The sequence below is a fragment of the Streptomyces hamibioticus genome, assembly GCF_047946815.1.
GTDB lineage: Bacteria > Actinomycetota > Actinomycetes > Streptomycetales > Streptomycetaceae > Streptomyces.
Window position 1 is genome coordinate 5,955,560 of sequence record NZ_JBKKQY010000001.1, and the last position, 57,671, is coordinate 6,013,230.

At 72.5% G+C, this 57,671-nt stretch carries 49 protein-coding genes, 3 rRNA genes and 1 pseudogene (2 of these 53 running past the window's edge); 40 read left to right on the top strand and 13 right to left on the bottom strand.

Translation table 11 applies throughout. From position 1 onward, the window contains the following. The 5 genes and pseudogenes from ACLGIH_RS27015 to ACLGIH_RS27035 form a co-directional block, all read left to right on the top strand. Positions 1-302 (top strand): 16S ribosomal RNA (locus ACLGIH_RS27015); it begins 1,227 nt to the left of the window's first position. 304 nt (positions 303-606) lie between these two features. Beyond that, a 23S ribosomal RNA gene (locus ACLGIH_RS27020) occupies positions 607-3,726 on the top strand. 104 nt (positions 3,727-3,830) lie between these two features. Then, positions 3,831-3,947 (top strand): 5S ribosomal RNA (gene rrf, locus ACLGIH_RS27025). The 16S, 23S and 5S rRNA genes sit together here, the layout of an rRNA operon. 381 nt (positions 3,948-4,328) lie before the next feature. After that, a pseudogene (locus ACLGIH_RS27030) lies at positions 4,329-5,003 on the top strand (hypothetical protein); the annotation flags it as partial. A gap of 27 nt (positions 5,004-5,030) precedes the next feature. Beyond that, complete coding sequence (locus ACLGIH_RS27035; protein ID WP_416529485.1) at positions 5,031-5,762, top strand: tetratricopeptide repeat protein; 732 nt, start codon at positions 5,031-5,033, stop codon at positions 5,760-5,762. 93 nt (positions 5,763-5,855) lie between these two features. Here the strand turns inward: ACLGIH_RS27035 and ACLGIH_RS27040 are convergent, their stop codons facing one another. After that, positions 5,856-7,148 (bottom strand): DUF1015 domain-containing protein, encoded by a 1,293-nt coding sequence (locus ACLGIH_RS27040; protein ID WP_416527887.1) that lies wholly within the window; start codon positions 7,146-7,148, stop codon positions 5,856-5,858. 91 nt (positions 7,149-7,239) lie between these two features. On the opposite strand from ACLGIH_RS27040, the gene ACLGIH_RS27045 reads away from it, so the two are divergent. From ACLGIH_RS27045 to ACLGIH_RS27060, 4 genes are all read left to right on the top strand, one after another. Then, positions 7,240-8,265, top strand: a complete 1,026-nt coding sequence (locus ACLGIH_RS27045; protein ID WP_416527888.1) for an HAD hydrolase-like protein — start codon at positions 7,240-7,242, stop codon at positions 8,263-8,265. A gap of 83 nt (positions 8,266-8,348) precedes the next feature. Then, complete coding sequence (locus ACLGIH_RS27050; protein ID WP_416527889.1) at positions 8,349-9,392, top strand: FecCD family ABC transporter permease; 1,044 nt, start codon at positions 8,349-8,351, stop codon at positions 9,390-9,392. Continuing rightward, entirely contained in the window at positions 9,389-10,480 is a 1,092-nt protein-coding gene (locus ACLGIH_RS27055; RefSeq protein WP_416527890.1) for a FecCD family ABC transporter permease, read from the top strand. Before ACLGIH_RS27050 ends, ACLGIH_RS27055 begins: the two co-directional genes overlap by 4 nt. Beyond that, entirely contained in the window at positions 10,477-11,340 is an 864-nt protein-coding gene (locus ACLGIH_RS27060) for an ABC transporter ATP-binding protein (RefSeq protein WP_416527891.1), read from the top strand. Before ACLGIH_RS27055 ends, ACLGIH_RS27060 begins: the two co-directional genes overlap by 4 nt. Here ACLGIH_RS27060 and ACLGIH_RS27065 read toward each other — a convergent pair. Continuing rightward, positions 11,337-11,684 carry a sterol-binding protein gene (locus ACLGIH_RS27065; protein WP_416527892.1) on the bottom strand — a complete coding sequence of 116 codons (348 nt, stop codon included), beginning with the start codon at positions 11,682-11,684 and terminating at the stop codon, positions 11,337-11,339. The genes ACLGIH_RS27060 and ACLGIH_RS27065 overlap by 4 nt on opposite strands. Positions 11,685-11,726: 42 nt before the next feature. On the opposite strand from ACLGIH_RS27065, the gene ACLGIH_RS27070 reads away from it, so the two are divergent. From ACLGIH_RS27070 to ACLGIH_RS27090, 5 genes are all read left to right on the top strand, one after another. Next, positions 11,727-12,032, top strand: coding sequence for a hypothetical protein (locus ACLGIH_RS27070; RefSeq protein ID WP_416527893.1), 306 nt, complete (start codon positions 11,727-11,729; stop codon positions 12,030-12,032). A gap of 7 nt (positions 12,033-12,039) precedes the next feature. Continuing rightward, positions 12,040-12,855: a hemolysin gene (locus tag ACLGIH_RS27075; protein WP_416527894.1), complete on the top strand. Its 816-nt coding sequence runs from the start codon at positions 12,040-12,042 to the stop codon at positions 12,853-12,855. Then, entirely contained in the window at positions 12,852-13,757 is a 906-nt protein-coding gene (locus ACLGIH_RS27080; protein ID WP_416527895.1) for an NAD kinase, read from the top strand. The genes ACLGIH_RS27075 and ACLGIH_RS27080 overlap by 4 nt, the downstream gene beginning before the upstream one ends. Positions 13,758-13,901: 144 nt before the next feature. After that, the gene (gene recN, locus ACLGIH_RS27085) at positions 13,902-15,644 is read left to right on the top strand and encodes a DNA repair protein RecN (RefSeq protein WP_416527896.1); all 1,743 of its coding nucleotides are present in this window, start codon (positions 13,902-13,904) and stop codon (positions 15,642-15,644) included. A 443-nt stretch (positions 15,645-16,087) separates the two neighbouring features. After that, the gene (locus ACLGIH_RS27090) at positions 16,088-17,233 is read left to right on the top strand and encodes a glycosyltransferase family 4 protein (protein WP_416527897.1); all 1,146 of its coding nucleotides are present in this window, start codon (positions 16,088-16,090) and stop codon (positions 17,231-17,233) included. 36 nt (positions 17,234-17,269) lie between these two features. Here the strand turns inward: ACLGIH_RS27090 and ACLGIH_RS27095 are convergent, their stop codons facing one another. Continuing rightward, positions 17,270-18,916 carry a PucR family transcriptional regulator gene (locus ACLGIH_RS27095; protein WP_416527898.1) on the bottom strand — a complete coding sequence of 549 codons (1,647 nt, stop codon included), beginning with the start codon at positions 18,914-18,916 and terminating at the stop codon, positions 17,270-17,272. A gap of 103 nt (positions 18,917-19,019) precedes the next feature. Here ACLGIH_RS27095 and ACLGIH_RS27100 point away from each other — a divergent pair, with 103 nt between their 5' ends. Beyond that, positions 19,020-19,979 (top strand): LLM class F420-dependent oxidoreductase, encoded by a 960-nt coding sequence (locus ACLGIH_RS27100; RefSeq protein WP_416527899.1) that lies wholly within the window; start codon positions 19,020-19,022, stop codon positions 19,977-19,979. A 290-nt stretch (positions 19,980-20,269) separates the two neighbouring features. Here ACLGIH_RS27100 and ACLGIH_RS27105 read toward each other — a convergent pair whose 3' ends face one another. Continuing rightward, a complete protein-coding gene (locus ACLGIH_RS27105; protein WP_416527900.1) occupies positions 20,270-22,072 on the bottom strand; it encodes a glycoside hydrolase family 15 protein in 1,803 nt (600 codons plus the stop codon). 576 nt (positions 22,073-22,648) lie between these two features. On the opposite strand from ACLGIH_RS27105, the gene ACLGIH_RS27110 reads away from it, so the two are divergent. From ACLGIH_RS27110 to ACLGIH_RS27175, 14 genes are all read left to right on the top strand, one after another. Beyond that, on the top strand, positions 22,649-24,316 hold the full coding sequence (locus tag ACLGIH_RS27110) for a CTP synthase (protein WP_416529486.1): 1,668 nt from the start codon (positions 22,649-22,651) through the stop codon (positions 24,314-24,316). A 98-nt stretch (positions 24,317-24,414) separates the two neighbouring features. Further along, complete coding sequence (locus ACLGIH_RS27115) at positions 24,415-25,041, top strand: NUDIX domain-containing protein (protein ID WP_416527901.1); 627 nt, start codon at positions 24,415-24,417, stop codon at positions 25,039-25,041. A 166-nt stretch (positions 25,042-25,207) separates the two neighbouring features. Further along, on the top strand, positions 25,208-27,238 hold the full coding sequence (locus ACLGIH_RS27120; RefSeq protein WP_416527902.1) for a tetratricopeptide repeat protein: 2,031 nt from the start codon (positions 25,208-25,210) through the stop codon (positions 27,236-27,238). A gap of 134 nt (positions 27,239-27,372) precedes the next feature. Beyond that, entirely contained in the window at positions 27,373-28,497 is a 1,125-nt protein-coding gene (gene ald / locus ACLGIH_RS27125) for an alanine dehydrogenase (protein WP_416527903.1), read from the top strand. Between the two features lie 558 nt (positions 28,498-29,055). Then, positions 29,056-30,048, top strand: coding sequence for a ParA family protein (locus ACLGIH_RS27130; RefSeq protein WP_416529487.1), 993 nt, complete (start codon positions 29,056-29,058; stop codon positions 30,046-30,048). Beyond that, positions 30,045-30,620, top strand: a complete 576-nt coding sequence (locus tag ACLGIH_RS27135; protein WP_416529488.1) for a hypothetical protein — start codon at positions 30,045-30,047, stop codon at positions 30,618-30,620. The genes ACLGIH_RS27130 and ACLGIH_RS27135 overlap by 4 nt, the downstream gene beginning before the upstream one ends. A gap of 384 nt (positions 30,621-31,004) precedes the next feature. Then, on the top strand, positions 31,005-32,429 hold the full coding sequence (locus tag ACLGIH_RS27140; protein WP_416527904.1) for a segregation/condensation protein A: 1,425 nt from the start codon (positions 31,005-31,007) through the stop codon (positions 32,427-32,429). Then, the gene (gene scpB, locus ACLGIH_RS27145) at positions 32,426-33,094 is read left to right on the top strand and encodes an SMC-Scp complex subunit ScpB (protein WP_416527905.1); all 669 of its coding nucleotides are present in this window, start codon (positions 32,426-32,428) and stop codon (positions 33,092-33,094) included. Before ACLGIH_RS27140 ends, scpB begins: the two co-directional genes overlap by 4 nt. Further along, on the top strand, positions 33,094-34,161 hold the full coding sequence (locus ACLGIH_RS27150) for a pseudouridine synthase (protein ID WP_416527906.1): 1,068 nt from the start codon (positions 33,094-33,096) through the stop codon (positions 34,159-34,161). The genes scpB and ACLGIH_RS27150 overlap by 1 nt, the downstream gene beginning before the upstream one ends. A 246-nt stretch (positions 34,162-34,407) precedes the next feature. Beyond that, the gene (locus tag ACLGIH_RS27155) at positions 34,408-34,887 is read left to right on the top strand and encodes a hypothetical protein (protein WP_416527907.1); all 480 of its coding nucleotides are present in this window, start codon (positions 34,408-34,410) and stop codon (positions 34,885-34,887) included. After that, on the top strand, positions 34,884-35,630 hold the full coding sequence (locus tag ACLGIH_RS27160) for a hypothetical protein (RefSeq protein ID WP_416527908.1): 747 nt from the start codon (positions 34,884-34,886) through the stop codon (positions 35,628-35,630). Before ACLGIH_RS27155 ends, ACLGIH_RS27160 begins: the two co-directional genes overlap by 4 nt. A gap of 110 nt (positions 35,631-35,740) precedes the next feature. Beyond that, on the top strand, positions 35,741-36,655 hold the full coding sequence (locus ACLGIH_RS27165; protein ID WP_416527909.1) for a transporter substrate-binding domain-containing protein: 915 nt from the start codon (positions 35,741-35,743) through the stop codon (positions 36,653-36,655). A 98-nt stretch (positions 36,656-36,753) separates the two neighbouring features. Continuing rightward, positions 36,754-37,473, top strand: coding sequence for an NUDIX hydrolase (locus ACLGIH_RS27170; protein WP_416527910.1), 720 nt, complete (start codon positions 36,754-36,756; stop codon positions 37,471-37,473). Beyond that, a complete protein-coding gene (locus ACLGIH_RS27175; RefSeq protein WP_416527911.1) occupies positions 37,470-38,498 on the top strand; it encodes an ADP-ribosylglycohydrolase family protein in 1,029 nt (342 codons plus the stop codon). The genes ACLGIH_RS27170 and ACLGIH_RS27175 overlap by 4 nt, the downstream gene beginning before the upstream one ends. A 23-nt stretch (positions 38,499-38,521) precedes the next feature. Here the strand turns inward: ACLGIH_RS27175 and ACLGIH_RS27180 are convergent, their stop codons facing one another. After that, positions 38,522-39,214, bottom strand: coding sequence for a nucleotidyltransferase domain-containing protein (locus tag ACLGIH_RS27180; RefSeq protein ID WP_416527912.1), 693 nt, complete (start codon positions 39,212-39,214; stop codon positions 38,522-38,524). A 22-nt stretch (positions 39,215-39,236) separates the two neighbouring features. Then, on the bottom strand, positions 39,237-39,656 hold the full coding sequence (locus ACLGIH_RS27185) for a Rieske (2Fe-2S) protein (RefSeq protein ID WP_416527913.1): 420 nt from the start codon (positions 39,654-39,656) through the stop codon (positions 39,237-39,239). 212 nt (positions 39,657-39,868) lie between these two features. On the opposite strand from ACLGIH_RS27185, the gene aroH reads away from it, so the two are divergent. The 5 genes from aroH (at position 39,869) to der (ending at position 44,362) form a co-directional block, all read left to right on the top strand. Continuing rightward, the gene (gene aroH / locus ACLGIH_RS27190; RefSeq protein WP_416527914.1) at positions 39,869-40,231 is read left to right on the top strand and encodes a chorismate mutase; all 363 of its coding nucleotides are present in this window, start codon (positions 39,869-39,871) and stop codon (positions 40,229-40,231) included. Continuing rightward, entirely contained in the window at positions 40,228-41,313 is a 1,086-nt protein-coding gene (locus ACLGIH_RS27195) for a prephenate dehydrogenase (protein ID WP_416527915.1), read from the top strand. The genes aroH and ACLGIH_RS27195 overlap by 4 nt, the downstream gene beginning before the upstream one ends. Before the next feature lie 112 nt (positions 41,314-41,425). Continuing rightward, a complete protein-coding gene (cmk, locus tag ACLGIH_RS27200; protein ID WP_416527916.1) occupies positions 41,426-42,121 on the top strand; it encodes a (d)CMP kinase in 696 nt (231 codons plus the stop codon). After that, the gene (locus tag ACLGIH_RS27205) at positions 42,079-42,774 is read left to right on the top strand and encodes a lysophospholipid acyltransferase family protein (protein WP_416527917.1); all 696 of its coding nucleotides are present in this window, start codon (positions 42,079-42,081) and stop codon (positions 42,772-42,774) included. Before cmk ends, ACLGIH_RS27205 begins: the two co-directional genes overlap by 43 nt. 106 nt (positions 42,775-42,880) lie before the next feature. Then, positions 42,881-44,362 (top strand): ribosome biogenesis GTPase Der, encoded by a 1,482-nt coding sequence (gene der, locus ACLGIH_RS27210; RefSeq protein ID WP_416527918.1) that lies wholly within the window; start codon positions 42,881-42,883, stop codon positions 44,360-44,362. Between the two features lie 74 nt (positions 44,363-44,436). On the opposite strand, the gene ACLGIH_RS27215 is transcribed toward der, so the two are convergent. Together ACLGIH_RS27215 and ACLGIH_RS27220 are read right to left on the bottom strand one after the other, a co-directional pair. After that, positions 44,437-44,700 (bottom strand): hypothetical protein, encoded by a 264-nt coding sequence (locus ACLGIH_RS27215; protein ID WP_416527919.1) that lies wholly within the window; start codon positions 44,698-44,700, stop codon positions 44,437-44,439. Between the two features lie 158 nt (positions 44,701-44,858). Then, entirely contained in the window at positions 44,859-45,644 is a 786-nt protein-coding gene (locus tag ACLGIH_RS27220) for a hypothetical protein (RefSeq protein ID WP_416527920.1), read from the bottom strand. Between the two features lie 540 nt (positions 45,645-46,184). Here ACLGIH_RS27220 and ACLGIH_RS27225 point away from each other — a divergent pair. Next, positions 46,185-46,913, top strand: coding sequence for a transglycosylase family protein (locus ACLGIH_RS27225; RefSeq protein WP_416527921.1), 729 nt, complete (start codon positions 46,185-46,187; stop codon positions 46,911-46,913). A gap of 68 nt (positions 46,914-46,981) precedes the next feature. Here the strand turns inward: ACLGIH_RS27225 and ACLGIH_RS27230 are convergent, their stop codons facing one another. From ACLGIH_RS27230 to ACLGIH_RS27240, 3 genes are read right to left on the bottom strand one after another with little or no spacing between them, the layout of a single operon-like run. Then, the gene (locus ACLGIH_RS27230; RefSeq protein ID WP_416527922.1) at positions 46,982-47,626 is read right to left on the bottom strand and encodes an ABC transporter ATP-binding protein; all 645 of its coding nucleotides are present in this window, start codon (positions 47,624-47,626) and stop codon (positions 46,982-46,984) included. After that, the gene (locus ACLGIH_RS27235; RefSeq protein WP_416527923.1) at positions 47,623-50,667 is read right to left on the bottom strand and encodes an ABC transporter permease subunit; all 3,045 of its coding nucleotides are present in this window, start codon (positions 50,665-50,667) and stop codon (positions 47,623-47,625) included. The genes ACLGIH_RS27230 and ACLGIH_RS27235 overlap by 4 nt, the downstream gene beginning before the upstream one ends. Then, on the bottom strand, positions 50,667-51,164 hold the full coding sequence (locus tag ACLGIH_RS27240) for a hypothetical protein (RefSeq protein WP_416527924.1): 498 nt from the start codon (positions 51,162-51,164) through the stop codon (positions 50,667-50,669). Before ACLGIH_RS27240 ends, ACLGIH_RS27235 begins: the two co-directional genes overlap by 1 nt. A gap of 161 nt (positions 51,165-51,325) precedes the next feature. On the opposite strand from ACLGIH_RS27240, the gene ACLGIH_RS27245 reads away from it, so the two are divergent. From ACLGIH_RS27245 to ACLGIH_RS27265, 5 genes are all read left to right on the top strand, one after another. After that, positions 51,326-51,877: an MTB12 C-terminal domain-containing protein gene (locus ACLGIH_RS27245; protein ID WP_416529489.1), complete on the top strand. Its 552-nt coding sequence runs from the start codon at positions 51,326-51,328 to the stop codon at positions 51,875-51,877. Continuing rightward, complete coding sequence (locus ACLGIH_RS27250) at positions 51,846-53,144, top strand: ABC transporter substrate-binding protein (protein ID WP_416527925.1); 1,299 nt, start codon at positions 51,846-51,848, stop codon at positions 53,142-53,144. The genes ACLGIH_RS27245 and ACLGIH_RS27250 overlap by 32 nt, the downstream gene beginning before the upstream one ends. Positions 53,145-53,295: 151 nt before the next feature. Continuing rightward, positions 53,296-54,105 (top strand): hypothetical protein, encoded by an 810-nt coding sequence (locus ACLGIH_RS27255; RefSeq protein ID WP_416527926.1) that lies wholly within the window; start codon positions 53,296-53,298, stop codon positions 54,103-54,105. Between the two features lie 204 nt (positions 54,106-54,309). Then, positions 54,310-55,290, top strand: coding sequence for a helix-turn-helix transcriptional regulator (locus tag ACLGIH_RS27260; RefSeq protein WP_416527927.1), 981 nt, complete (start codon positions 54,310-54,312; stop codon positions 55,288-55,290). Between the two features lie 332 nt (positions 55,291-55,622). Beyond that, positions 55,623-55,838, top strand: coding sequence for an I78 family peptidase inhibitor (locus tag ACLGIH_RS27265; RefSeq protein ID WP_416527928.1), 216 nt, complete (start codon positions 55,623-55,625; stop codon positions 55,836-55,838). A 135-nt stretch (positions 55,839-55,973) separates the two neighbouring features. Here ACLGIH_RS27265 and ACLGIH_RS27270 read toward each other — a convergent pair whose 3' ends face one another. Next, positions 55,974-56,990 (bottom strand): phosphatase PAP2 family protein, encoded by a 1,017-nt coding sequence (locus ACLGIH_RS27270; protein WP_416527929.1) that lies wholly within the window; start codon positions 56,988-56,990, stop codon positions 55,974-55,976. A 237-nt stretch (positions 56,991-57,227) separates the two neighbouring features. Then, positions 57,228-57,671 carry the 3' end of a hypothetical protein gene (locus ACLGIH_RS27275; RefSeq protein WP_416527930.1) on the bottom strand. Its footprint extends 720 nt past the window's final position, so 444 of the gene's 1,164 nt are visible here — the last part of the coding sequence; its start codon lies off the right edge, out of view — the gene reads right to left on this strand; it ends in the stop codon at positions 57,228-57,230.

Consider the following 57,671-nt stretch of genomic DNA (forward strand, 5'->3'; position numbering starts at 1 on the left):
TACAATGAGCTGCGATACCGCGAGGTGGAGCGAATCTCAAAAAGCCGGTCTCAGTTCGGATTGGGGTCTGCAACTCGACCCCATGAAGTCGGAGTCGCTAGTAATCGCAGATCAGCATTGCTGCGGTGAATACGTTCCCGGGCCTTGTACACACCGCCCGTCACGTCACGAAAGTCGGTAACACCCGAAGCCGGTGGCCCAACCCCCTTGTGGGGAGGGAGCTGTCGAAGGTGGGACTGGCGATTGGGACGAAGTCGTAACAAGGTAGCCGTACCGGAAGGTGCGGCTGGATCACCTCCTTTCTAAGGAGCACTTCTAGGCTGCCTCGGCAGTCCAGAGGCCAGTACATCAGCGAGTGTCTGATGCTGGTTGCTCATGGGTGGAACGTTGACTACTCGGCACACTTGACCGGCTCTTTTTCCTAGTACTGCTTCGGCGTGGAACGGAACGGAGAGTGGTGAGGGTGTCGGGCACGCTGTTGGGTATCTGAGGGTACGGCCGTGTGGCTGCCTTCAGTTGCCGGCCCCAGTGCACTCGGGAGTTTTTTCCGGGGTGATGGGTGGTTGGTCGTTGTTTGAGAACTGCACAGTGGACGCGAGCATCTGTGGCCAAGTTTTTAAGGGCGCACGGTGGATGCCTTGGCACCAGGAACCGATGAAGGACGTGGGAGGCCACGATAGGCCCCGGGGAGTCGTCAACCAGGCTTTGATCCGGGGGTGTCCGAATGGGGAAACCCGGCAGTCGTCATGGGCTGTCACCCGCTGCTGAACACATAGGCAGTGTGGAGGGAACGCGGGGAAGTGAAACATCTCAGTACCCGCAGGAAGAGAAAACAACCGTGATTCCGGGAGTAGTGGCGAGCGAAACTGGATGAGGCTAAACCGTATACGTGTGAGACCCGGCAGGGGTTGCGTGTACGGGGTTGTGGGATCTCTCTTCCACGGTCTGCTTACCGTGGGACGAGTCAGAAACCGTTGATGTAGGCGAAGGACATGCGAAAGGTCCGGCGTAGAGGGTAAGACCCCCGTAGTCGAAACGTCAGCGGCTCGTTTGAGAGACACCCAAGTAGCACGGGGCCCGAGAAATCCCGTGTGAATCTGGCGGGACCACCCGCTAAGCCTAAATATTCCCTGGTGACCGATAGCGGATAGTACCGTGAGGGAATGGTGAAAAGTACCCCGGGAGGAGTGAAATAGTACCTGAAACCGTGTGCCTACAAGCCGTGGGAGCGTCGCTGATGGGCTTGCTCATCAGTCGTGACTGCGTGCCTTTTGAAGAATGAGCCTGCGAGTTTGCGGTGTGTTGCGAGGTTAACCCGGGTGGGGTAGCCGTAGCGAAAGCGAGTCCGAATAGGGCGTTTTTAGTAGCACGCTCAAGACCCGAAGCGGAGTGATCTAGCCATGGGCAGGTTGAAGCGGAGGTAAGACTTCGTGGAGGACCGAACCCACCAGGGTTGAAAACCTGGGGGATGACCTGTGGTTAGGGGTGAAAGGCCAATCAAACTCCGTGATAGCTGGTTCTCCCCGAAATGCATTTAGGTGCAGCGTCGTGTGTTTCTTGCCGGAGGTAGAGCACTGGATAGGCGATGGGCCCTACCGGGTTACTGACCTTAGCCAAACTCCGAATGCCGGTAAGTGAGAGCGCGGCAGTGAGACTGTGGGGGATAAGCTCCATGGTCGAGAGGGAAACAGCCCAGAGCATCGACTAAGGCCCCTAAGCGTACGCTAAGTGGGAAAGGATGTGGAGTCGCAGAGACAACCAGGAGGTTGGCTTAGAAGCAGCCACCCTTGAAAGAGTGCGTAATAGCTCACTGGTCAAGTGATTCCGCGCCGACAATGTAGCGGGGCTCAAGCGTACCGCCGAAGTCGTGTCATTCACATATTAGCCCCAACGGGTGTGTGGATGGGTAGGGGAGCGTCGTCTGCCGGGTGAAGCAGCCGCGTAAGCGAGTTGTGGACGGTTGACGAGTGAGAATGCAGGCATGAGTAGCGATACAAACGTGGGAAACGTTTGCGCCGATTGACTAAGGGTTCCTGGGTCAAGCTGATCTGCCCAGGGTAAGTCGGGACCTAAGGCGAGGCCGACAGGCGTAGTCGATGGATAACCGGTTGATATTCCGGTACCCGCTGTGAAGCGTCAAACATCGAATCCAGTGATGCTAAGCCCGTGAAGCCGTCGGCTGAGTCTTCGGACGAGGTCGGAGTGGTGGAGCCGGTGACCCGAGCTGGTAGTAGGTGAGTGATGGGGTGACGCAGGAAGGTAGTCCATCCCGGGCGGTGGTTGTCCCGGGGTAAGGGTGTAGGACGTCAGGTAGGTAAATCCGCCTGGCAATAGTCTGAGACCTGATGCCGAGCCGATTGTGGTGAAGTGGATGATCCTATGCTGTCGAGAAAAGCCTCTAGCGAGTTTCATGGCGGCCCGTACCCTAAACCGACTCAGGTGGTCAGGTAGAGAATACCGAGGCGTTCGGGTGAACTATGGTTAAGGAACTCGGCAAAATGCCCCCGTAACTTCGGGAGAAGGGGGCCATTTCTGGTGATGAGTCTTGCACTCTGAGCTGGGGGTGGCCGCAGAGACCAGCGAGAAGCGACTGTTTACTAAAAACACAGGTCCGTGCGAAGCCGTAAGGCGATGTATACGGACTGACGCCTGCCCGGTGCTGGAACGTTAAGGGGACCGGTTAGTCACTCTTCGGGGTGGCGAAGCTGAGAACTTAAGCGCCAGTAAACGGCGGTGGTAACTATAACCATCCTAAGGTAGCGAAATTCCTTGTCGGGTAAGTTCCGACCTGCACGAATGGCGTAACGACTTCTCGACTGTCTCAACCATAGGCCCGGTGAAATTGCACTACGAGTAAAGATGCTCGTTTCGCGCAGCAGGACGGAAAGACCCCGGGACCTTTACTACAGTTTGATATTGGTGTTCGGTTCGGCTTGTGTAGGATAGCTGGGAGACTGTGAAGCTCGCACGCCAGTGTGGGTGGAGTCGTCGTTGAAATACCAGTCTGGTCGTGCTGGATGTCTAACCTGGGTCCGTGATCCGGATCAGGGACAGTGTCTGATGGGTAGTTTAACTGGGGCGGTTGCCTCCTAAAGGGTAACGGAGGCGCCCAAAGGTTCCCTCAGCCTGGTTGGTAATCAGGTGTTGAGTGTAAGTGCACAAGGGAGCTTGACTGTGAGACCGACGGGTCGAGCAGGGACGAAAGTCGGGACTAGTGATCCGGCGGTGGCTTGTGGAAGCGCCGTCGCTCAACGGATAAAAGGTACCCCGGGGATAACAGGCTGATCTTCCCCAAGAGTCCATATCGACGGGATGGTTTGGCACCTCGATGTCGGCTCGTCGCATCCTGGGGCTGGAGTCGGTCCCAAGGGTTGGGCTGTTCGCCCATTAAAGCGGTACGCGAGCTGGGTTTAGAACGTCGTGAGACAGTTCGGTCCCTATCCGCTGTGCGCGTAGGAGTCTTGAGAAGGGCTGTCCCTAGTACGAGAGGACCGGGACGGACGAACCTCTGGTGTGCCAGTTGTCCTGCCAAGGGCATGGCTGGTTGGCTACGTTCGGGAGGGATAACCGCTGAAAGCATCTAAGCGGGAAGCCTGCTTCGAGATGAGGACTCCCACCCACTTGATGGGGTAAGGCTCCCAGTAGACGACTGGGTTGATAGGCCAGATATGGAAGCCGGGTAACCGGTGGAGTTGACTGGTACTAATAGGCCGAGGGCTTGTCCTCAGTTGCTCGCGTCCACTGTGTTAGTTCTGAGACAACGACCGTTGTCGGCTTTGAGCAGAACGTACAAATGAAGAGTGTGCTTGTTCGCTCGAAACCATTAGGGTTTCGGTGGTCATAGCGTAGGGGAAACGCCCGGTTACATTCCGAACCCGGAAGCTAAGCCTTACAGCGCCGATGGTACTGCAGGGGGGACCCTGTGGGAGAGTAGGACGCCGCCGAACAATCTTTGGAAGGACCCCTGGTCACCAGCGTTCAGCTGGGACCAGGGGTCCTTTTCTATATGCTTGCAGTACCGAAGACAGGAGTCACCGATGTCCACCAACTCTCCCGACGACCGACCGGAGCGCGACCAGCGGCGACGGGACAGTGGTGCTCGCGGTGACCGTAGCGACCGCGGTGACCGTGGCGGTCAGGGCGGAGCCCGGGGTGGTTTCCGCCGTGACGACAACCGCGGCGGCGGCTACGGCCGGCGCGACGACCGTGGAAGCCGGCCTCCCTTCCGCCGTGACGACCGCGACGACCGCGGGGATCGCGGTGAGCGTGGGGGGTTCCGTCGGGATGACAGCCGCAGCGGCGGTTACGCGGGTCGGCGTGACGACCGCCGGGGGGACGACCGCGGGCAGCGCGGCGGCTTCCGGCGTGACGACCGCCGGGACGACCGCGACCGCCGGGACGATCGCCGGGACGACCGGCGCGATGACCGCGACCGTGGCTTCCGGCGTGACGAGCGCCGCGACGACCGGGGTAGCTTCCGGCGTGACGAGCGGGACCGGCGTGATGACCGCGGAGGTTTCCGCCGGGATGACCGTCGGGACGATCGGCGTGATGATCGCGGCGGCTTCCGCCGGGACGACCGGCGTGACGAGCGTCGGGACGATCGCGACCGTGGCTTCCGGCGTGACGACCGCCGGGACGACCGCGACCGCCGGGACGATCGCCGGGACGACCGGCGCGATGACCGCGACCGTGGCTTCCGGCGTGACGAGCGGCGCGACGACCGGGGCGGCTTCCGCCGGGACGAGCGGCGGGACGACCGCGACCGCCGGGATGATCGCCGGGACGACCGCCGGGGTGACGACCGCGGTGGACGCGGTGGCTTCCGGCGTGACGACAACCGGGGCGGGGGCGAGCGCGGCGGCTTCCGCGGCCGGGACGACCGTGGCGACCGTGGACCCCGGCGGGACGACCGTGGTGGGCGTCCCGGTGGCTTCCGCGGGCGTGACGACCGGCGTGACGATCGGCGCGGTGGAGGCCGGTTCCGTGAGGACCGGGAGCGGGACCGGAACCGCGAGCCGATCAAGCGGCTGCCGATCCCGGAGGATGTCACCGGCGACGAGATCGACAAGGACGTACGCCAGGAACTGCAGAGTCTGCCGAAGACGCTCGCGGAGGACGTCGCCAAGAACCTCGTGATGGTCGCCCGGCTCATCGACGAGGACCCCGAGGGCGCCTACGCCTACTCCAGGGTGGCACTGCGGCTGGCGTCCCGTGTCGCCGCCGTACGCGAGGCGGCCGGGTTCGCCGCGTACGCGAGCCAGAAGTACGCCGAGGCCCTGGCCGAGTTCCGGGCCGCGCGGCGGATGACGGGCACCGTCGACCTGTGGCCGGTGATGGCCGACTGCGAGCGCGGGCTCGGCCGGCCGGAGAAGGCGCTGGACATGGCCGGCGCTCCGGAGGTGCAGAAGCTCGACAAGGCCGGGCAGGTCGAGATGCGGCTCGTGGCGGCCGGCGCCCGGCGGGACATGGACCAGTTGGACGCGGCCATCGTGACGTTGCAGAGCCCGGAGCTGGCGTCCAACGCCGTACAGCCGTGGACGGCGAGGCTGCGGTACGCGTACGCCGACGCGCTGCTGGCCGCCGGCCGGGACCGTGAGGCGCGGGAGTGGTTCGCGAAGGCCGTGGAGTCCGACCGGGACGGCAGCACGGACGCCTCCGACCGGCTTGCCGAGCTGGACGGTGTGGAGTTCGTGGACGCCCTGGAGGAGAACGAGGGCGAAGGCGAGGGCGAGTCGGCGGCGGAGCCGGAGAAGGACTGACGTCTGGCGTGTGACGTGTGACCTGTGACGGCGAAGGGGCGGAACCATGCGGTTCCGCCCCTTCGTGCGTCTGGGTCCCGAGCCCTTGGCGGGTCAGAGGTCCAGCGCGCGCAGCACCAGTCCGGACGCCGGCTTCGGGCCGAACGACGTGGACTTCCGGGGCATCGTGACGCCCTGCCGGGCCAGGTCGCGGACGACCTCCTCGCGGACCGGGTGCATCAGGACCGCCGTACCGCCGTCGCGTTCGGCCTTCTCGACCGTGGCCGCCGTGTCGTGGATGTAGGAGACGTGGGCAGCGGAGTCCTCGGGGATCCGCCAGACCTCGGCGAGGAGCGTGGCGTGCAGGACGGTCGCGTCCAGGGTGCGCCAGGCCTCGGGGCGGCCGGCGGGCACCGTGCGGGCCAGCAGCCCGGGGTCGGGCCGGTCGGCGAGGTGGAACGCGCCGTCGCCGGCGAGCAGGAAGGCGTTGCCCTCGTCGGCCGCCTCCGCCAGCGCCTCCAGGGCCTTGGGCAGCGGTGTGTCGAGGCGGCGGACTCGGAAGCGGCCCTCCAGGGCGGCGACGGCGTCGGCCACCGGCAGGCCGTGCAGCAGGCGGTGGATGGCGCGGACCCGGAGGGGGTAGCGCGCCGTGTCGACCAGGAGGACGAGGCCGTAGTCCCAAGGGCTGGGGGAGGGGTGTTCCGCGCGCAGCGTGCGGTAGGTCGCCCAGCGGTGGTGGCCGTCGGCGATGAGGGCCTGGTGCAGGGCCAGCTCCGACTGGACGCGGGCCACGTCGGCGGGGTCGGTGACGGACCACAGACGGTGGCTGATGCCGTCCTCCGTGGTCGTCGCGAGCAGCGGCGGCCGTCCGGCGGCACCTTCCACGACGGTCGTGGTGGCGGCCGTCGCGCCGTTGCCGCGGTAGGTCAGCAGGAGGGGTTCCAGGTTCGCCGAGGTGGCGCGCATCAGGGCCGCGCGGTCGGCGACCACGTGGGGCATGACGTCCTCGTGGGGCAGGACGACCTGCTCCGCGGGATCCGAGACGCGCAGGGCGCCGATGAGGCCGCGTTGCAGCATGCCCGCGTCGTCGCGCTGTTCGTAGACGTACAGCCCCGGTCGGGGGTCGGCGGTCAGGACGCCCTCGGAGAGCCAGCTGCGCAGGGTGCGGGCGGCCTGTTCGTTGCGGGCGTCGGGCGTGGTGGCCTGCGGCAGGATCAGCCGGACGATGTTGTACGGGTCGTTCGACTGGAGTTGGTGCAGGCCGTCGGGGCGGACCACGACGTCGTACGGCGGTGATGTCACGGCCGCCAGGCTGCCGACCCGGTCGGGGTCGTAGCGAAGGCCTCGGAACGGAGTGAGTTCCAGGCCCCGGCGCGCCGTTGCTTCCGAGTGACCCGCTGCGTTCATCCCGGCATCGTACGTGTGTCAGTGGCATGGGGGATGATCGGGGGAAAGGCGCCGCAACAGGGGCGACGAGCGACGACGAGGAGCGTGTGCGATGAGCCGGAGCGCCAGGACGAGGCCCGGGGCCAGTGGGCAGGCCCTGAGCGAGGCGTATGACACCGCGCTGCTCGACCTGGACGGTGTGGTGTACGCCGGGGGGCACGCGATCGCGCACGCCGTGGAGTCGCTGGGGACGGCCCGCGCGGGCGGCATGCAACTGGCGTACGTCACGAACAACGCGCTGCGGACACCGGACGTGGTCGCCGCCCATCTGACCGAGTTGGGAATACCGGCCGACGCGGGTGACGTCATCACGTCGGCGCAGGCCGTGGCCCGGCTGATCGCCGAGCAGGTGCCGGCGGGAGCGCGGGTGCTGGTGATCGGTGGCGAGGGCCTGCGGGCGGCCCTGCGCGAGCACGGGCTCGTACCCGTCGAGTCGGCCGACGACGACCCGGCGGCGGTCGTCCAGGGGTACGGCGGCCCGGAGCTGCCCTGGGGGCGGTTCGCCGAGGCCTGCTACGCGATCGCGCGCGGCGTGCCGTGGTTCGCGTCCAACACCGATCTGACGATTCCCGGTGCGCGGGGCATCGCGCCGGGCAACGGCGCGGCGGTGGAGGTGGTGCGGATCGCGACCGGAGCCGAGCCACGGGTCGCGGGCAAGCCGCTGCCGCCGATGCACCGGGAGACCATCCTGCGCACCGGCGCCCGGCGGCCCCTGGTGGTGGGGGACCGGCTGGACACGGACATCGAGGGCGCGTTCAACGGCGAGGTCGACTCGCTGCTCGTACTGACCGGTGTGACCGACCCAGCGCAGCTGCTGGCCGCGCCGCCGCAGCACCGGCCGACGTACGTCGACGCCGATCTGCGAGGCCTGCTCACCGGGCAGCCGGAGGTGATCGGAGCGGACGGAGGCTTCCGGTGCGGCGGCTGGACGGCGGCGGCCGACGGGGAGCGACTGGAGCTGGCGGGCGACGGCGCGCGGCTGGACGGCCTGCGGGCGCTGTGCGCGGCTGCCTGGACGGCGGCCGGGGAAGGGGTGTGCACACTCGATCCCGGCAAGGCGCTTGCCCGGCTGGGGTGATGGCCGGTCCGGCCGCCGCGGTGGCCGTGCCCGTGCCTGTCCGGGGATCGAGATTGAATGGGAGGGTAGGCTAACCTAACTGCGTGTTGGTCGACAGTCCCCCCGAAGCGCGCGTGGAGACCGCTCCCGCGCCCCCCAAGCGCCATGCGATACGCGCCATTGGGTTGCTCGTCTCCGTCGCGATCCTGGCCGCCATCGTGTTCGCGAGCCTCGCCATCGGTGCCAAGGACCTGACCCTGCAACAGGTCTGGCACGGCCTGTTCGACGACTCGGGGACGTTCGGCGACGTCGTGGTGGGCGAGCGGCTGTCCAGGACCGTCATCGGTCTGCTCGCCGGTGCCGCGCTCGGCCTGGCCGGTGCCGTGCTGCAGGCGCTCACCCGGAACCCGCTGGCGGACCCCGGGCTGCTCGGCATCAACGCCGGCGCGTCCGCCGCCGTCGTCACCGCGATCACCTTCTTCGGCGTCACGTCGCTGAGCGGCTACGTGTGGTTCGCCTTCCTGGGCGCGGCCGCGGTCGGCGCCCTGGTGTGGTTCCTGGGCGGCGGCCGGGGCGCCACGCCGGTGCGGCTGGCACTGGCCGGTACGGCGATCACCGCCGCCCTCTACGGCTATCTCCAGGCCCTGATGATCATGGATGACGCGGCGCTCGGCCGGATGCGCTTCTGGACGGTCGGCTCGCTGTCCTCGGCGACCAACGACATGATCATGCAGGTGCTGCCCTTCTTCGTGGGCGGCACGATCGTCGCCCTCGCGCTCGCCCGGCCGCTCAACGCCATGGAGATGGGCGACGACACCGCCAGGGCCCTCGGCGCCAACCTGAACCGCACCCGGGCGCTGTCCATGCTCGCCGCGGTCATGCTGTGCGGGGCCGCGACTGCTGCCTGCGGGCCCATCCTGTTCGTCGGGCTGATGATCCCGCACGTCGTCCGCTCCTTCAACGGCCCCGACCTGCGCTGGATCCTGCCGTACGCGACGATCCTGTCGCCCGTGCTGCTGCTCGGCGCCGACGTCCTCGGACGGATCGTCGCCCGGCCCGCGGAGCTCCAGGTGGGCATCGTGACGGCGGTCGTCGGCGGCCCGGTCTTCATCTATCTCGTACGACGGCGGAGGACGGCCCAGCTGTGAAGACCACCCCTGCTGCGCAGCCGGACCGGGCTGCGAAGACGAAGCGTGCCGCGAAGACCGGCCGCGCCGTGCGGACCCCGGGCGGCATATCGGTCCGCCTCGACGTCCGGGCCCTCGTGGTGGTCGCCCTGCTGGTGGTCGCCGCCTGCGCCGCGAGCGTCCTGCTGATCGGCACCGGCGACTTCCCGATCGCGGTCGGTGACGTGCTCAAGACGCTGGCCGGCGAGGGCAACGCGGGCCAGGAGTTCATCGTCCAGGAGCTGCGCCTGCCGCGGGTGCTGGTCGGTCTGCTGGTCGGCGCCTCGCTCGGGCTGGGGGGTGCGCTGTTCCAGACCATCTCCCGCAACCCGCTGGGCAGTCCCGACGTCCTCGGTCTCGGCCAGGGCGCGACGGCCGGCGCGCTGGTGATGATCGTCCTGTTCTCCGGCACCACGACCCAGGTCACCGTCGGCGCGCTCGTCGGCGGCCTGGCGACCGGCCTGGCCATCTATGTGCTCGCCTGGAAGCGCGGCGTGCACGGCTACCGGCTGGTCCTGGTCGGTATCGGCATGTCCGCGATCGTCACGGCGGTCAACGGCTATCTGCTGACCAAGTCCGACATCGTCGACGCAGCCCGCGCGGTGGTGTGGATGACCGGCTCCCTCAACGGCCGGGACTGGGACCAGGTGTGGCCGCTGCTCGCGCTGTGCGTGGTCCTCCTTCCGGTCGTCCTCGGCAACGCGCGCGGGCTGCGGATGCTGGAGATGGGCGACGACGTCTCGTACGCCCTGGGCGTCCGGGTCGAGCGGGTGCGGATGCTGCTGCTGGTGGCCGCCGTGCTGCTCACCGCCGCCGCCACCGCCGCCGCCGGACCGGTCAGCTTCGTCGCGCTCACCGCCCCGCAGCTCGCCCGGCGCCTGACCCGCTCGCCCGGCCCCAACCTGCTGCCCGCCCTGTGCATGGGCGCCGCCCTGCTGGTCACCGCCGACTGGATCTCGCAGCGGGCCTTCGGCGCCGACCAGCTCCCCGTCGGCGTGGTCACCGGCGTCCTCGGCGGTGTCTACCTGCTGTGGCTGCTGGTCTCCGAGCGCAAGGCCGGCCGGATATGAGCGCCGGCATCCGTCCCGGCAGCGCGCTGAACAACCGAAGGAGCACTGTGAACCGCCTCTCCGCCGAGAACGTCACCCTCGCCTACGACCAGCGCGTCATCGCCGAACAGCTGTCGGTGGAGATACCCGACAACTCCTTCACGGTGATCGTCGGCCCGAACGCGTGCGGCAAGTCGACCCTGCTGCGGGCCCTGTCCCGGATGCTCAAGCCCAGCCAGGGCCGGGTGCTCCTCGACGGGCAGGCCATCCAGTCGGTGCCCGCCAAGCAGGTCGCGCGCACCCTCGGCCTGCTCCCGCAGTCGTCGATCGCGCCCGACGGGATCACCGTCGCCGACCTCGTCGGCCGGGGCCGCTACCCGCACCAGGGCCTGCTGCGCCAGTGGTCGACCGAGGACGAGCGCGTGGTCCAGGAGTCCATGGCGCAGACCGGCGTCGCCGAACTGGCCGACCGCTACGTGGACGAACTGTCCGGCGGCCAGCGGCAGCGTGTGTGGATCGCCATGGCGCTCGCCCAGCAGACCCCGCTGCTGCTCCTCGACGAGCCGACCACCTATCTGGACATCCAGCACCAGATCGACGTGCTCGACCTGTGCGCCGAGCTGCACGAGGAGCAGGGCCGCACGCTCGTCGCCGTGCTGCACGACCTCAACCACGCCGCCCGGTACGCCACCCACCTCATCGCGCTGCGCGGCGGCCGGGTCATCGCCGAGGGCGCGCCGAACGACATCGTCGACGCCGAGCTGGTCGAGGACGTGTTCGGGCTGCGCTGCCAGGTCATCGACGACCCGGAGACGGGCACGCCGCTCATCGTGCCCGCCGCGCGCAAGGCGCGGGAGCGGATGATGGTCAAGGGGGCCTAGAGCAGCTTCCTGAGACGGAACAGGTCGCGCAGGCCGGCCTCCAGCTTCACCCGGCCCGAGCCCCAGGCCCTGGCGAAGTTCAGCTCGCCGTCGACCAGGGCCACCAGGTCGTCACCGGCCAGCGCCAGCCGGATCTGCGCCTTCTCGCGCGGCGGACCGGTCAGGGTGTCGTCGACGACGATGCGGCCGTCCGCCATGCGCCCCGCGAAGGTGACGTCGAGGTCCGTGATGTGGCAGCTCACCGAGCGGTCCAGGGCCGCGGCCTCGCGCACGTCCCCTTCGGCGTCGCGCATGTTGTCCGAAAGCTTGTCGAGTGCGGCGCGGCACTCCTCGATCGTGGCCATCGCGACCGACGGTACCGCAGCGGTTCGAGGTAGCGTCGGGGCATGAACGACACGGTCCCGGAGAACGAGGCGCCGGTGGAGTCGGTGGAGACGGTGGAGACGGTGGAGACGGTGGAGTCGGAGTACGGCCCCGCCGCCCCCGCCCCGCTGGGGGTGCCCCGGACGCCCACGGGCAACGCCGAGGTGGACCGGCAGCTGGAGCGGCTGGCCGACGCCGACCACCTCGCCACGGACGGACACGTGGAGGTGTACGAGGATGTACACCGGGGGCTGCGCGACGCGCTCACCGCGCTCGACGCCCGCCCGGGACCTCCGGCGCCCCCGGCCTCGTACGCACAAGGGAGCTGAACCGAACGTGGCAGGAGTCGCACGCCGCCGTCTCGACGCGGAGCTGGTCCGCCGGAAGCTCGCGCGCTCGCGTGAGCACGCCGGCCAGCTGATCGCCGCCGGCCGGGTGACCGTCGGCAAGACCGTCGCGACCAAGCCCGCCACACAGGTGGAGACCGCGGCGGCCATCGTGGTCACGGCCGACGACAGCGACCCCGACTACGTCTCCCGGGGCGGCCACAAGCTGGCGGGCGCCCTGTCGGCGTTCGTGCCGCAGGGCCTGGCGGTCGAGGGACGGCGGGCGCTCGACGCGGGCGCCTCCACCGGCGGCTTCACCGACGTCCTGCTGCGCGCGGGGGCCGCCCACGTCGTCGCCGTCGACGTCGGATACGGACAACTCGCCTGGTCGCTCCGGCAGGATGAACGCGTCACCGTCAAGGACCGTACGAACGTACGCGAGTTGACGCTCGAGGCGATCGATGGGGAGCCGGTGGACCTTGTCGTCGGGGATCTGTCCTTCATCCCGCTCGGACTGGTGCTGCCCGCCCTGGTGCGGTGCACGAAGCCGGACGCCGATCTGGTGATGATGGTCAAGCCGCAGTTCGAGGTGGGCAAGGACCGCCTCGGCAGCGGGGGAGTGGTGCGCAGCGCCGAACTGCGCGCCGAGGCGGTGCGGGGCGTGGCCGCCAAGGCCTGGGAGCTGGGACTGGGCGTGCGGGGCGTCACGGCCAGTCCGCTGCCCGGACCGTCCGGGAATGTCGAGTACTTTCTGTGGCTGCGGGCCGGGGCGGCTGAGCTGGACCCGGCCGACGTAGACCGTGCAGTGGCGGAGGGGCCGCGTTGACACAGAACCGAGCTCGTACTGTTTTCCTGCTGGCCCACACCGGCCGCCCGGCCGCCGTGCGCAGCGCCGAGCTGGTGGTCAAGGGACTGCTGCGCTCCGGGCTCGGGGTGCGGGTGCTGGAGGCGGAGGCGGCCGACCTGCCGCTTCCGGGCGAGGTGGAGCTGGTCAGGGAGGCCACTCCGCAGTGCCTCGACGGGTGCGAGCTGCTCATCGTGCTGGGCGGGGACGGGACGCTGCTGCGCGGCGCCGAGTTCGCCCGCGCTTCCGGGGTGCCGATGCTCGGCGTCAACCTCGGCCGGGTCGGCTTCCTCGCGGAGGCTGAGCGGGACGACCTCGACAAGGTCGTCGACCGGGTGGTGAGCCGGGCCTACGAGGTCGAGGAACGGATGACCATCGACGTCGTCGTGCACCGCAACGGCGACGTCGTGCACGCCGACTGGGCGCTGAACGAGGCGGCCGTGCAGAAGGTGTCCGCCGAGCGGATGCTGGAGGTCGTGCTGGCGATCGACGGGCGGCCGGTGACGGGGTTCGGCTGCGACGGGATCGTGCTGTCGACGCCGACCGGGTCGACGGCGTACGCCTTCTCGGCGGGCGGGCCGGTGGTGTGGCCGGAGGTCGAGGCGCTGCTGATGGTGCCGATCAGCGCGCATGCGCTGTTCGCGAAGCCGTTGGTGACCTCGCCGGATTCCGTGCTGGCCGTGGAGGTGCTGCCGCACGTTCCGCCGGGGGTGCTGTGGTGCGACGGGCGGCGGACGGTCGAGCTGCCGCCGGGGGCGCGGGTCGAGGTGCGGAGGGGGGCCGTGCCGGTGCGGCTGGCCCGGTTGCACCATGCGTCGTTCACCGACCGGCTGGTGGCGAAGTTCGCGTTGCCCGTGTCGGGGTGGCGCGGGGCGCCTCATTGACGCGGGATCGCCGCAGGGGCGCGGATGCGCGGCCGGGGTGCGGGCCGTACGTGGTTGGCCGCGCGGTTCCCCGCGCACCTGACCGGCATGCACTCCTGTGGGTGACATACGTGGGCCGGTCGCACTCCCCGGCCCGGACCTCGTATGGTCGTGTGCGTGCTTGAGGAGATGCGGATACGGTCGCTCGGTGTGATCGACGACGCCGTGGTCGAGCTGTCGCCCGGGTTCACCGCCGTCACCGGTGAGACGGGCGCGGGCAAGACCATGGTGGTCACCAGCCTGGGGTTGCTGCTGGGCGGGCGCGCGGACCCGGCGCTGGTGCGGATCGGGGCCAAGAACGCGGTCGTCGAGGGGCGGATCGCCGTGCCCCGGGACGCCTCGGCCGTCGTCCGGGCCGAGGAGGCCGGGGCCGAGCTGGACGACGGGGCGCTGCTGATCAGCCGTACCGTGTCCGCCGAGGGGCGGTCGCGGGCGCATCTGGGCGGGCGGTCGGTGCCCGTGGGGATGCTCGCGGAGCTCGCCGACGAACTGGTGGCGGTGCACGGGCAGACCGACCAGCAGGGGCTGCTGAAGCAGGCCCGTCAGCGGCAGGCGCTCGACCGGTACGCCGGGGACGCGGTCGCCGTGCCGCTCGCGAAGTACACCGAGGCCTACCGGCGGCTGCGGGCGGTCTCCGCCGAGCTGGAGGAGATCACCACGCGCGCGCGTGAGCGGGCTCAGGAAGCCGACATGCTGCGCTACGGGCTGGAGGAGATCGCGGCCGTCGAGCCGCGGGCCGGTGAGGACGTGGAGCTGGCGGAGGAGGCCGAGCGGCTCGGTCACGCCGAGGCGCTGGCGTCCGCCGCGACGGCCGCGCACGGCGCGCTCGCCGGTGATCCGGAGGACCCGGAGAGCATCGACGCGTCGACCCTGGTCGCCGGCGCCCAGCGGGCCCTGGACGCCGTGCGGTCGCACGATCCGGCGCTGGCGTCGCTGGCCGACCGGATCAGCGAGGTCGGCATCCTGCTGCGCGACGTGGCGGGCGAGCTGGCCGGGTACGCCGACGACCTCGACGCCGACCCGCTGCGGCTGGCGGCCGTGGAGGAGCGGCGGGCGGCGATCAACGGGCTGACGCGGAAGTACGGCGAGGACGTCGCCGCCGTGCTGGCCTGGGCGGAGCGGAGCGCGGCCCGGCTGACCGAGCTGGACGGCGACGACGAGCGGCTCGGGGAGCTGACCGCCGAGCGGGACGCGCTGCGGGCGGAACTGGGCGGGCTGGCGCAGGCCCTGACGGACGCGCGGACGGAGGCCGCCGAGCGGTTCGCCGCCGCCGTCACCGCCGAGCTTGCCTCGCTGGCGATGCCCCACGCGCGCGTGTCGTTCTCCATCCGGCAGACCGAGGACCCCGAGGGCGTGGAGGTCGGTGGGCGTCCGGTCGCTTACGGGCCGTCCGGTGCGGACGAGGTCGAGCTGCTGCTCGCGCCGCACCCGGGGGCGCCGCCGCGGCCGATCGCCAAGGGAGCCTCCGGTGGTGAGCTGTCGCGCGTGATGCTGGCCGTCGAGGTGGTGTTCGCGGGCACGGATCCGGTGCCGACGTACCTGTTCGACGAGGTCGACGCCGGTGTCGGTGGCAAGGCGGCGGTCGAGATCGGGCGGCGGCTGGCGCGGCTGGCGAAGACCGCGCAGGTCGTCGTCGTCACGCACCTGCCGCAGGTGGCGGCGTTCGCCGACCGGCAGCTGCTGGTCGAGAAGACGAATGACGGCTCGGTGACGCGGTCCGGTGTGAAGGCGCTCGAGGGCGAGGAACGCGTACGGGAGCTGTCCCGGATGCTCGCCGGGCAGGAGGACTCGGAGACGGCCCGGGCGCATGCGGAGGAACTGCTGGCTACGGCTCGGGCGGACGGGTAGCGGGCCGCGTCGGTGTGACCGCCGGGGGGTTCGCCCACCCGCGCACCGCCCGTTTGCTGTCCGTTGGAAGGTGGGCGTCGCCGGTGGGGGCGGGGCGTCGTTGGCGGGTGCGGTTCCGTGCTGGCTGGAGGGGGTTTTCCCGCTCGCGCACCGGCTGTTTGCTGTTCGTCGGGTGGTGGGCGTCGCCGGTGGGGATCGGCGTCGTTGGCGGGTACGGGGTCGGGGAGCGGCGAGCGGGTAGGTGGGCTCACTCGTGCGGGTGAATGCGGGTGGGGTGTTGCCGCGGGGACCGGCCGGCGCGGTGGCCGCCGTGCCGGAACACCCGTGCGTCCTGGCATCCTTGGCGGAGTACGCGCCGGAAACCGCTCGGCGCCTCCCCACCGCTCCATCCTTCTGTACTTTCTTCGTGTCCCGCCCGACGCCGAACCAGGAGCCCCGGCCACGTGACCCCCGTGAGCAGCCCCTCACCGCACGGCCAGTCGCCGCTGCGCACCGTGCAGGTGCTGGGCGGAGGCAACGCCGGCAGCAGCGTGCACGTGCGCTCTCTGGCCGCGGGGCTCGTCGCACGGGGCGTGAAGGTCACGGTGTGCGCCCCCGCCGAGGCGGAACGCACCTACGACTTCTCCGGGACCGGCGCCCACCACGTGCACGTGCCGCGTAGCAGCGACCCGGTCACCGTGGCCGCGCTGCGGGCGCTGTGCGCCGACGCCGACCTGGTGCACGCGCACGGGCTGCACGCCTCCTTCCGTACCGTCCTGGCCCTCGGCGGCCGGCGCGTCCGTACCCCGCTCGTGGTCACCTGGCACGACCGTGCCCATGCCGAAGGCGCCCGCGTCCATCTGCTGCGGGTGCTGGAGCGGCGGGTGATGAAGGCCGCCACGGTGGTGCTCGGCACCACGTCGGAACTGGTCGACCGGGCGCGCGCGGCCGGTGCGCGCGACGCCCGGCTCGCCGCCGTCGCGCTGCCCGGCCGGTCCCGCTCGCCCCTCGACGCCGAGGAGGCCGAGCGGCTGCGCCCCAAGGTCCGCGCCGATCTGGGCGCCACCGGACGCCCGTTGCTGATCGCCGTCGGCTCGCTGGAGCGGCACCGGGGCTACGACGTCCTGCTCGACGCCACGCGCGCGTGGCGCCGCCTCGACCCCGTGCCGCTGGTCGTGATCGCCGGTGAGGGGCCGCTGCGCGCCGAGTTGCAGCGGCGGATCGACGAGGAGGCGCTGCCGGTGGCGCTCATCGGCCGCCGCGACGACGTCTCCGACCTGCTCGCGGCGGCCGACCTCGCGCTGCTGCCGAGCCGCCGGGAGGCCCGCTCGGTCCTCGCCCAGGAGGCCCTCCACGCGCGCGTGCCGCTCGTCGCCACCGACGCCGGCGGCATCCCCGAACTCGTCGGCGACGCCGCCGAACTCGTGCCCCGTACGGACGCCGAGGCGTTCGCCGACGCCGTCGTCCGGCTGCTCGGTGACCCCGGGCGGCAGGAGCTGCTGCGGGAGCGGGGCACCCGGCAGGCCGCCACCTGGCCGACCGAGGACGCCACCGTCGCCCAGGTGCTCAGCGTCTACGACGAGCTGACGCAGCACCGGCCGCTGCTCTGAACGCCGCCCGGGCGCCGCCGCGACCGGCCTGCCCGGTCAGCCCACGTGCCGGCGCGCCCGCAGCGCCAGGCTCAACGCCAGCACGGTCTGCGGGTCGTCGAGGTCCGTGCCGAGCAACTCGCCGATCCGTGCCAGCCGGTTGTACAGCGTCTGCCGGTTCAGATGCAGTTCGCGTGCCGTCTCCGCCTTGCGGCCCGCGTGCGCCAGATACGTCTCCAGGGTCGGCAGCAGCGGGGGCCTGGAGCGGTTGTCGTGGTCCCGCAGGGGGCCGATCGCCCGGTCCACGAACGCCGCCAGGTCCGGATGGTCCCGCAGCCGCCACAGCAGCAGGTCGATGTCGAGGCGGCGGGCGTCGTACCAGGGCCGGTCCGTGAGCCCCTGCGCCGCGGTCGCCGTCTCCGCCGCGTGCCGCAGCCCCGAGGCCGCCGCGGCCCAGCCGCCGGCCACCCCGGCCACCACGACCGGCGGCTGCGCCCCGGGCCGCTGCATCCCGGCCCGCTCCGCACCCGCCCGCAGTGCCGCCGCGACCCGGTCCGCCACCGCCGACCGCTCCGACTCCGAGCGCAGGCCCAGCAGCAGCGGGACCCGGCCCTCCACCGGCCGTACGCCCAGCAGGACCGGAACGCCGACCGACGCCAGCTCCTCGGCGACCGCGCGGGCCAGCACCGCCCAGCCGCCGCCCGCCGGGGACAGCGAGTCGCCGAGCCGCATCACCACCGGCAGCAGCGGGCCGCCGCCCGGCTTGAAGCCGAGCACGCGGGCCTGCGCCGGGGCGTCCTCCGGAGCGATCCGGCCCTCGGCGAGGTCGGTGAGGAAGTCGCCCCGCCCGCGCGCCGCCAGCTCCTCCTCCTGCCGCGCCTGCATCAGCACCACGGCGAGGATGTCCGCCGCCCGCTCCGCCGCCATCCGGTGCACCGGGGCCAGGGGGGAGCGCACGGGCAGCAGCGCCAGCCGGGCGCGCACCGACCCGGCACCGGGACCGCCGCCGGGCACGTCCACCAGCACCGAGCCCGCCGGGGGCGGGGCGTCCTTCTGCGGGCCGCGCAGCCCCTCCCACACCTGGAGCGGATCGGCGCCCTCGGGGCCGGACCCGGCGGCGTACAGCAGCCGGCCGTCCGGGGTCTCCAGGAAGACCGGGTTGCCGGCGAAGTCCGCGAGGATGCCGAGCACCTGCGGCACCCCGCCGCCGCCCAGCAGCGCCTCCGTGCAGCGGCGGTGCACCTCTTCGGCGCGCTGGAGCAGCGCGTAGTGGCCGTTGACGATCTCTGTGTGGATCTCCTCGGTGACCGTCACGAACGGCACCTCGCGGTGCAGCTGGACCAACGGCAGCCCGGCCGCGCGGGCGGTGTCGACCAGGGCGGCGGGCAGCCGGGCGAAGCGCGGGCCCAGCTCCACCACGAGGGCCGCGATGCCGCGCTCGGCCAGGGTGCGCACGAAGGCCCGCTGGTCGGCGGGGCGGGCGCCGAGCCCGACACCGGTGGTCAGCAGCAGCTCACCGCCCTTGAGCAGCGACGCGATGTTGGGCACCTCGCCCGCGTGCACCCAGCGCACGGTGCGCCGCAGCCGGTCGGCGCCCGCGACGACCTCGGGGAGCCCGCCGCGCAGCCCGGGCAGCTCCAGCGCCCGCTGCACGGTGATCCCTGCGCCCTGAGTGTCGAACCTGCTGTCCCTGCCGCTGTCCATGACCGGACGCTACCTGCGCGGACGGGCCGGGTACAGCTGCGGGGTGGGCACGCCCGGGGGCGACTCCCGGTTCGCCCGGTGCCGGTCGGGTAGGTGCGCGGTCATGGATATCAGCGTGGTCGCCGCGGCGCGGGAGGACGACAGGTCGGTCGACGAGCCGTTGCAGGTGGCAGCGGTCGCCGACCGGCTCGGATACGGCGAGGTGTGGGTCGGGGAGGGGCCGACGTGGGACGCGTTCGTACTGGCCACGGCCATCGGGCGGGCCACCGAGCGGGTCGCCCTGACCGCGGGGCCGGTGGGTGTGTCCGTGCGGGACGCGTACTCCCTCGCCCGGGGCGCCGCTTCCACGGCCGCCGTCACCGGACGACCGGCCGGGGTGGCACTGGGCACGTCCAGCAAGCGGGTGATCGAGGGGGTGCACGGCCGGCCCCGGGTGCGGCCCGCGGCCGTCCTGGAGGAGACGGCGGCCACCCTGCGGGAGCTGATGCACGGGGCTCCCGGCGAGCCGGTCGTGCCCGGCAGCGGTTTCCGGCGCCGGCACCGGCCGCCCGGCGGTCCGCTCACGGTGGCGGCGTTCGGCGACAAGGCGATCGCAACGGCCGCCGCGTACGCCGACCGGATGCTCCTGGACGTCGTCTCGCCGGAACAGGTCGCCACCCTGCGCGCGAAACTACTGGCGGCGGCCGAGAAGGCGGGCCGCACGCCGCCGAGGCTGGCCGCCTGGGTGCCGGCCGCCATCGACCCCGACCCGGCCTCGCTCACCCAGGTGCTGCGCAGCGTCGTCGGCTACCTCGCCGTGCCCGGCTACCGCGAGATGTTCGCGGCGGCGGGCTTCGCCGAGGCCGTCGAGCTGGCCCGCACCGGCGCCGACCCCGACACCCTGCTGCGGGCCCTGCCGACCGAGGCCGCCGCCACGGTCGGCCTGATCGGCGACGCCGACGCCGCCCGTGCCCGGATGGACGCCTACGCGGCGGCCGGGCTCGATGAGATCGCCCTGGTCCCGGCGACGGCGGGCGACCCGGGCGGGGAACGCACGCTGACGGCCCTCGCGCCACGGGAGTAGCGGGCCCGGGGTGCCCGCGGGAGCCGATTACGGCAACGGCCCGGGGTCTGCCGCCGGTGCGGCGGCAGACCCCGGTGCCAGTGCCGGTGCCAGTGCCGGTGCCAGTGCCGGTGTCGGCATCGGGGCGCGGTCCCGCCCTCCCCGGACGAGGGCGTCCCCCGGCGGGCACCGGACAGCCGCCGGCCGCCCCGGACGAGGGCGCTCCCGGCCGCACCCGCCGAACGCCGGCCACCCCGCCCCCCGGGGAGAGGGCGCCCCCGGCCGCCCGCAGCCCGCCGCCGACGAGCCGCTTAACCCCCGTACGCGCCCGAAGCCGTCAGCCGCAGTGCCGTGTCGATCAGCGGCACGTGGCTGAAGGCCTGCGGGAAGTTGCCGACCTGGCGCTTCAGGCGCGGGTCCCACTCCTCGGCCAGCAGGCCCAGGTCGTTGCGGAGCGAGAGCAGCTTCTCGAACAGCTTCCGGGCCTCGTCGACCCGGCCGATCATCGCCAGGTCGTCGGCCATCCAGAACGAGCAGGCCAGGAAGGCGCCCTCGTCGCCGGGGAGGCCGTCGACGCCCTCGTCCTCGCCCTCCGTCGGGTAGCGCAGGATGAACCCGTCGGTGGTGGACAGCTCCCGCTGGATCGCCTCGATGGTGCCGATGACCCGCTTGTCGTCCGGCGGCAGGAAGCCCATCTGCGGGATCAGCAGCAGGGAGGCGTCCAGCTCCTGCGAGCCGTACGACTGGGTGAAGGTGTTGCGCTCCTTGTCGTAGCCCTTCTCGCACACGTCCCGGTGGATGTCGTCGCGCAGCTGCTTCCACCGCTCCAGCGGACCGTCGGCGTCGCCGGACTCGATCAGCTTGATGGTGCGGTCGACCGCGACCCAGGCCATGACCTTGGAGTGCACGAAGTGGCGGCGCGGACCGCGCACCTCCCAGATCCCCTCGTCCGGCTCCTGCCAGTGGTCCTCCAGGTAGCGGATCAGCTTCAGCTGGAGCAGCGAGGCGTAGTCGTTGCGGGCCAGGCCGGTCATGTGGGCCAGGTGCAGTGCCTCGGTGACCTCGCCGTACACGTCCAGCTGGAGCTGGTGCGCGGCGCCGTTGCCGACCCGGACCGGCGCGGAGTTCTCGTAGCCGGGCAGCCAGTCCAGCTCCGCCTCGCCCAGCTCGCGCTCGCCGGCGATGCCGTACATGATCTGCAGGTTCTCCGGGTCGCCGGCGACCGCGCGCAGCAGCCACTCGCGCCAGGCACGGGCCTCCTCGCGGTAGCCGGTGCGCAGCAGCGAGGACAGGGTGATCGCCGCGTCGCGCAGCCAGGTGTACCGGTAGTCCCAGTTGCGGACGCCGCCGATCTCCTCCGGCAGGGAGGTGGTGGGCGCGGCGACGATGCCGCCGGTCGGGGCGTACGTCAGGGCCTTCAGGGTGATCAGCGAGCGGATCACGGCCTCGCGGTAGGGGCCGTGGTACGTGCAGTGCTCCACCCACTCGCGCCAGAAGTCCTCGGTCGCCGAGAGCGACTGCTCCGGCTCCGGAAGCGGCGGCGGCTCCTTGTGCGAGGGCTGCCAGGAGATGGTGAACGCGATCCGGTCACCGGGGGCGACGGTGAAGTCCGCGTACGTGGTCAGGTCCTTGCCGTAGGTCTCGGCGGGTGTGTCGAACCACACGGAGTCGGGGCCCGCGACCGCCACCGTGCGCCCCTCGTGCTTGTGCACCCACGGCACCACCCGGCCGTAGCTGAACCGCATCCGCAGCTCCGAGCGCATCGGCACCCGGCCGGAGACGCCCTCGACGATCCGGATCAGCTGCGGGGCGCCGTCACGCGGGGGCATGAAATCCGTCACGCGGACGGTGCCGCGCGGGGTGTCCCACTCGGATTCCAGCACCAGCGAGTCGCCGCGGTAGCTGCGCCGTGCCGCCGCCGGGGGCTCGTTCTCCGCGGCGTAGGCGGGTCCCAGCCGCCAGAAGCCGTGTTCCCCGGTGCCCAGCAGACCGGCGAAGATGGCATGCGAGTCGAAGCGGGGCAGGCACAGCCAGTCGACTGTCCCGTCCCGGCAGACCAGTGCGGCGGTCTGCATGTCTCCGATGAGTGCGTAGTCTTCGATGCGCCCGGCCACGTGCAACTCCAGTCGAACGGCCACGTCACCCCGCAGGGGGGCGGTCGCTAGTGCGGTCAAGGGGGGTTCAGGGGGTGTCAAGGGATGTCAAGGATGGATGCAGTCATGCGTCGTTGAGCGATGAAGCAAAGCAGTCGCCCGGCCCTGAGGCCAATCCTGGTGACGCCAAACGACAATTGTTGCTCAACGAACTGACGAGCTCTCGTTGTTCCGGTGCTTACGGGCGAGGGGTGGTGCCGTGTCGCCGGCGGGCTCGGCAGCGAATGTCCGAGCAGGATACGACGCACGTAGATGATCTGTGTGCCGCTCCGGGCAACGCGATGGGGCCGAACGAGTGAGCGCCGGGTGAGAGAGTGGTGACGCAGGCGCGTGCGTGTCGGCGCATGCGCGGAGCGTGGCGCCGGCGGGCGCCCGGTGCGTGGCCGGAAGCCATCCTCCCGAGGCGCTGATACGCTGGTAGCCCGTGGACCGGTGGGCAAGCAAACCCCCGAACCGCAGCGACGGCACCCCCGGAAATCTCCGGCAGGCAGCCGCACCGCACCCCGATACCGAGACCACGGGAGCCCCCTCTTGGCCATGCCGCCCGCTGCTTTTCGAAACAGCACAGCCTCGACGACCAAGCACATCTTCGTCACCGGGGGTGTCGCCTCCTCTCTCGGCAAGGGGCTGACCGCCTCCAGCCTCGGCATGCTGCTCAAGGCGCGGGGCCTGCGCGTCGTGATGCAGAAGCTCGACCCGTACCTCAATGTCGACCCTGGCACGATGAACCCCTTCCAGCACGGTGAGGTGTTCGTCACCAACGACGGCGCCGAAACCGACCTGGACATCGGACACTACGAGCGCTTCCTCGACCGAGACTTGGACGGCTCGGCCAACGTCACCACCGGCCAGGTCTACTCGACGGTGATCGCCAAGGAGCGGCGCGGCGAGTACCTCGGCGACACCGTGCAGGTCATCCCGCACATCACCAACGAGATCAAGCACCGCATCCGCCGCATGGCGACGGACGAGGTGGACGTCGTGATCACCGAGGTCGGCGGCACGGTCGGCGACATCGAGTCGCTGCCGTTCCTGGAGACCGTCCGCCAGGTGCGGCACGAGGTCGGCCGGGACAACGTGTTCGTGGTGCACATCTCGCTCCTGCCGTACATCGGCCCCTCGGGTGAGCTGAAGACGAAGCCGACCCAGCACTCGGTCGCGGCCCTGCGCAACATCGGTATCCAGCCGGACGCGATCGTGCTGCGCTGCGACCGCGAGGTGCCCACCGCGATCAAGCGGAAGATCTCGCTGATGTGCGACGTCGACGAGGCCGCCGTGGTGGCCTGCCCCGACGCCCGCTCGATCTACGACATCCCGAAGACCGTGCACGGCGAGGGCCTGGACGCCTACGTCGTCCGCAAGCTGGACCTGCCCTTCCGCGACGTGGACTGGACGACCTGGGACGACCTGCTCGACCGCGTCCACAAGCCCGAGCACGAGATCACGATGGCGCTGGTCGGCAAGTACATCGACCTGCCCGACGCCTATCTGTCGGTCACCGAGGCGCTGCGCGCGGGAGGCTTCGCCAACCGGGCCCGCGTCAAGATCAAGTGGGTCACCTCGGACGACTGCAAGACCCCGGCCGGCGCCAAGGCGCAGCTCGGCGACGTCGACGCCATCTGCATCCCGGGCGGCTTCGGCGACCGCGGCGTGCTCGGCAAGGTCGGCGCGATCAAGTACGCCCGCGAGAACAAGATCCCGCTGCTCGGCCTCTGCCTGGGCCTGCAGTGCATCGTGATCGAGGCCGCGCGCAACCTGGCGGGCATCTCGGACGCCAACTCCACCGAGTTCGACCCGGCCACCGCCCACCCGGTCATCTCCACCATGGCCGAGCAGCTCGACATCGTCGCCGGCGAGGGCGACATGGGCGGCACCATGCGCCTGGGCATGTACCCGGCGAAGCTGGCCGAGGGCTCGATCGTGCGCGAGGTGTACGACGGCAAGGAGTACGTCGAGGAGCGCCACCGCCACCGCTACGAGGTGAACAACGCCTACCGCGCGGAGCTGGAGAAGCAGGCGGGCATCGTCTTCTCGGGCACCTCCCCGGACGGCAAGCTCGTGGAGTACGTGGAGTACCCGCGCGAGGTCCACCCGTACCTGGTCGCCACGCAGGCGCACCCCGAGCTGCGCTCGCGTCCGACGCGTCCGCACCCGCTGTTCGCGGGCCTGGTGAAGGCCGCGGTCGAGCGGAAGAGTTCCAAGTAGCACAACAGTTGTACGGTGGCCGGGGCGCGCGCATTCAAACGGCGCGGGCCCCGGCTTCTTTGTGCACGTCTGTAGGTCGGAAGGGCGAAGAGCAGCGTATGACGATCAAGGACATCCCGGAGGAGTGGGAGATCCGGGCGACGGACACCCCCTTCGTGGGCAACAAGACCTCGGTCCGCACGGACGACGTGGTCATGCCCGGCGGCAGCGTCGTCACCCGCGACTACCAGGTCCACCCCGGCTCCGTGGCCGTCCTGGCCCTCGACGAGGCCGGCCGCGTCCTGGTCATCCGGCAGTACCGCCACCCCGTGCGCCAGAAGCTGTGGGAGATCCCGGCCGGTCTGCTCGACGTCCCCGGGGAGAACCCGTTGCACGCCGCGCAGCGTGAGCTGTACGAGGAGGCGCACGTCAAGGCCGAGGACTGGCGGGTGCTGACCGACGTCTACACCACCCCCGGCGGCTGCGACGAGGCGGTACGGATCTTTCTCGCCCGCGAGCTGTCCGAGGCCGAGGGCGAGCGCTTCGAGGTCGAGCACGAAGAGGCCGACATGGAGCTGGAGCGGGTGCCGGTGGAGGACCTGGTCCGGGGTGTGCTCGCCGGGGAGCTGCACAACAACTGCCTCGTCGTCGGCGTGCTCTCGCTGGTCGCCGCGCAGAACGGCGACGGCCTCGACGCCCTGCGGCCGGCCGAGGCGCCCTGGCCGGCGCGTCCGTTCGCGCTCTGACCGGCGGCTCCTCCCTTCCGCTCCCGGTGTGACGATCGGCTGATCCGATCGGGCGACCTGCCCGCCGCGCTCCCCCCGGAACGCACCCGCGCTTGAACTAGGCTCGGGAAACGCCCGAACCGGGGTTCCGGCGGGCGCCGGTGCGCGGTGGGATCGGGAGAGGCCCGTGACGGATCAGGCGGTGGACACGGACGGCGTGCGGTTGTCGGACGAGGCTGCTGAGGAGAGTCGGTTCCTGGGCCGCAGCCGGGAACTGAAGGAGTTGCGCGCCGACATCGAACGTGCCGGCCTCGACACCCTCTCCGGCCGCAAGGCCCCCCGCGCGCGGGTGCTGCTCATCGCGGGCCGGCCCGGCTCGGGCCGCACCGCACTCGCCGAGGAACTCGTCGCCCAGGTCGCGGACGGCTACCCCGACGGCGTGCTGCGGGTCCGGCTGAGCGAACCGGACGGCACACGCGTGCCCGTCGGGAACCTCGCCCGGGAGCTGCTCACCGCGCTGGAGCAGCCCACCCCGCCCGGCGCCGCCGAGGACGACCTGACCGAGGCGCTGCGCTCGGCGCTGGCCGAGCGCCGCGCCCTGCTCCTGCTGGACGACGCCGCCGGCTCCGACCAGGTCGACGCCCTGCTCCCGGACGCCCCGGACTGCCTGGTCGTCGCCGTCGCCGAGGGCCCGCTGACCGGTATCGCCGACGTCCGCCCGTGTACGCTCGGCGGCCTCGACACCAAGTCCGCCGTGGAGCTGCTGTCCCGGCGCATCGGCTCGGTCCGGATCACCGTCGACCCGCGCGCCGCCGAGTCCCTCGTCGAGGAGTGCCAGGCGCAGCCCGCCGCGCTGGCCCTGGCGGGCGGCTGGCTCGCCGCCCGGCCCAAGGCGGCCGTCGCCGACCTCGCCAAACACCTGCGGACCGAGGGCAGCGACGAGGGCAGCCCGGTCGGCCGCGTCTTCCGGCTCGCCTACAAGTCCCTGCCGAGCGCCGCCGCCCGGATGCTGCGGCTGCTCTCCCTCGCCCCGGCCGGCCTGGTCGACCCGCACACCGCCGCCGCGCTCGCCGGCTGCTCGGTGAACAGCGCCCGCACCGTGCTGGACGATTTCGTCGCCCTCGGGCTGCTGCGCCCCGTGGACTCCCCGCTGCCGCAGTACGAGGTCCCCGGCTGCCTGCATCCCCGGATCAGGGCCCTCGCCGAGACCCACGACCGGCCCGCCGAGCTGCAGCTCGCCCGGGCCCGCATGCTGGAGCGCTACGTCCGGCTGCTCCAGTCCTGCCGGGCGATCACCGAGACCGACAGCCCCCGGGCCCGCGAGAAGCTCCTCGCCATGCCGCGCGCCCTGCGTTTCCCCACCCCCCGGGCCGCCGCCGAGTGGCTGCGGCTGCGCCGGCCCGCCCTGCTGGCCGCAGCCCGCCTCGCGGTCGCCGACGGGGAGCTGGACACCCTCGCCCGACGGCTGATGTCCCAGCTGGTGCGGGCCATGGTCGCCCACTTCGGCACCCACGCCGCGGCGCCCGACCTGTACGGCATCCACCGGCTCGTCCTCGACGTGGCCGAACGCCGCGACCTGCCCCGCGAGCAGGCGGCGGCCCTGCTGAACCTGGCCGACCTGGACGCCCGGACCGGCCGCACCACCGAGGCGCTGGCACGCTACCGGGCCGCGCTGGACGCCGGACGGCGCGCAAACGACCCGTACGCGACCGGCCGCGCGATGGAATCCGTAGGCGGCGCCCACCTGGAGCTGGGCGACTACGACCGGGCCGCCGACTGGTTCGGCCGGGCTCTCGCCCAGCGGCTGGCCCGGGACGAGCGTACGGACGCCGCCCGGCTGTACGGCCGGATCGCCGCCGCCCACACCTACGCGGGCCGCTACGGCGAGGCGCTGCGGGGCTGGCGGGCGGCCGTCGCCGGGTACCGCAAGGCCGGTGATGTGGCCGCCCATGCGCGGGCGTTGAGCGAACTGGCCCGGGTCCAGGAGTACGCCGGGCGACCCGAGGAGTCGCTGCGCACCTGTCTGGAGGCCGTCGACTGGGCGCGCGCGGCCGAGGACGTCCGGCTCCAGGCGGCGCTGCATCTGAGGCTGGCCGACACTCTGGACCACCTCGGGGACCCCACGGCAGCCGGTCTGCACCGCGGCGCGGCCGAGCGAATGCTGAAGGAAGATCGGCGTGATGCCTGCGAAATCCGCAGTGCATCTCTCCAAGATTAATGCTTTGAAAGGCTAGACAGCGGGAACGCCTTCATTAGACTGGGTTCGCCGCACGTTCTCCTGCGGTCTCTCCCGGTGTGCCCGCATCTGAGTGGGTATGCCTTGTAATAGCCCCATCGTCTGAGTCAAGGACCGTGATCGACGTGAAGGTCGGCATTCCCCGCGAGGTCAAGAACAACGAGTTCCGGGTGGCCATCACCCCGGCCGGCGTGCACGAGCTGGTGCGCCACGGTCACCAGGTCGTCATCGAGCGCGGCGCCGGCGTCGGCTCCTCGATCACGGACGCCGAGTACGTCGCCGCGGGCGCGCGGATACTCGACACCGCCGACGAGGTCTGGGCCGCCGCGGACCTGCTGCTGAAGGTCAAGGAGCCGATCGCGGAGGAGTACCACCGCCTCCGCAAGGACCAGACCCTCTTCACCTACCTGCACCTGGCCGCCTCCAAGGAGTGCACGGACGCGCTGATCGAGTCCGGCACCACCGCCATCGCCTACGAGACGGTCGAGCTGCCGAGCCGCGCCCTGCCGCTGCTCGCCCCGATGTCCGAGGTCGCGGGCCGGCTGGCCCCGCAGGTCGGCGCCTACCACCTGATGCGCGCGGCCGGCGGCCGCGGTGTGCTGCCGGGCGGCGTCCCGGGTGTGACCCCGGCCAAGGCCGTCGTCATCGGCGGCGGTGTCTCCGGCTGGAACGCCACCCAGATCGCCGTCGGCATGGGCTTCGACGTGACCCTGCTGGACCGCGACATCAACAAGCTGCGCGAGGCCGACAAGATCTTCGGCACCAAGGTCAAGGCCGTCATGTCCAACTCCTTCGAGCTGGAGAAGGCCGTCCTCGACGCCGACCTGGTCATCGGCGCGGTGCTCATCCCCGGTGCCAAGGCGCCGAAGCTGGTCACCAACGAGCTGGTCTCCCGGATGAAGCCGGGAAGTGTCCTTGTCGACATCGCGATCGACCAGGGCGGCTGCTTCGAGGACTCCCGCCCCACCACCCACGCCGAGCCGACCTTCAAGGTCCACGAGTCGGTCTTCTACTGCGTCGCCAACATGCCGGGCGCGGTGCCGAACACCTCCACCAACGCCCTCACCAACGCCACGCTGCCGTACATCGTGGAACTGGCCAACCGCGGCTGGGTCGAGGCGCTGCGCCGTGACCCGGCGCTGGCCAAGGGTCTCAACACCCATGACGGCAAGGTCGTTTACAAGGAGGTCGCCGAGGCGCACGGCCTGGAGTACGTGGACCCGGCCACCCTGCTCGGCTGACCCGCGCACCCGGCCCTCGGCCGTTAAATCGGCTAAGTCGTCTTCCGGTAAAGGCGATACGTCAACACGCATCGTCAACCCCGCACGCCCGGCCGGACCTTGCCAGACAAGGTCCGGCCGGATGTGTGTATGGTCACTTTGCGATTCTCGGCCAACTCGCCTCGAACGTAACGCTTCAACCGATTCGCGCACCGGTGAAACCTGCTGTGCGACGGCCGTACGCCCTTGACAGGCGGGTGTTTCATTACCGACACATCGGGCCGGGTCCGGCGGATTGTGTTGCTGCGGACCGCCGACACGCCATAGAGTCGCCAACCGTCGGCATGGTGCCACGCTGACCTGTCTAGAAGTTTCCTGGTCACCAAGGAGGTAAGACGACTTGTGAATGAGTCGACATTTACTCCCGGGGGTGGTCAACCAGGAACGCCGACCGGGGTCCAGGGTCCCGGGCGGTACGAGGCTGTCGGCTCCGTCGCGGTACGCACCTTCGCAGCCCACCAGAGTCCGCAGGCAACTCAGACAGCACACCAGAGCATGGATGGCCAACACGTGAACGCCATGGCCGGCGACGGAAGTGGCGCGCCCCGCAACCACTTCGCCGACTACGAAGAACTGCCCGAGGGGCACTTCTACGACCCCGACGCGGAGTACGAGCCCGATCCCGAGTACGCGGCCACGCTGGCGCCCGACGCGGCCCGCCAGCGGCGTGAGCGCATCGGCCCGACCGGACGCCCGCTGCCGTACTTCCCGATCCCGGGCCCGCTGACCGACCACGGTCCCGCCAAGATCATCGCGATGTGCAACCAGAAGGGCGGCGTCGGCAAGACGACGTCGGCCATCAACCTGGGCGCCGCGCTCGCGGAGTACGGGCGCCGGGTGCTGCTCGTCGACTTCGACCCGCAGGGCGCGCTGTCGGTCGGCCTCGGCGTCAACCCGATGGAGCTCGACCTCACCGTCTACAACCTGCTCATGGAGCGGGGCATGGCGGCCGACGAGGTGCTGCTGAAGACCGCGGTCCCCAACATGGACCTGCTGCCCAGCAACATCGACCTGTCCGCCGCCGAGGTGCAGCTGGTCTCCGAGGTGGCCCGCGAGTCCTCGCTGCAGCGCGCGCTCAAGCCGCTGCTGCCGGACTACGACTACATCGTGATCGACTGCCAGCCCTCGCTCGGCCTGCTCACGGTCAACGCGCTGACGGCCGCGCACAAGGTGATCGTCCCGCTGGAGTGCGAGTTCTTCGCGCTGCGGGGTGTGGCGCTGCTGACCGAGACCATCGAGAAGGTCCAGGAGCGGCTCAACCCGGAGCTGGAGCTCGACGGGATCCTCGCCACGATGTACGACTCGCGCACGGTGCACAGCCGTGAGGTGCTCGCGCGTGTCGTCGAGGCGTTCGACGACCACGTGTACCACACGGTCATCGGGCGCACGGTCCGCTTCCCGGAGACCACGGTCGCCGGTGAGCCGATCACCACGTACGCCTCCAACTCCGTCGGTGCCGCCGCCTACCGCCAGCTCGCCAGGGAGGTGCTCGCCCGGTGTCACGCCGAGTGAGTCTGCCGGGGGCCGACGAACTCTTCCGTACGACAGGGGGAATGGCACTGCAGTCGTCCACCCCGCGCCGCCAGGCCAACGGCGAGGCCCGGGTGCCCGCGCCGGCCGGGGAGAGCGACCAGGCGGCCGCCGCGGAGGACGCACCGCAGTCGGTGCCCGCGCAGGGGGGCGACGGCGAGGGCGCCGAGCACGCCGCCGCGGCGGACGCGGAACCCGCGACGACCGGTGAGTCGCGCAGCCGGGGCGCGGAGCGCTCGGCGCAGCGTGCGGCTGCCCGGGCGGGCGCACAGGAGGGTTCTGCCGCGGGCGCCGCCGCCGGCCAGCCCCGCAAGCGCGGCCGGGCCGCCACGCGCCGCCCCAGCGGCCGGGAACGGCACGACGAGAAGATCACGGTCTATGTCTCCGCGGAGGAGCTGATGGACCTGGAGCACGCCCGTCTGGTGCTCCGCGGCGAGCACGGACTGGCCGTCGACCGCGGCCGGATCGTCCGCGAGGCGGTCGCCGTGGTCCTCGCCGACCTGGAGACCCGCGGGGACGCCAGCATCCTCGTACGACGGCTGCGCGGGCGGTAGCGGTAGCCTGCGGGGGCCATGACCTCGCACGACACCCCCCGCCCCCGCCCCTCGGCCGGCGCCCCCGCCGGCCGTCGGCGCGCGCTGGGGAGGGGACCGGGAACCGCCCCGCGGGTGGCTCCGCCGGCCGACCCAATGCCGCCGGTGGGCGACCCGCCTGCCGCGGCGGCACCGGGAGCGGAGCCAGGGGGCACCGGCCCGGCGCCGGAACCGGTGCCGGAACCCGCACCGGAGCCGACGGCCGGGAGCGCGCCGCGGTCAGAGCGCGAACCCGGGCGGGAGCGCGAGCGGGAGCACGCCCGCGGCGGTCACGAGGGTGAGCCACAGGCACAGTCCGAGCCGGGGCCGCACGAGCCCCGGTCGCCCTCCGCGGCGCGGGCGGGGGTGGGGACGGAGACCGGGACGGGCGCCGGCCCGAGCGCCGAGCCCGCCCCGCAGACGGTTCCGTGGTCGCGGCCGGAGCCGCAGCCGGCTACGGAGCCGCACTCCCAACGGCAGCGTCAGGCGGAGCGGCAGCCGGAGGGGCAGTGGCAGCCGGAGCCGGAGCCGGAGCCTCAGGCCGGGCCCGCGCCCGCGCCCGCGCCTGAGGCAGAGTCCGCGCCGCTGGTGCAGGCCGAGTCCGCCCCGGTGCCCCAAGCCCGGCCCGCGCCGCCGGCCCAGACCGATTCCGTCCCGCCGGCCCAGGCCGAGTCCGCGCCGGGCGGCGCCCCCGCAGCCGAGCCCGGCACCGGGGCGGCGGCCGGGGGCAGGAATGAGCCGGTGGCTGGACCGGACGCCGGATCCGCGCTCGGCACTGGTCCCGGGCGTCGGGGCGAGTCGCAGGCCGGTCCGGGCGCTGGGCATGGGCTCGGCACGGGTGCGGGGCGTCGGGGCGAGTCGGTCGGTCCGGGCGCCGGATCCGGGCTCGGCTCCGGCGCGGGGCAGCTCGGCGAGTCGGCCGCCGTACCGGTGGCCGGGGCGGGAGCCGGGGGCGCGGACGAGCAGCCCGATGGCGGGGACGGCGGCTTCAAGGTGCGGCTCGACAACTTCGAGGGCCCCTTCGACCTGCTGCTCCAGCTGATCTCCAAGCACAAGCTGGACGTCACCGAGGTCGCCCTGTCCAAGGTGACCGACGAGTTCATGGCGTACATCCGGGCACTGGGCCCGGACTGGGACCTCGACGAGACGACCGAGTTCCTCGTCGTCGCCGCGACGCTGCTCGACCTGAAGGCGGCCCGGCTGCTGCCCGCGGCCGAGGTGGAGGACGAGGCCGACCTGGCGCTGCTGGAGGCCCGTGACCTGCTGTTCGCGCGCCTGCTCCAGTACCGCGCGTACAAGCGGATCGCGGAGATCTTCAGCGAACGCCTCGACGCCGAGGCCCGCCGCCACCCCCGTACCGTCGGACTCGAACCGCACCACGCGGCGCTGCTGCCCGAGGTGGTCATCAGCATCGGACCCGAGGGCTTCGCCAAGCTGGCCGTGAAGGCGATGCAGCCCAAACCCAGGCCGCAGGTGTACGTCGAGCACATCCACGCCCCCCTGGTCAGCGTGCAGGAACAGGCCGGGATCGTGGTCGCGCGGCTCAAGGAGCTGGGCGAGGCCAGCTTCCGGGCCCTCGTCGCGGACACCGACGACACGCTGACCGTCGTGGCCCGCTTCCTCGCCCTGCTGGAGCTGTACCGGGAGAAGGCCGTGACCCTGGACCAGGAGACCGCCCTCGGCGAGCTGCTGGTGCGCTGGACCGGCGGGGACGCCGACGCCGCCCCGATGGTGACCGACGAGTTCGACCGGCCGCCCGAGCAGCCGAAGGAGGAGGAGAGGAAGCCGTGAGCGAGGAAGCCACCGAGGCACCGGCCGGCGGCCGTCCCGCCGTCGCCGGCCTCGACCTCAAGCCCGCCCTGGAGGCGGTCCTGATGGTCGTGGACGAGCCCGCGACCGAGGAACTGCTCGCGAAGATACTCCAGCGCCCCCGGCGCCAGGTCGCGGACGCCCTGCGCGAGCTGGCCGACGAGTACACCGTCCAGGGCCGCGGCTTCGAGCTGCGGCTGGTCGCGGGCGGCTGGCGCTTCTACACCCGGCCCGAGTACGCCGCCGCGGTCGAGGGCTTCGTCCTGGACGGCCAGCAGGCCCGGCTCACCCAGGCCGCGCTGGAGACCCTGGCCGTGGTCGCCTACCGCCAGCCGGTCAGCCGCAGCCGTGTCTCCGCGGTGCGCGGTGTCAACTGCGACGGCGTGATGCGCACCCTCCTCCAGCGGGGTCTGATCGAGGAGGCGGGCACGGAACCCGAAACAGGTGCGATCCTGTACGTGACGACGAACCACTTCCTGGAGCGGATGGGCCTGCGCGGTCTGGACGAGCTCCCTCAGCTCGCGCCCTTCCTCCCGGAGGCGGAGGCGATCGAGGCCGAGACCCAGGAAGGCGTGCCGTCGTTCGATCCGGACGCCCCGGACCCGGACGACGGTCCCACGATCAACTCGACGACGACGGAATTTTGATGCGAAGCAGCGGCAGGAACGGCGGACACGGCGGGCGCGGCAACCACCGCGGTGCCGGCAACGACAGGGACCAGAAGCAGGGCGGCCAGGGCCGTCCCCGCAAGCCCCGCCCCGAGGAGCGCCGCTACGACGTGGGCCCCGGGGCGACGAAGGACGGCCCCAAGTCCGGGCGCGGCGGCACGGCCCGCGGCGGCACCAAGGGCGGACCGAAGAAGCCCCAGCAGCGGGGGCGTACGGCCCCGGCCCGGTCCCGCGAGTACGAGACACGCGTGGAGGAGCGCAACCGGGAGCGGTACGCGGGCAAGAAGGACGTCAAGCTGCCCAAGACCTTCCCGGGCGCCGAGCAGGAGGGCGAGCGGCTGCAGAAGGTGCTCGCGCGCGCGGGCTACGGTTCCCGGCGTGCCTGCGAGGAGCTGATCGACCAGGCGCGCGTCGAGGTCAACGGCGAGATCGTCACCGAGCAGGGCAAGCGGGTCGATCCGGAGAAGGACGAGGTCAAGGTCGACGGGCTGACCGTGGCCACGCAGTCGTACCAGTTCTTCGCCCTCAACAAGCCGGCCGGGGTCGTGTCGACCATGGAGGACCCGGAGGGCCGGCAGTGCCTCGGTGACTACGTCACCAACCGGGAGACCCGGCTCTTCCACGTCGGCCGGCTGGACACCGAGACCGAGGGCGTCATCCTGCTCACCAACCACGGCGAGCTGGCCCACCGGCTGACGCACCCGAAGTACGGGGTGAAGAAGACCTATCTCGCGCACATCGTGGGCCCGATCCCGCGCGACCTCGGCAAGCGCCTGAAGGACGGCATCCAGCTGGAGGACGGCTACGCGCGCGCGGACCACTTCCGGGTCGTGGAGCAGACCGGCAAGAACTACCTGGTCGAGGTCACCCTGCACGAGGGCCGCAAGCACATCGTGCGGCGCATGCTCGCGGAGGCCGGTTTCCCGGTCGACAAGCTGGTGCGCACCGCCTTCGGCCCGATCACGCTGGGCGACCAGAAGTCGGGCTGGCTGCGCCGGCTGTCGAACACCGAGGTCGGAATGCTGATGCAGGAGGTCGACCTCTAGGACCTCCGGGGCCTCCGGGAGGCCTCGGGGACCTCCAGGACCTCCGGGTCCTGTCCGGCAGGACACGGCCCCCGTCGGCTGTGCGGCGCGGTGGCCTTGTGCCACGTGTGTCACCGTCCGGTAACTGGTGCCCCACGGACCGTAGTTGACCGGTATTCTTATCGTCATGGGTGATGGACCGTCATGCGTCGGTCCACCGACACCTTGACTCCAGGGCACGGTTACTTCGAGGACTGGGGGAGTCCTATGTCGCAGTTGCTGGCCGCCGCGGAAACCATCGCGCCCGTCATCACCGCCGTCGCCGGCGGGGTCACCGGAGCCGTAGCCCAGTCGGCGCAGAACCAGATGGCGGACGGCGTGGTGCAACGGGGGCGGGAGATCGTCGAGAATTTCCTGGCTCGCAGGTCCGGCGACCCGGAGGGGAACGCGGAGACCGTCGCCGCGGTGGAGGAGATCGAGCGGCTGACGGAGCGGGACCGCCTGGCGCTGGACACCGCGGTCGGGAAGTGGCTGGACGCGCGGTTCGGCGATCAGCCGGCGGATCTGCTCACGCTGATCAAGCAGGAGGCCGAAGCGGCCGAGCCCGCCGTTCCCCGGTCCGTCACCGTCAACGCCTCGGGCGAGGGCGCCGTCGGCATCGGAGTCGTGCACCACCTCGGCGGTCTGCACATGGGCGGCCGTCCCCGAGGCGAGTCGAGAGGGGAGCCCGGGGAGAGCGGTCGGTGAGCCCGCAGGACGTCACGGTCAACGCCTCGGGCGACGGCTCGGTCGGCATCGGGCATGTGGGCCGGCTGACCGCGAGCCTCCTGGGCGGGGACTGGCGGGAGGTCGCCCAGAGCGTCCGGCGCTGGAGCGGCTGGAACTGGCCGCAGTTCTTCCTGGTGCTGCTGCTGGACATCGTGGCGTTCTCCATGGCCCCCGAGGGCCCGGCCCGTCAGCTCGGCTGGGTGTACGCCTCGATGGCGACGGCGCTCGTCCTGTCCTTCTGCCGGGTGGCGGGGGTGGTCGGAGCCCTGGCCCGCAAAGGCGGGCGCCGGACGTTCCTGCCGCCGCTCGTCTCGCTCGGGTGCGTGGTGCTCGCCTCCCTCAGCATCGTCGGCATGGACCACTACGCCGATCACGGCGAGGCGGACGTGACCGGCCGGGCCCGGATCGTGGCCGAGGCGCCCCTGGTCGACGGCGAGCGGCTGGTCGTGACCGTGCCGAACGAACCGCACCGGGATCATCTGCGGCTCGGCCTGGTGGTCTCCGACGCCGCCCCGGGGGCGCAGTCCTGCGTCCCGGGCACCACCTACGAGGCGAAGCTCAAGGGCAGCAGTGCGCGCACGGTCGAGGGCGTGCGCAGCGGGGAGACGTTCTCCCTCCCGCTGGGCGGCATCCGGGGGAACATCGAGGTGGAGGCCGTCCTCCGCTCCGACCAGGGGTGCCGCATGGCGGCCTCGGTGGCCGAGGCCGTCCTCCACGACTGAGCCGGAACGGCACCGGCGACTGAGCCGGAACGGCACCGGGCGGCGGAGTCCCGACGGTGCTCCGCCGCCGAGCCGGAACAGCACTCCACGACTGAGGGGACGTGAGTGACGTGAGGCAACATCCAGGCGGACACGGTGCGGGGCCGGCCCGCGCCGGACGCCGGGCGCGGCGCTGGGCGACGGCGGTGGCGCTCGCCGTGCTCGTCGCCACCGGGTGCTCGTCGGGGCAGGCCGACGGGCGGTTCCTCGGGGCCCAGGAGATCGACGTGGCCACGCACAAGGACCTGCCCGGCATGTCGCTCTTCGAGAACTACACCTACTCCGGCTTCGACAACTCGCTCTTCCTGGACATCGAGAAGTGGCTGGAGGCCGAGGAGGGCGTCCAGGTCACCCGCAGTGCGGACGTGTCCTCCGCCGCCCGCATCGCGAGGATCCAGTCGGGCGACGCGGACCTGGTCATCGCCTCGTTCTCCATCACCCCGGAGCGGATGAAGGAGATCGACTTCGTCGGCCCGTACCTCACCACCGTCCAGGGATTCCTGGTCCACGCCGACTCCGACATCCGCACCCATGCCGACCTGGCCGGCCAGCGGGTCTGCACCTGGGACGGCACCACGTCCAGGACGGTGCTGGGGGAGCTGAAGGGCACGGTCCCGGTGGACGGCACGGACGCGGACCAGTGCCTGCAGAAGCTGCGTGGCGGCCAGGCGGACGCCGTCTCCACGGACCAGGTGCTGCTCTACGGTTTCGCCCAGCACGAGAACGAGCACGACCTGCGAGTCGTGCCCGACCTGACCGTCGGCGCGCCGCAGCACTACGGCATCGGACTCGCCAAGGGGAACCGGGAGGACTGCCTGCGGCTGGCCGAGTGGCTGAAGGGCTATGTCGGCGGCCGCGAGTGGCAGGGCAACTTCCGGGAGGCGCTGCACCTGCTGGTGCGGGAGCAGCCGGACTGGATCAGCAGGCACAAGCCCGAGGACGACCTCGTCGACGCCCACTCCTGCGTGGACCGGCCCAAGACCTGAACGGGCACCGGCCGCCCGGACCTGAGCGCGCGCCGGCCGGTTGCGCCGACCCGCTCCCCCTTTTATAGTCGTTTCGACTATTAAGGGGGTGGCCGGTCGTGCACGGCTACGACAAGCACGCCTACGAACCGTTCGCCGTCACCGTCGACCTCGCCGTGTTCACGCTCCGCGCGGGCGCCCTGCACGTGCTGCTCGTCGAACGCGGGCAGGAGCCGTACGCCGGCCGCTGGGCGCTGCCCGGCGGCTTCCTGCTGCCGGACGAGTCGGCGGAGACGGCGGCCCGGCGCGAGCTGGCCGAGGAGACGGGCCTCGCGGAGCTGACCGGGCTGCACCTGGAGCAGCTGCGGACCTACAGCGAGCCGGACCGCGACCCCCGGATGCGCGTCGTGTCGGTGGCCTTCACCGCGCTGCTGCCGGACCCTCCCGAGCCGCGCGCGGGCACCGACGCCGCCGAGGCGCGCTGGCTGCCGTACGACTCCGCCGCCGGCCTCGCCTTCGACCACGACCGGATCCTGGCGGACGCGCGCGAGCGGGTCGGCGCCAAGCTGGAGTACACCTGCCTGGCCACCGCCTTCTGCCCGGCCGAATTCACTCTGGGGGAGCTCCAGCAGGTCTACGAGACCGTATGGGGCACGACCCTGGACCGGCCCAACTTCCGGCGCAAGGTCCTCGCCACACCCGGCTTCGTCGAACCGGTCCCGGGCGCCGCGCGCCTGACCGGCGGCCGGGGCAAACCGGCCGCCCTCTACCGCGCCGGGGCCGCCACCGCCCTGCACCCGCCCCTGCTCCGACCGTCCCCGGAAGGACGCCCCGCATGACCACGACCACCGCCACCAAACGCGCCGCCACCGGGGCGCTCACCGGCCTCGCCCTCGGTGACGCCCTCGGCTTCCCGACCGAGTTCGACGACGTCCCGTCCATCCTCGCCAAGTGCGGCCCCTGGCGGGAGATGGAGCTGCCCCGGCCCGCGATCGTCACCGACGACACGCAGATGACGCTGGCGCTGGGGAAGGGCCTCCGGACGGCCATGCACCGGGCGCCGCTCACGCCCGAGGGGATGGCGGCGGCCGTACGGCGGGAGTTCATCGCCTGGAACCGCTCGCCGGAGAACGACCGGGCGCCGGGCAACACCTGTCTGCGCGCCTGTGACCTGCTGGAGCGGACCGACCGCCCCTGGCAGGACGCCAGCCAGGTCGGCTCCAAGGGCTGCGGCGCCAACATGCGGGTCGCCCCGATCGGCCTCGTCCCCGGCCTGAGCGACGAACAGCGCGCGGGCGCCGCACAGTTGCAGTCCGCGCTCACCCACGGGCACCCGACGGCCCTCGCCGCCTCCGACCTCACCGCCCACGCCGTACGGCTGCTCGCCGAGGGGGCCGACCCGACCGGGCTGGTCGGCCGCCTGCGCTCGTACGCGTACGACAACCGCACCCGCTACCACGAGCACTGGCTCGGCGACCTGTGGACCCGCGCCCAGGACCCCACCCCCGAGCACTTCATGGCCCGCGGCTGGGACGAGTGCCTGGCGACGCTCGACCGGCTGCAGCACGCCGTGCGCACGGTCTCGCCCGAGACCGACCCCTGCCTGGCCACCGGCGAGGGCTGGATCGCCGAGGAGGCCCTGGCGGCCGGGCTGCTCTGCTTCCTGCTCTTCGTCGACGAACCGCTCACGGCGCTGCGCCGGGCCGCCTGCACCTCCGGCGACTCCGACTCGATCGCCTGCCTGGCGGGCGCCTTCGCCGGCGCCCACCTGGGCGCCGACGCGTGGCCGGCCGACTGGACCGGCCGCATCGAGTACCGGGCCGATCTGCTGGCCCTCGGGGCGCTCTGGGACGCTCGGCCCTGACCGGCGGCCCGGGTGCCCGCGCCTCAGGGACCCGGCCGGAGGGCCGAGGCGCGGCGGACGCGCATCAGGAAGTCCTCCACGCGGCGCCGGTCCGGCTCCTTCGGCAGGGGGCTGCGGTGGGCGGCGTCCTCGCACTCGGCCACCAGGCGCGTCATCCGTGACTCGACCTCGGGCCAGGGGACCTCGCCGCGCCTGACGGCGAGCAGCGGCTCCCGCCGGTCGCCGACGTCCACGGTGAGCGTGCCCGTGCGCAGCAGGTCGCGGGCGCTCGTCAGCAGCCGCAGCAGGTGCATCGCGTGCTTCCAGCGCGGGGCGCCGTGCGCGCGGAGGTCGGCGTCCAGTTTGCGGCGCTGGCCGTGGGCGTACCGGGTGAAGGTCTCGTGGACCCGGCGGGACAGGAACGCCCCGCGCAGGGCGAGCAGCTCGCGGCCGGTGTCGTCGGCGTACTCCACCAGCGGCGAGTGCAGGCACTCCAGGATGTTCGGGTTCGCGCGCAGGGCCAGCTCGCAGAAGCGCTCCAGCTCCCAGCTGAACTGCTCCTCGGCCGGTCCCTCGACGTGCGTCGGCGGCTTCTCGAACCGCCAGTACAGCGGCGTGGGCGCGAGGAACACGCCCCGGCGGTCGGTGTCGCTGCCCTCCGTCGCCAGACCGAAGGCGCGCGAACCCGTCACGCAGGCGTAGACCGTGTGGTCGCGTACGAGTGTCTCCGGCTGCATGACCGGGAGCGTACGCGCGTCCTCACGTCAGACGGACCGAATTTCCCTCCACCTTGATCTGCTCCTCGGGCAGCGGCCGGGTGGCGGGGCCCTGCTCCACCGCGCCGTCGGTGATGCTGAACTTGCTGCCGTGGCAGGTGCAGTTGATGGTGCCGCCCGAGACGTCCGCCACGATGCAGCCCTGATGGGTGCAGACCGCCGAGAAGGCCTTGAGGCCGCCCTGCTCCGGCTGGGTCACCACGACCTTCTCGTCCTTGAAGACCGTGCCGCCGCCGACCGGGATGTCGTCGGTCTTCGCCAGTTCCTCGGCGGCGGTCTCCTGCGGGGCGGTCGGGCTCGCGGTCGAGGTGCCGCCACCGTCGCCACCGTCGCCGCAGCTGGCGGCGAGCGCCGCCGTGCCCGTCGCGAGGAGAACCGTCCGGCGCGTCGCGCTGTGGGTCATGTCGTCACTCCGTGGGGAGAGGGGATGCCGACCGGGTGTGCATCTTGGCATCGAAGCCCGCGCAGAGGAAGCAACCCGGAGAACGGGACAAAACGCGCCCCGGGCGCGAGGTCCGCCGGCCGTCTCAGGGAGCGGGCGGCGCGCACCGGACCGGCGCGGGCTGACTACGCTGGACGCACCAACAGCTACGCACGTCAGCAAGGAGCAACGCCGTGGCGGTACGAGCGGTGCGCGGCGCCGTCCAGCTCGAACGGGACGACGCCGGCCACATGGACGAGCAGGTCGCGGCCCTGCTCACCGCCGTCCTGGAGCGCAACGGCCTCACCGCCGACGACCTGATCAGCGTCTGGTTCACGGCCACGCCCGACCTGCGCAGCGACTTCCCGGCCGCCGCGGCCCGCAAGCTCGGGATCACCGACGTCCCGCTGATATGCGCCCAGGAACTGGACATCGAGGGCGCCATGCCGCGCGTCGTCCGGGTGCTCGCCCACATCGAGTCCGACAAGCCCCGCTCCGACATCGCCCACGTCTACCTCGGCGCCGCCGCGGCCCTGCGCAAGGACATCGCCCAGTGAGAACCGCACTCGTCATCGGCACCGGCCTGATCGGCACCTCCGCCGCCCTGGCCCTGACCCGGCGGGGCGTCACCGTCCACCTCGCCGACCACGACCCCGAGCAGGCCCGCACCGCCGCCGCGCTCGGCGCCGGCACCGACGAGGCGGCGGACGGTCCGGTCGACCTGGCGATCGTCGCCGCCCCGCCCGCGCACGTCGCCGACGTGCTCGCCGACGCCCTGCGGCGCGGCCTGGCCCGCGGCTACGTCGACGTGGCCAGCGTCAAGGGCGGTCCGCGCCGCGAGCTGGAGGCGCGCGGGCTCGACCTCTCCGCGTACATCGGCACCCACCCGATGTCCGGCCGGGAGAAGTCCGGCCCGCTGGCCGCCACCGGCGACCTCTTCGAGGGCCGCCCATGGGTGCTGACCCCGACCCGGGACACCGACACCGAGGTGCTGAACCTCGCCCTGGAGCTGGTCTCGCACTGCCGCGCGGTGCCGGTCGTCATGGACGCCGACGCCCACGACCGGGCCGTCGCCCTCGTCTCCCACATGCCCCACCTGGTCTCCAGCATGGTCGCCGCCCGCCTGGAGCACGCCGAGGAGGCCGCCGTACGGCTGTGCGGGCAGGGCATCCGCGACGTGACCCGGATCGCCGCCTCCGACCCCCGGATGTGGATCGACATCCTCTCCGCCAACCCCGGCCCGGTCGCCGACCTGCTCACCGACGTCGCCGCCGACCTGGAGGAGACGGTGCGCGCCCTGCGCTCCCTGGAGTCCGCCGACGGGGACAAGCGCCGTGCGGGCACCGCCGGCATCGAGGACGTGCTGCGCCGCGGCAACGCCGGGCAGGTCCGGGTCCCCGGCAAGCACGGCAGCGCCCCGCGGGCCTACGAGACGGTGGCCGTCCTCATCGACGACCAGCCCGGACAGCTGGCCCGCATCTTCGCGGACGCCGGCCGGGCCGGCGTCAACATCGAGGACGTGCGGATCGAGCACGCGACCGGGCAGCAGGCCGGTCTGGTGCAGCTGATGGTCGAGCCGAAGGCCGCCCCCGTGCTCACGGCCGCGCTCCGGGAACGGGGCTGGTCGATCCGCCAGTGATCCCCGGACTCGTCCGGCTGTCCGAGGGCCTGCTGGGAGCCAGTAACCTGGTGCGGGGCGCGTTCGTGTCCCGCACACCACTCACCACACCGCACCAGGAAGGTGTCCCCCCGTGGAAAACGGCGCCGCCCGGACCGCCCCGGCAGTGATTGTCGCCATCGACGGCCCCTCCGGCACGGGCAAGTCGAGCACCTCGAAGGCCGTGGCCGCCCAGCTCGGCCTGAGCTACCTGGACACCGGCGCCCAGTACCGGGCGATCACGTGGTGGATGGTCACCAACGGCATCGACACCGACGACCCCCGGGCCATCGCCGCCGCGGCCGACAAGCCCGAGATCCTCTCCGGCACCGACCCGGCGAGCCCCACCATCACCGTCGACGGCGTCGACGTCTCCGGCCCGATCCGCACCCAGGAGGTCACCTCCAAGGTCAGCGCGGTCAGCGCGGTGCCGGAGATCCGGACTCGGATCACGGAGCTGCAGCGGGCGATCGCCGCCTCCGCGGTGACCGGCATCGTCGTCGAGGGCCGCGACATCGGCACCACGGTGCTGCCCGACGCCGACCTCAAGATCTTCCTCACGGCCTCCCCGGAGGCCCGCGCCGCCCGCCGCAGCGGCGAGCTGAAGGGTGCCGACGTCAACGCCACCCGCGAGGCCCTGATCAAGCGGGACGCGGCCGACTCCACCCGCAAGACCTCCCCGCTGGCCAAGGCCGGCGACGCGGTCGAGGTGGACACCACCGACCTCACGCTGCAGCAGGTCATCGAGTGCGTGGTCACCCTCGTCGAGGAGAAGCGGGCCGGGAAGTGAGCCGTCCGTCGCAGCCGCCCTCCGAGAGGGGCGCCGAGGTCGGGCGGCGCATCGGCGTCGGCCTGATGTACGGGCTGTGGCGGCCGCGCGTGCTCGGCGCCTGGAAGGTGCCGGCGAGCGGCCCGGTGATCTTCGCCGTGAACCACTCCCACAACGTCGACGGCCCGATGGTCATGGGCGTGGCACCCCGGCCGACGCACTTCCTGATCAAGAAGGAGGCGTTCATCGGCCCGCTGGACCCGTTCCTCACCGGGATCGGCCAGCTGAAGGTCGACCGGAGCACCGCCGACCGCGGCGCGATCACGCAGGCGCTCGACGTACTGTCGGCCGGTGGGGTCCTCGGCATCTTCCCGGAGGGCACCCGCGGCGAGGGCGACTTCGCCGCGCTGCGCGCCGGGCTGGCGTACTTCGCCGTGCGCAGCGGCGCCCCGATCGTCCCGGTCGCCGTCCTGGGAAGTTCCGGGCGGCCCGGACGGTTGATAAAGGCGCTGCCCCCGCTGCGCTCGCGCATCGACGTCGTCTTCGGCGACCCCTTCGAAGCCGGCGATGGCACCGGGCGGCGCACCCGCAAGGCCCTGGACGAGGCCACCGAACGCATCCAGAAGCAGCTCACCGCGCACCTGGAAAACGCCAGGCGCCTCACCGGGCGCTAGTGTCGGCCTCGGGTTCTCCCGCGGCAGACCCTGCGACACTTGAGTAGTGGATCACCCGTGTACAGGGGTTTCCACCGATCACCACGATGAACGAGGTACGGACTTCATGAACGACGACATCCACTCCGAGGGCTCGGGCGAGGAGCACGACCACGGGGCGCTCGGTGACGCCGAGTACGCGCAGTTCATGGAGCTCGCCGCGGAAGAGGGCTTCGACCTGGAGGAGGTCGAGGGCGCCATCGAGGCGGCCGGGCACGGCCCGCTGCCGGTCCTCGCCGTCGTCGGCCGCCCCAATGTCGGCAAGTCGACCTTGGTCAACCGGATCATCGGCCGCCGCGAAGCGGTCGTCGAGGACAAGCCGGGCGTCACCCGCGACCGGGTCACCTACGAGGCCGAGTGGGCCGGGCGCCGCTTCAAGGTCGTCGACACCGGCGGCTGGGAGCAGGACGTCCTCGGCATCGACGCCTCCGTGGCCGCCCAGGCCGAGTACGCGATCGAGGCGGCCGACGCGGTCGTCTTCGTCGTGGACGCCAAGGTCGGCGCGACCGACACCGACGAGGCGGTCGTCCGGCTGCTGCGCAAGGCCGGCAAGCCGGTCGTGCTGTGCGCCAACAAGGTCGACGGCCAGAGCGGCGAGGCCGACGCTGCGTACCTGTGGTCGCTGGGCCTCGGCGAGCCGTACCCGGTCTCCGCGCTGCACGGCCGGGGCACCGGCGACATGCTCGACCAGGTCCTCGCCGTCCTGCCCGAGGCGCCGCGCGAGACCTTCGGCGGGCGTGGCATCGGCGGCCCGCGCCGCATCGCCCTGATCGGCCGCCCGAACGTCGGCAAGTCCTCGCTGCTGAACAAGGTGGCGGGCGAGGAGCGCGTCGTCGTCGACGAACTCGCCGGCACCACCCGCGACCCGGTCGACGAGCTGATCGAACTGGGCGGCACGACCTGGAAGTTCGTCGACACGGCCGGCATCCGCAAGCGCGTCCACCTCCAGCAGGGCGCCGACTACTACGCCTCGCTGCGCACCGCCGCCGCGGTGGAGAAGGCGGAGGTCGCCGTCGTCCTCATCGACGCCTCCGAGTCCATCTCGGTGCAGGACCAGCGCATCATCACCATGGCCGTCGAGGCGGGCCGCGCGCTCGTGATCGCGTACAACAAGTGGGACACCCTCGACGAGGAGCGCCGCTACTACCTGGAGCGGGAGATCGAGACCGAGCTCGGCCAGGTGACCTGGGCGCCGCGGGTCAACGTCTCCGCGCGCACCGGGCGGCACATGGAGAAGCTGGTCCCGGCGATCGAGACGGCCCTGGCGGGCTGGGAGACCCGGGTGCCGACCGGCCGGCTCAACGCCTTCCTCGGCGAACTGGTCGCCGCCCACCCGCACCCCGTGCGGGGCGGCAAGCAGCCGCGCATCCTGTTCGGCACCCAGGCCGGTACCAAGCCCCCGCGGTTCGTGCTGTTCGCCTCCGGTTTCATCGAGGCCGGCTACCGCCGCTTCATCGAGCGCCGGCTGCGCGAGGAGTTCGGCTTCGAGGGGACGCCGATCCACATCTCGGTGCGGGTGCGCGAGAAGCGCGGCGCGAAGAAGAAGTAGCGGCGACGGCGGTACAGCAGCGACGACAGCGAAAAGGGCGGTCCCGACCGGGACCGCCCTTTTCGTTCCTGGCGTCAGAAGCCTCTGCGCGGTGCCGGTGGCAGCGCGGCCGGGACGTGATGCATACCGAGCCGGGCGCTGTGGGCGCCCGCGCTGTAGGAGCTGTACGAGCCCCTGCTGCGCGGGATGCTCCGGAATGCGATGAATCCCAGCTGCTCCTCGCCGCTGCGGTCGCCCGGCAGCGAACGGAAGGACTTGACGTACTCGGCGTAGAGCGCGTCGTAGATCGGCGTGGCCGATGGGCCGCCCTGGCGGTGGAAGGCGTCGTATGCGTGCACATCTGTGCAAACGACCCGAAGGCCGAAGAGATGCGGCTGGACATCGTCCCTGACCGGGTGCGGGGCCGTGACCCGGCGCGGCTCCGCCGCGTGGGCGCGGGCGAGCACCGGTCAGCCGCTCCCGCCGAACTGCCGCCGCCGTCCCGGGCGGGCGGCGCTCAGGTCCCCGCCAACGGCAGCGCCGCCGCGACCAGCCGCCCGTTCGCCGCCGCCTTGTCCAGCGCCTCCCGGAGCAGGTCCTCCCGCGGCTGCCGGCCGATCGAGCCGGCCGGCGCCGCGAACATCAGCACCTGCTGGTGCTTGTTGGCCGCCGTGCGCCACCCGTCGGTGACCTGGAGCGGCTGGTGGGCCTGCCACCAGGCCACCGGCCGGCCGCCGTCCGGGCTGGGCTGGAGCACCGCGTGCAGCTGTCCCATGGCGAGCAGCACCGACCAGCCGTGCAGCACGGGCGGTACCGTCGACAGGTCCGTGACCGGCGTGAAGCCCTGCTCGATGAGCAGCGGCAGGAAGTCGTCGCCGTTGCCGCCGGTCGCGCCGGGGCGCGCGATGGGCGAGGTCGGCTCCACGACCAGCGCGGGGTGCAACTCCCCGGAGATCAGGACCAGTCCGCTGGTCACGCCGAGCACGGCCTGCTCGGGCACGACCTTGTCGGGCTCCAGGTCGACCGTGTCGCCGCTGATGGACCTCACGGCTCCCTGGAGCTGCTCCTCGGTGACCTTGACGACCTGCGAGGGCAGGCAGCCGGCGTGGGCGAAGGCGAGGACGGCGGTTTCGTCCCCGATGAACAGGACGGTGCTGGTGCGCTCCTGCTCGGAGTCGCCCGGGGTGCGACAGGACGTGCAGTCGTAACTGCCCGGGGCGGTCTCTCCGGCGAGCAGCCGGTCGGCTTCTTCGTCGCCGATCTCGGCGCGTACCTCGTCGCTGACGTCGAGCATGCGCGGCACGGGTGGCTCCCTCGGGATGCGGTGCGTGGCGGGGCCGGGTGGCTCTCGGCCCGTGGTCCGGGTGGGTCCCCGGCTCATGAAGACACAACGGCCGATCTGTGGCGGGAGTCACGCTCCACGGCGAACGGAATCGCACCATCCGACGCGCACGGTCACCTGCCGGGCGGAAACGCGTACTCACCGTCAAGTACGCCCGCGTGTGCGGGCGTTGATCCAGTGAGGTGGGTCACAGGGGGCCGGTGCCGCTGGTCGACAAATCGGGAAATCCACGAATGAATTGGGTGACCGAAAATCGCCGATACCCGGGGTAACGGCGAACTGGCCTGCGGTGTCGAGGAGTTGGTTGATCCCCGCGAGCCGTGCTCCCTACATTCCTCCGCCGAGTGCAACGAGCACCGCTCGGGCACGTCCGCCGACCGCACCACACCGGCCCGCACCACGGCCGTCCTCCGGCGGACGGGGCGGAGCGCGGCGAACCGCGTCGGGTGCGCGGGGAGCGCGTCCCGCCCGGGGGAGCCCGGGTGCGTCGAAGGGATTTCCATGTCCGAGTGTGCCGATACCACGCCCACCACGCCCACCACGCCCGCCACGCGGTCCGCCGGCTCCACCGTCGGAGCCACCCCGCGCGGCAGCGCTCGCAGAACCCGCACGACGGCCGTCCTGGCCGGCGCGGCCCTGCTCGCGCCCCTGGGACTGCTGGCCGCGACCGGGGACGCCGCGGCGGCCGACGGCGGCGTGTGGGACCGCATCGCCCAGTGCGAGAGCGGCGGCAACTGGCACATCAACACCGGCAACGGATACTACGGCGGGCTCCAGTTCGCCGCCTCGACCTGGCGCGCCTACGGGGGCACCGCCTACGCGCCGACCGCCGACCGGGCGACCAGGGACCAGCAGATCGCCGTGGCGACCAAGGTGCAGCGGGCGCAGGGCTGGGGCGCGTGGCCGACCTGCGCGGAGCGGGCCGGCGCGTACGGCGACGCACCGTCCACCGGCGCCGGCCAGGCGCCGTCCACACGGCCGGCCGAGTCGCAGCCGTCGGGGACGTCCGCACGGTCGCAGGCCCCGGCCACGGCACCTGCCCCGGCCCGGCGGACCGGGCACACCGACCGCGGCTCCACCCGCGGCGACCACATCGTCCGCCAGGGCGACACGCTGAGCGGCATCGCCGCCCGGTACGGCACCACCTGGCAGCGCCTCCACGCCGTCAACCGGGCCGTCATCGGCGGCGACCCCGATGTGATCGTGCCGGGGCAGCGCCTCGAACTCTGAGCCGTCCCCGTCGGCCCGGAGCACGGGCCCCGTCCGGTCCCCACCGGCCGGGCGGGGCCCGCGGCGCCTCACCGCCGCCGCAGTTCGGCCGCCTCGCCGCTGAACACCACCGTGCCGCGGCGCAGTTCGTGGACCAGGACGGTCCGGCGGTGCAGGCCGGGCGGCAGCCGCTGCTCGGCGACCACCACGCACGCGTCCAGGGAGCCCAGCAGCTCGTAGGTGCGGGCCGCGACCGCGGGCGACAGGCCCTGCGCGGGCTCGTCGACGAGCACCACGCGCGCGCGTGCCAGCAGTGCCCTCGACAGCGCCAGCATTCGCTGTTCGCCGCCGGAGAGGGTGCCGGCCCGGCGCGCGAGCAGGGCCGCGAGCTGCGGATAGGCGTCGAGCGCGGGGCCGGGGTCGGCCGCGGTGAGTTCGAGGTTCTCCCGCACGGTGAGGGAGGCGAACACCGCCCGCCGCTCCGGCACCAGGCACAGTCCCCGCCGGGCCCGCTCGTACGCCGGTACGCGCGTGACGTCGGCGCCGTCCCACTCCACCGCCCCGCCGGACAGCGGAACGATGCCGGCCAGGGCGCGCAGGGCGGTCGTCCGTCCCGAGCCGTTGCGGCCGAGCAGGACGGTGAGACCCGGGCCGGGCGCGGTGAAGCTGACGCCGTGCAGGGCCTCCACCGGGCCGTAGCGCACGCGCGCGTGACGCAGGGCGAGGGCGGTCACGGGCCTGCCCCTTGGGACATCGCGTCGAGAACGTCCTCGGGCGGGCCGGAGGCGGTGATGCGGCCGGCCGTCATCACGTGCACCACGTCGGCGAGGTCGGCGACCAGGTCGAGGTCGTGCTCGACGACCAGTAGGGCGGTGCCGTCGGCGGCCAGCGCCCGCAGCACCCGGGCCAGCGCGGCCACCTCGGCGCTGTCGAGCCCGGCGGCCGGCTCGTCGAGCAGCAAGGCGCGCGGGCCGCCCGCGAGGGCGCGGGCCAGCTCCACACGGCGCAGCGTCCCGGTGGGCAGCCCGGCGGCGGGCAGTGCCCGGGCCGGCCCGTCCAGGCCGAGCAGCCGGAGCGTGCGCTCCACGGCGTCCGGGTCGGTGGCACGCCCCTGCTCGGCGCCGACGCGGACGTTGTCGGCCACGGTGAGCGTCGGGAAGACGGCCGGCTGCTGGAACGTCCGGCCGATGCCGAGCCGGGTGCGGGCGTGGGCGGGCAGCCGCGTGACGTCCCGCCCGCCGAGCCGGACCTCCCCGCGCGCGGGCCGCAGCGTGCCCGCCAGGCAGTGGAACAGCGTGCTCTTCCCGGCCCCGTTGGGCCCGACCACCGCGGTGATCCGTCCCCGCGGGACGTCCAGACCGACGCCGTCGAGCGCGGTGAAGCGGCCGTAGCGGACGTGGAGGCCCCGGGCCGTGAGCAGCGCGGGGCCGGGGCGGCGGGCCGGGCGCGCGCCGCCGCGCGGCCCCCCGCCATGGCCGTCGTCCCGGCCGGCCGGGGCTTCGGCGTCCCCGGCGGTCCGGGGCGCGGCGGTGGCCGGCGCGTCCGGGACGGTACGGGCCCCGGTGCGTCGGGCGGTCGGGGGCTTCGCGTCCGCCGCCGTGTCCCTGTCGGCTCCCGGCTCCGTGCCGGTTCCTGTGCCGGCCCCTGTCCCTGTGCCGGTCCCTGTTCCTGTGCCGGTCCCTGTTCCTGTGCCGGTCCCTGTCCCTGTGCTGGTCCCTGTCCCTGTGCTGGTCCCTGTCCCTGTGCTGGTCCCTGTCCCTGTGCTGGTCCCCACTCCCGTGCCGGCCCCGTCGGCACCACGCGAGGGCCGAGCCCCCACGTCCCTCGGCCCGCCAACCCGCCGCCGGGGCCGGTCGCCCGCGGATCCTCCTCCTGCGGCCGTCAGGCCCGCCGGAACAGGCCGGCCCGCGCGGTGGTTCCGCTCCGGACGGATCCGCCCGCGCACCCGCGCCCCCAGCGGCGTCAGAGCCGCCCGGCGTCGTGGCCGCAGGCGTTCCGCCGCCGTGCGCAGGGCCTCGTACGGGCCGCCCGGGAACCGGCCGAGCGACACGGCCAGGACACCGATCAGGGCCGCCGCCACCCCGCCCCGCGCCCCCGCGTCGAGGCCGACCAGCAGGGCCGCGGCGAGCAGGGCGCCCAGGGTGCTGTCGGCGCCGAGGACCACGACCGCGGCGAACCAGAGCAGACCGCGGACGGGGTCGTACGCCGCCGGGTCGAAGGCGCGCAGCCCCATGCCGAGCATGGCGCCGCCGAGCCCGGCCAGCGCGGCGCCCGCGACGAACGCCAGGAGCTTCAGCGCGGGCACCGGGACGCCCGCCGCCGAGGCACCCGACTCGTGGTCCCGCATGGCCGCCAGGGCGCGGCCGGTGCGGCCCCGGCGCAGTGCCGCCGTCACCAGCAGGGCGAGCGCGAGGAGGGCCAGTTCGAGGACGTAGTAGGCGCGGTCGCCGGCGAAGCCGGCCGGGCGGCCGAGGGACAGGCCCGCGGTGGCGTACGGCTGGGCGAAGACGAACCGGCTCACCCCGACGCCGACCGCGAACGTCGCGAGCGCCAGCGCCAGTCCCCGGCGGCCGATCGCGGGCCAGCCGGTGAGCAGGCCGAGCGGAGCCACCAGGGCGACCGCCACCGCGAGCGCCGCCAGCTCCGGGAGCCGCGGCAGGCCCGGGAAGCGGCCCGCCGCCAGCAGAGCCGTGAAGAGGGCGCCGAGGCCCGCGTACGCCGCCTGGCCCAGCGAGATCTGGCCGCCCCGGCCGGTGACCACCACCAGCGACAGCAGCACCACGGCCAGCGCCGGCACCTGCACCGCCGTGTGCAGATCCCGGCCCGCGAAGCCGAGCGGCAGCAGGAACAGCACGACGGCGACCAGCCACGCGCCCGGCGGGGTCGGCACACGCGCGGTGGCCGGGCGCGGCAGCGCGTCGCGCGTGCCGACGCCGGGCAGCACCAGTGCCGCGACCAGCAGCGCCACCACGAACAGGTTCGCCCCCAGCGCCTGCACCAGCGGCTCGCCCCAGCCGGCCGGGTGCAGCCGCGTCAGCTGGCTCTGCGCCACCCCGATGCCGAGCGCCACCAGCACCGCCACCGGCAGACTGCGCATCCGCGCGGCCACCGCGACCGCCACCACCTCCGTCACCAGCAGCGGCAGCCCGTACGGGTCCAGTCGCACGTACGGCGCCAGCAGCACGCCCGTCAGACCCGCCGTGAACGAGCCGAACGCCCAGCCCGCCGCGGCGACCCGGTCCGCGTCGATGCCGCCGAGCACGGCGAGCCGCCGGTCGTCGACCACCGCCCGCAACTCCTGCCCGAACCTGCCGAAGCGGCTCACCGCCCCGACCGCGGCGGCCAGCACCAGCACCACCGCGAGCTGGGCCCACGGCTCGCGCGCGAGCAGCTCCGGCGCGTCGGCCCGGGCGCCCTGTCCCCACAGCAGCGCCGCCCCGCCCACCAGCAGCACGAACACCCCGAGGGAGGCCACCAGCGTCTGCGCCGGGTCACCGCCGAGCACCGCCAGCGGCCGGAAGACGAACCGCTCCAGGACCAGGCCGATGCCCGGCGCCAGCACCAGCAGCGTCAGCGCGGCGGCCGGCCACAGCGGCCAGCCCCACTCGACCACGCACTGGCGCAGTGCGTAGGCGCACACCATGGCGATCGCGCCGTGCGCGAAGTTGAGCACACCCGTGGCCCGGTAGGTCACGATCAGGCCGATCCCGGTGAGCGCGGCGGCGCTGCCGACCGACAACCCGGCCAGGGTGAGGTCGTACGTCAGCGACGCCATCAGCCGGGGTCGCCGCCGGGCTCGCAGATCGGGCAGGGGTCCAGCTCGCCGCTCGCCGAACGCTCCGCGTCCACCGGCACAGCTTCCGGCTTCCCGGCGACCAGCGGGCAGTCCGCGCGATGGAACAGCGTGCCGCCCGGCACCGTGCGCAGCTCCCCGCTGACCGCGACCGGCGCGCCCGGCGCCCGGCCCGAGGCGTCGGCGCCGGCGGGCTCGGTCTCCACCAGCAGGCCGTACAGCTCCTCCACGCGCGCGGCGGCGATCGTGGTGCGGCCGTGGGCCAGCAGCACCGCCCCGGCGACGATCAGCGCGGCGCCGGGCACGGTGCAGGAGGCGAGGTAGGGCAGCTGCCGCTCGGCGAACCGCTCGCCGGAGACGCCGTACCAGCCCAGGACGCACAGCACGGCGCCCGCCGCGAGCGCGGCCCAGCCGGCCCACAGGACGGGATGCGCGGTCCGCAGGACGGGACGCGCCAACCGCCGCCGGGCTGTCCGCATCGCTGGCTCCCTCCGGCCGCCCGAGGCTGCCGCCGGCTCCCGGTGACTGCCTCTGTCCCACTCTGTCCAAGCTCGCCGATGGCTTGCACTATGCCTTCTGGAAGCCGACCCTGAAAGCACCGGGCGCTCATGGCCCGGACCGACATCCGGTGGTGAGCCACATGGTTCTCGGCAACTTCCCCGGGCGGGGCAGCGCGGGGCGGGGTACGGCGCTGGCCGCGGCCCTGGCTCTGTTCCTCGCCCCGGCCCTCGCGGCGTGCGGCGACGACGACGGCGGCGGAGGCGGCAGCCCGCCCCCGACCCCGCCCGGCGAGCGGACCACGACCAGCGCACCGGCCAGCGCGCCCGCGGACCGGGCCGCGGCGGAGCGCGAGATCGAGGAGAACTGGGAGAAGTTCTTCGACCCGGACACCCCGGTGGAGGACAAGCAGGCCGTGCTGGAGAACGGCGACCGGATGGCACCCGTGCTCCAGGCCTTCGGCGGCGACGAACGCGCCGGGCAGGTCGAGGCCGAGGTGTCCCGGGTCGAGTTCACCTCGCCGACCGAGGCGAAGGTGACGTACTCCCTGGCCCTCCAGGGCTCCACCGCCCTGCCCGACGCCTCCGGCACCGCCGTCGAACAGGACGGCACCTGGAAGGTGTCCGCAAAGACGCTGTGTGCGCTGGTGCAGATGAGCGGCAATGGGTCGGCGTCGCCGATCCCGGGTTGCTGAGGCCGCTGCCGCGGTGCTGCTGCTCGCCCTGAGCGCGGCCTGCGGCAGTCGTCTGCCCGAGAGCGCCTTCGAGCGCGACGACCGCTCGCCCGCGCCCGCCCGCACCGGCGCCGGGCCGATCCACGTCGGCGTCATCACCAGCGCCACCAGCCCGGTGGGCGGCGATGCCTTCACGGGCCCCCGCGACGGCGCGCGGGCCTGGTTCGACCGGCTCAACGCGCGCGGGGGCGTCGACGGCCGCCGCGTCGAGGTGCACCTGTGCGACGACGGGGGCAGCGGCATCGGCAACCAGGAGTGCGTGCACGAACTGATCGACGAACGGAAGGTGGTCGCCCTGGTCGCCACCACCGCCCTCGACTACGCGGGTGCCTCCCGCGTCTCCCGCGCGCGCGTGCCGGACATCGGCGGCCAGCCCATCGGGCCCGCCTACGACACCTGGCCGCACCTGTACGGCATCTACGGCAGTCTGGCGCCGCGCCGGGGCACGCCCGGCTGGGACGGGAAGCTGTACGGCGGCACCGAGGTCTACCGCTACTTCAAGCGCGAGCACGGTGCCCGCACCGCCGCCGTCGTCTCCTACAACCAGTCCGCGTCCGCGGCCTACGCCCGGCTCGTCGAGCGGGGCCTGAAGGCCGAGGGCTACGAGGTGGTGACCGAGCAGGTCGACTTCGCGCTGCCGAACTTCCGGGCCGTCGCCGCCGATCTGAAGGAACAGGGCGTCGACCTGGTGTTCGACGCCATCGACCGGCACGGCAACGCCCGGCTGTGCGCGGCCATGGACCAGGTCGGTGCGGACGTCCTCGCCAAGGTCACCAACGTGCAGAACTGGACCTCCGCGGTCGCCGAGGACCACCGGGACGCCCCGCGCTGCCGCAACGCCCTGTGGGCCACCGGAGCGAGCCGCAACTTCGACGACACCGGACATCCGGCCGTACGGGAGTTCCGGGAGGCCACCGAGGACCTGGAGACCCACTCCCAGTGGCAGCTGGAGGGCTGGGCCGCCGCCCGCTGGTTCACGGACGCGGCCCGCTCCTGCGCGAAGACGGGCGTCACGCGCGCGTGCGTCGACGCCTACATGAACCGCAGCGACGGCTACACCGCCGGCGGCCTGCTGCTCCCGGTGGACTTCGCGCGCCTGCCCGAGCCGCCGGAGCACCGCAGGACCTGTCTGTCGGTGGCCCGGTGGAAGGACGGGCGCGGCTGGATCAGCCAGGGCGACATGGACCGCACCTGCTTCGACGTCCCCCTGCTGGCCTATGCGCCATGACCGCCGGCCGACGCCGCCGTGCCCCCGTCGGGTACAGCGTGATCCCCGTCCTATGCACCGTGACCGCTTCGCAACCAGCATGAAGGCAACCAGAAGACCGCGTTCCCGGTCTCATCGGACGACGAAACAGCCCAGGGAGGAACAGCACCGCATGACGTCGCCGGCCCGGCAGGCCGCACCGCTGCGCGCCGACTGCATCGCCGACTCCGCGGGCGGGCTGACCTTCGACGTCGCCGCCCCCGGAGAGGGCGGCGTGGCGCATCTGCTGCTGCGCCGCCGCGACGGCGACGACGAGGTCAGTCTGCCGCTGGCCCCCGCCGCCGAGGGCCGGCTGCGCGCCGCGCTGCCCAGCACCGTCGCCCTGCCCGAGGGCCGCTGGGACGCCTACGCGAGCGTGGCCGACGACGAGCCGCGCCGCCTGGTGCCCGGCGTCACCGACCTGCGCTCCCTCGCGGCCCGTACCCCCAGCGGCTTCCTCGGCCATGTCGCCGTCCGCATCCCCTACGCCACCCGGCAGGGCAACCTCACCGTCCGCAGCTGGCTGCGCGCCCCGCACGCCGAGGCCGTCGAACTGCGGGCGGGCGACACCGGGCTGACCGTACGGGGCCGGGTGTACGGCACCCAGCTCGTCCCCGGCGCCCACGCCGAGCTGCACGGCCGGCCCGGCGCGGGCGCGGGCGGCGTACGCCGGGTCGCCGTGGCCGGGGAGCGGGCGGAGTTCCGCCTCACCGTGCCCTACGGCGAGCTGGCGCCGGGCGTCTGGGAACTGTGGCTCAGGCCGGCCGGGGCGGGCGGGCCGCGGGTCCGGGTCGCGCGGCTGCTGGACGACGTCGCCGACAAGCAGCCGGTGTTCACCTTTCCCTCCGCGCGCGTGGAGACGCCCGCCGGCCCCGTGGAGGCCGGGCCGTACTACACGCGGGACAACGACCTCTCCGTGTCGGTCACCGCGCCGGGCTCCTGAGGAGCCCTGGGAGCCCACTGAGCCGCCAGAGGAGCAGGAGGAGCAGGAGAACTGTCGGACGGTCACCGTCCTGCGCGCGCCGGGCCGCTGGCACGCGCGGGACCGTGACCGGCGCGGGGAGACCGGGGAGCCGTTGCCGTGCTTCCAGGGCGGGCGCCCGACTTGCGGACAGTGGCTGTCCGCGACCGCTGGCAGACTCGGCCCATGCTCGAGACCTCGGCACGACTCCTGCGCCTGCTCTCCCTCCTCCAGGCCCACCGCGAGTGGTCCGGCAACGATCTGGCCGACCGCCTGGGCGTCTCCCCGCGCACCGTCCGCCGGGACGTGGACCGGCTGCGCGAGCTGGGCTACCCGGTCAACGCCAGCCCCGGCACCGGCGGCGGCTACCAGCTGGGCGTCGGCGCCGAGCTGCCGCCGCTGCTGCTCGACGACGACGAGGCCGTCGCCGTGGCGGTCGGGCTGCGCACGGCCGCCGGGCAGGGCATCGAAGGCATCGGGGAGACCTCCGTCCGGGCCCTGGCCAAGCTGGAGCAGGTGCTTCCGCACCGGCTGCGTCGCCGGGTCGGCGCGCTCAACGCCTTCACGGTGCCGATGCTGCGCGGGGTGCAGTCCTCCGCCGTCGACCCGGCCGTCCTCACCGAACTGGCCCATCTGTGCCGGGACGCCGAACGGCTGCGTTTCACGTACCGCGGGCACGGCGGAACGGATTCCCGGCGCACGGTCGAGCCGTACCGCCTGGTGTGCACCGAACGGCGCTGGTACCTCGTCGCCTTCGACCTCGACCGCGCGGACTGGCGCACGTTCCGGGTGGACCGCGTCACGCCCATGCCACCGCACGGCCCGCGGTTCACCCCGCGCGAACCGCCCGCCGAGGACCTGGCCGCCTACGTCTCCCGGGGCGTCTCCACGCGGGTGTACGCCGAGCACGCCGTCGTCCGGCTGCTGGTGCCCCTGGAGGAGGCCGCGGAACGGGTCTCGCCCTCCTCGGGAGTGCTGGAGGCCGAGGGCCCGGACAGCTGCCTGCTGCGCACCGGCGCCGCGAGCCTGGACCTCATGGTCCTGCACGTGATGATGCTGGGCCTCGAGTTCGAGGTGGTGGAGCCGGCCGAGCTGACCGGGGCGATCAGGACGGCGCGTGACCGGCTGGCCCGCGCGCTGGCCCGGGCCGAGCCGCCGGCGCCGTGACGGGGCATGGAGACGGTGTGGTCCAAGTGTGTTTTTCCTGTGAACCCACCAGTATCCGGAACTTTCGCCCGGGCCGGGTCGGTAATGCCGTCCTCGGCGTTTTGCGCGGCCCTTTCGCCCGGCCATTCGAAAGGCCGTCACGCCGCTGGGGAATTTCCCTCCGACGCCCGGGGAACGGCCGGGGAAGGCGCGCGGAACCGCCCGTCCGTGTGACGGAGTCCCAGCAAAACGCCTGTCGCGCGTCTGTGACAGAAGTGTGACGAGAGGGATGTCCGCGCCCTGCCGTTACCCCTGGGCTTCCCCGGCCGCGGAGCAGCGCATAGCGTGGCGGTATGGCGCCGATTCCGACACCCTCATCCGAACCCCAGGACAGCCCGGACACATACGTCGGCCTCGACTCCGACGCGGCCGAACGGCGCGCGCGAGAGCGGGGCTGGTCGACGGTGCGGGCCCTGCCGCCGGGAGCGATCATCACCATGGAGTACCGCGTGGGCCGGCTGAACTTCGAGGTGAAGGACGGCCGCGTGGTCCGGGCCTGGAAGGGCTGACACCAGGGTCCGGACCACACGAACCGGCACACGAACCGGCACACGGCGACGGCCCCGGCTTCCGCACGGAAGCCGGGGCCGTCGTGGCGTGCGCGGGGCGGGCTGTGCGTACCGGGTCCCGCGCCGAGCGGCGGGTCAGCCGGTCGTGCCGTGCCGGGCGGTGGGGGCGGAGTTGCGCGGGTGGCGGTCGGAGTGCTGCGGACGGCGGCTGCCGGCCGGGGTGACCGGCGTGCGCTCCGCGCGGGTCGTGTGCGGCCCCGGGGCCAGATAGGCCGGCGTCCTGGGGCAGGCCGCCGAGACCGGCTCGCACGCCGGGGTCTTTGCCGGGTCGGAGGGCGGCGGCGTGAGCACCACCGGGGTGCTGACCGGCCGGTTGCCCGGCGCCGGACGGCGCAGGCGGGCCGACCAGCGGTCGCGCAGGGCCAGGATCCAGGCCTCGGAGCGGGCGATCAGCGGCTCGAACCACGGCAGCGCCAGCAGGATCAGCAGGCCCGCGACCCAGCCGAGGAGCACGTCGCTCAGCCAGTGCGTACCGATGTAGACCGTGGACATCCCGACGCCGAGCGAGACGACCGCGGACAGGGCGGACAGCCAGCGGCGGGCCCGGGGAGTGGAGGCCAGGTATGCCAGGATGCCCCAGGTCACCACGGCGTTGGCGGTGTGACCGCTCGGAAATATATCGCCGCCGGCCCACATCTCGTTCGAGCCGATCGTGGTCGCGTAGTGCGGTCCGAGGCGGCCCATGCCGATCTTGGCGGCACCCACCGTGACGTTCAGCAGCAGCAGTGAGACGGCCAGCGCGAGCAGGGGTCGCAGCGTGTGCTGGCGCCAGGAGCGCCAGCCCAGCCACGCGGCGACCATCACGGCGGTGGGGCCGCGCTGGCCCAGCACCACGTAGTAGTCCACGAAGGCGTGGAGCTCCGGCCACTGCTGGTAGGGCCGGAAGAACATGACCTGCCAGTCGAGCCGGACCAGCCAGGAGGTGATCAGCACGGCCCACACGATCGCCACATAGAACGCGAGGGTGCCGGCGAACAACGCAATCCTGTGCCGGCTCATCTTCGGCACATCGAGCAGGACCGGGCGTTCGGGTTCCCGGTCCAGTCTTGCGAACACCCGCTCCAGACGGGTGAGGTTCCGTTCGGTACGCACCCAATCGACGTTACAGCGAGTGAGGAGCGATCCCGGACGAATCAACGGCTTTGTGATGACGATGTGATGTGGGATTCCTCTCAGGGCGGAACCATTTCCCGGGATTCCGCAATGCGGGCCGAGAGTGACCTGCATTTATTCTGATCATTCCGGGTGGCGGTTTTATCGGCCCTTATGAATTCGTTCATCGAATACTGGTGCGGAATTTCCCTGCCGCTCACCGGGGGCCCCGGTCGGTCAGGGCGGACCGGAGCCGTTCAGCCAGAACGCCCCGTAGATCGCCGACGCCATCGCCGCACCGCCCGCCACCAGCGTCGACCTGGGAGTCCGCAGCCGCGCGAGCGCCACGGCGAGGGGCAGCAACAGGGGGAAGGCGGGCAGCAGCAGCCGCGGCTTGGAGCCGAAGTAGCTCGATGCGCACAGGGCGAGCGCGGTGACGACCCCCGCGTACACCAGCAGCGCGAGCGGCTGGCGCTGCCGTACGCAGGCGACGTACAGCCGGATCACCAGCACGACGCCGACGACCAGGCCCGCCCCCGCCAGGGCGGACGGGAACGACGTGAACTTCCCGGCGACGAAGCGGGCGAAGGCGTACCCGCCGTCGAACCCGTTGCGCCAGCCGGCCTGTACGTCGAGGTAGCCGAGTGGCCCCCGGCCCGTGCGGTGCCCGACCCACAGCAC

Coding starts and splice junctions, on each gene's coding strand:
- ACLGIH_RS27070 (WP_416527893.1), top strand. CDS start 11,727: ATGAACGACACGGTCCCGGAGAACGAGGCGCCGGTGGAGTCGGTGGAG.
- ACLGIH_RS27245 (WP_416529489.1), top strand. CDS start 51,326: ATGGTTCTCGGCAACTTCCCCGGGCGGGGCAGCGCGGGGCGGGGTACG.
- ACLGIH_RS27240 (WP_416527924.1), bottom strand. CDS start 51,164: ATGCGGACAGCCCGGCGGCGGTTGGCGCGTCCCGTCCTGCGGACCGCG.
- ACLGIH_RS27150 (WP_416527906.1), top strand. CDS start 33,094: ATGCGAAGCAGCGGCAGGAACGGCGGACACGGCGGGCGCGGCAACCAC.
- ACLGIH_RS27185 (WP_416527913.1), bottom strand. CDS start 39,656: ATGACCCACAGCGCGACGCGCCGGACGGTTCTCCTCGCGACGGGCACG.
- ACLGIH_RS27250 (WP_416527925.1), top strand. CDS start 51,846: ATGGGTCGGCGTCGCCGATCCCGGGTTGCTGAGGCCGCTGCCGCGGTG.
- ACLGIH_RS27115 (WP_416527901.1), top strand. CDS start 24,415: ATGACGATCAAGGACATCCCGGAGGAGTGGGAGATCCGGGCGACGGAC.
- ACLGIH_RS27065 (WP_416527892.1), bottom strand. CDS start 11,684: ATGGCCACGATCGAGGAGTGCCGCGCCGCACTCGACAAGCTTTCGGAC.
- ACLGIH_RS27095 (WP_416527898.1), bottom strand. CDS start 18,916: ATGGACAGCGGCAGGGACAGCAGGTTCGACACTCAGGGCGCAGGGATC.
- der (WP_416527918.1), top strand. CDS start 42,881: ATGAACGACGACATCCACTCCGAGGGCTCGGGCGAGGAGCACGACCAC.
- ACLGIH_RS27225 (WP_416527921.1), top strand. CDS start 46,185: ATGTCCGAGTGTGCCGATACCACGCCCACCACGCCCACCACGCCCGCC.
- ACLGIH_RS27180 (WP_416527912.1), bottom strand. CDS start 39,214: ATGCAGCCGGAGACACTCGTACGCGACCACACGGTCTACGCCTGCGTG.
- ACLGIH_RS27100 (WP_416527899.1), top strand. CDS start 19,020: ATGGATATCAGCGTGGTCGCCGCGGCGCGGGAGGACGACAGGTCGGTC.
- ACLGIH_RS27040 (WP_416527887.1), bottom strand. CDS start 7,148: ATGAACGCAGCGGGTCACTCGGAAGCAACGGCGCGCCGGGGCCTGGAA.
- ACLGIH_RS27155 (WP_416527907.1), top strand. CDS start 34,408: ATGTCGCAGTTGCTGGCCGCCGCGGAAACCATCGCGCCCGTCATCACC.
- ACLGIH_RS27265 (WP_416527928.1), top strand. CDS start 55,623: ATGGCGCCGATTCCGACACCCTCATCCGAACCCCAGGACAGCCCGGAC.
- ACLGIH_RS27045 (WP_416527888.1), top strand. CDS start 7,240: ATGAGCCGGAGCGCCAGGACGAGGCCCGGGGCCAGTGGGCAGGCCCTG.
- ACLGIH_RS27255 (WP_416527926.1), top strand. CDS start 53,296: ATGACGTCGCCGGCCCGGCAGGCCGCACCGCTGCGCGCCGACTGCATC.
- ACLGIH_RS27110 (WP_416529486.1), top strand. CDS start 22,649: ATGCCGCCCGCTGCTTTTCGAAACAGCACAGCCTCGACGACCAAGCAC.
- ACLGIH_RS27235 (WP_416527923.1), bottom strand. CDS start 50,667: ATGGCGTCGCTGACGTACGACCTCACCCTGGCCGGGTTGTCGGTCGGC.
- ACLGIH_RS27260 (WP_416527927.1), top strand. CDS start 54,310: ATGCTCGAGACCTCGGCACGACTCCTGCGCCTGCTCTCCCTCCTCCAG.
- recN (WP_416527896.1), top strand. CDS start 13,902: ATGGTCGTGTGCGTGCTTGAGGAGATGCGGATACGGTCGCTCGGTGTG.
- ACLGIH_RS27175 (WP_416527911.1), top strand. CDS start 37,470: ATGACCACGACCACCGCCACCAAACGCGCCGCCACCGGGGCGCTCACC.
- ACLGIH_RS27060 (WP_416527891.1), top strand. CDS start 10,477: ATGAGCGCCGGCATCCGTCCCGGCAGCGCGCTGAACAACCGAAGGAGC.
- ACLGIH_RS27130 (WP_416529487.1), top strand. CDS start 29,056: ATGGCCGGCGACGGAAGTGGCGCGCCCCGCAACCACTTCGCCGACTAC.